Below are 56,964 nucleotides of genomic sequence, written 5' to 3'. Positions count from 1 at the left end.
GCCGGTCGCGCGGGTGGACCGCCCCCGGGAGCAGGGGCCGTGGGTCGAGCTGGCCTGCCGCGACGGCGTCGCCTCCCCCGCCGCGTCCCCGCCCGGCCGGTGGCGCGGCGGCGAAATGCCGCACCCCCTCGCCGCCGGGCAGACCCTGGAGGTCCCGGTCGAGCTCGACGGGCTCGACGAGTCGGGCGGCCCCGTCGACCCGTTCCCGAGCGGCGTGTCCGACTACCGGCTGCGGGTCGAGCTGGAGGTCGACGGGGTGCCGCGGACCTACGACCTGCGCGACGGGGACCGGGATTTCCGGTGCTGCGGGCGCATCACCTACATGGGCTACCAGGCCGCCCGGTACGAGTGGACCCTCTCCCCCGCCCGCGCGCTGCGGTACTGCGCCGAGCTGCGGTACACCGGCGAGCCGCCGCCGCGCACGTGCACGCCCCGCGCGCCGGCCTGACCGGGGTCGACGCGGGACGGGTGCCCGCCCGACCCTGCGAGGCACACGCCGACCCCGCGAGGCACACGGCGGCCGGGCAAGGCGCACGCCGACCGCGCGAGGCATGCGCCGACCGCGCGGGCACCCGCCGACCGGGCGGGACACGCGGCGGCCTGGCTCCGGGCGGGGTCCCTATGATCCGGTGATGGCGCTGCTGCACCGGGCGGAGATCCGCCCCACGAAGCTCGAACTGTTGTCGGCCTGGCTGCCCCGTCGTCCGTGGTTCCTGGGAGACGCCGCCGCCGGCGTCGAGCGCGTCGCGGCGTACCGCTTCGACGACCCCGCCGGGGAGGTGGGGATCGAGACGCTGCTGGTGCGGGCCGGCAACGGGCCGGTGCACCAGGTGCCGCTGACCTACCGGGGCGCGCCGCTGGGCGGGGCCGACGCGTGGCTCGTCGGCACCTGCGAGCACTCGGTGCTGGGGCCACGCTGGGTGTACGACGCCTGCGGCGACCCCGTCTACGCGGCGGCCCTGGCCGGGGCGATCCTCGCCGGCACCGGCCAGTCGCAGGAGTACTTCGAGGTGGACGGTCGGCGCGAGGAGCGGGCGCCGAGCATGGGGATCGCGGTCGACGGGGCGGGCCTGGCCGGTGCTCCGGGGATCGACGCGGTCGACCAGGTCGACGACGGGGATCCGAGCCGGATCCTCGCCGGCTCCGTGGAGCTGGCCATCCTGCGGCGGGTCGGCGACGATCCCGACCTGCCCGGCGCCCGGCTGACGGGCACGTGGGAGGGGCAGCCGGCCCCGCTGCCGCTGGCGTACGCGTCGCCACGCTGACGCTGACGCTGACGCTGACGCTGACTCCGACCCGCCCGCCGCGCCGACGCCGGCTCGGACAGCAGGCGGCGACCGGCCCGGACAACGGGCGGCGACCGGCCCGGACAACGGGCGGCGACCGGCCCGGACGACATGCCGCAACCAGCCCGCACGGCAGGCGGGGCCACCGTCACCGGGCGGCGACGGTGGCCCCGGCACCGGGGCGGGTCAGGCCCTGCGGGCGGGCGGTCGGCTCCCGCGACCGGCGTCGACGGCCACCTGGTCGAGGGCGGGCGCGCCATCGACGGCGTCGGCGGCCACGGCGGCCGACCTGGCCGGGTCGGGCAGGTCGAGGCTGGTGCGCAGGGTGACCGGCCGGAGCAGGAGGGCCGCGACGACGCCGACGACCGCGATGGCCGCGGAGATCAGGAAGATGTGCCCGGTGGCGTCGCCGTACGCGGCCCGGACGATCTCGCGCACGGGCGCGGGCAGGACGTCGAGGTTGAGGCTGCCGCCGCCGGAGCTGCCGGAGACGGGGATGCCTGCGGCGGCGAGGTCGTGGGTGATCCGGTCGCTGACCCGGCGGGCGAGGACCGCGCCGAGCACGGAGACCCCGATGGTGCCGCCGAGAGAACGGAAGAACGCGACGGTGGAGCTGGCCGCGCCGATGTCGCGCAGCGACACGGTGTTCTGGACCGCGAGCACGAGGTTCTGCATGGTCATGCCGACGCCGGTGCCGACGACGAACATGGCCACGCCGACCAGGACGAGCGATGTCTCGTGGTCGATGGTGCCGAGCAGGGCGAACCCGGCGACGAGGAGGATCGCGCCGACGACGATGTAGGGCTTGATCCGCCCGGTCCTGGTGATCATCCGGCCGGCGATGATCGACGAGCCGAGGACGCCGGCCATCATCGGGATGGTGAGCAGGCCGGCCTCGGTGGGGCTGTAGCCGCGCCCGATCTGGAAGTACTGGCCGAGGAAGACGGCGCCGCCGAACATGGCCATGCCGACGGCGAGGCTGCCGAGGATGGCCAGGGCGGTGGTGCGCTCGCGGACGATGCCGAGCGGGACGACCGGCTCGGCGGCCCGGGACTCGACCCAGGTGGCCAGGGCCAGCAGGAGCACCGCGCCGCCGACCATCGCGGCGGTCTGCCAGGACAGCCAGGCGAACGAGTCGTCGACGAACGAGATCCAGATCAGCAGCACGCTGACGCCGGCGGCGATCAGGGCCGCGCCCAGATAGTCGATCTTGACGTTGTCGCGGCGGACGGTGGGCAGGCGCAGGGTGAGCTGGAGCAGGACGAGCGCGACCAGGGCGACGGGCACCCCGACGAAGAAGCACCAACGCCAGCCCAGCCAGGACGTGTCGACGATGAGGCCGCCGAGCAGGGGGCCGCCGACCGTCGCGACGGCCATGACGCCGCCGAGGTAGCCGTTGTAGCGGCCGCGCTCGCGCGGCGGGATCATCGCCGCGATGGCGACCTGGACGAGGGCCTGGAGGCCGCCGACGCCGATGCCCTGGAACGCGCGGGCGGCGATGAGCTGACCGGCGGTCTGGGAGAAGCCGGCGACCACGGAGCCGGCGAGGAAGACGACGATGGCGACCTGCACCAGCGTCTTCTTGTTGAACAGGTCCGCCAGCTTGCCCCAGATCGGGGTGGTGGCCGTCGCGGTGAGCAGGGTGGCGGTGACCACCCAGGTGTACTGGGTCTGCGAGCCGTCCAGCGCCCCGATGATCTTCGGCAGCGCCGTCGACACGACGGTGCTGCTGAGCATGGCGACGAAGAGCACCAGCAGCAGGCCGCTGAGCGCTTCGAGGGTCTGCCGATGGGTCATCGGCGCGGCTTCGGCCGTCGTGGTGGGTGCGCTCATCGCGCGGCCTCCAGGTTGTCGTTGTCTGCGGGGGCGGACCCGAGGTCGGCCTCGCCGCCGGGGGCGGACCCGAGGTTGGTTTCGCCGCCGGGGGCGGACGCGGGGTCGACTCTGCCGCCGAGGGCGGACCCGAGGTCGCGGGTGAACCGGCCCAGCGCCGAGCACAGTGCCGCCACCTCGTCGGGGGTCCAGTCGGCGAGCGCCCGGTCGAGCAGTTCGCCGTACCAGCCGTAGGCGTCCGCGAGGGCCGCCCGGCCGGCGGGGGTGACGGCCAGGCAGCTGGCCCGCCGGTCGGTGGGATCGGCCCGCCGCTCGACCAGGCCGTGCGCGACGAGCGAGGCGACGGCGCGGCTGACGGTGGACGGGTCGAGCCCGGTGTGTTCGGCCAGCTCCCGGGCGTGGGCCCCGGCGGCGAGCTGCTCGATCTGGGTAAGCATGCCGACCAGCCCGAGCGGCACGGACGGCCGGTCGTCGGCGCGCCGTTGCTTGATCAGCCGCACGCTCTTGAGCAGGTCGTACAGCCGCGCGCCCAGCTCCCGGGTGGTCTCCACGCCGCCCTCCCCACAGTGATGGTTGCTGCAAGCAACTATCCTCCGAACGTGCCCACTGGGCAAGTTTGCGCGTTGAGAAGTAGATCACCGGCCACGTATCGTGACGCCCATGGACCAGGTCACCGGGCTGCGCGAGCGCAAGAAGGCGGCCACCCGCCTCGCCCTGCACGAGGCCGCCCTGCGCCTCGCCGCCACCCAGGGGCCCGACCGGGTGACCGTCGAGGCGATCGCCGACGCCGCCAACGTCTCCCGCCGCACCTTCTCCAACTACTTCTCCAGCAAGGAGGAGGCGTTCTTCCACGGCGACACCGTGCGGCTGCGCCGGATGCGGGAGCTGATCCGCGACCAGGCGCCCGGCGAGCGGCCGTGGACGGTGCTGAGCCGGGCGGCCGAGCGCCTCACCGCCGAGGTGTACGGCGACCCCGACCCGGCCTGGCTGGCGCACCGCCGGCAGCTGCGGGCGCACCCGAGCCTGCTCGCCCACCACCTGGCGGCGTACACGACGGTCGAGCGGGAGGTGGCCGCGGAACTGGCGTCCCGGCTCACCGGCCCGCACGCCGCGCTGCGGTCCCGGGTCCTGGCCGCGAGCTTCCTCGCGGCGCTGCGGGTAGCCATCCAGCACTGGATCGACCACCCGGACGGCCCGCTGCTCGACACGATCCGCACCGCGCTCGCCGAGGCGGACCCCGCCGGCCCGCCGGCCCACCGCGACTGACGGCGACCCCACCGGCCCGCGGCCCGCCGGGCCGGACGACCGCCTTGAGCATCCGGGCACGGGCGTGAGATTCTTGTGCGTCGATGACCAGCCGCGCGCGGGGCTGACCGTCGTCCAATGGGCAACCGGTGGCCGGCGCGGCCTCCCGGGGGACGGCGACATCTGCGACCAACGCCAGATCAGTCCGTCCAGAGCCGCCCGCCGACCCGGCGGCGCTCTGCCCGTGGTCAAGAAGGAACAGCATGAACAACCCGAGCACGTACGGGTATCCACGCCACACCCCGCCGCCGCGCCGGCCCGGCCGACGCCGGTGGACGGCCCTCGCGGCGAGCGCGCTGCTCGCCACCGGGGCCCTCGCCGCGATCACTCCCCCGGCCGTCGGCGCGGCCGCCGACCCGGTCGTCGTCACCGTCAACGCCAAGGCGGGGCTGGCCGGCGTGCCGAACACCGCGCTGGGCGTCAACCAGGCGATCTGGGACTCGAACCTGGGCACGAACGAGACGTCGGACCTGCTGCGCGCGGCCGGCGTCCAGATGCTGCGCTACCCGGGCGGCTCGTACGCCGACATCTACCACTGGAAGGACCACACCGCGCCCGGCGGGTACGTGGCCCCGAACACCGACTTCGACACCTTCATGGCCGGGGCGAGGCGGGTCGGCGCCCAGCCGATGATCATCGCGAACTACGGCACCGGCACCCCCGCCGAGGCCGCCGACTGGGTGCGCTACGCCAACGTCACCAAGAAGTACGGCGCGAAGTACTGGACGATCGGCAACGAGAACTACGGCAACGGCCTCTACGGCTCGGCCTGGGAGGCCGACGACCACCCGGACAAGAGCGCGACCTACTACGCGAACCTGGTCGTCGACTACGCCGAGGCGATGAAGGACGTCGACCCGACCATCAAGGTCGGCGCGGTGCTGACCATGCCGGGCAACTGGCCCGACGGGATCACCGCCGGCAGCGACCCCGGCCCGTGGAACCAGGCGGTGCTGTCGATCGCCGGGCCGAAGGTCGACTTCGTGGACGTGCACTGGTACCCGGGCGGCAGCGCCGCCGAGTCCCTGCAGCGCACCGCCCACATCGACGAGGCGGCCCACCTGCTGCGCCAGCAGATCGCCCGGTACGCGGGGCCGAACGCCGCCCGCATCGGCATCAGCTTCACCGAGCTGAACGTCGACACCGGCCGCAACACCCAGCCCGGCGCGCTGTTCCTCGCCGACGCGTACAGCGACCTGCTGGAGAACGGGGTGTTCACCGTCCAGTGGTGGAACGTGCACAACGGCATCGACAAGGTGTCGCAGGTGGCCGGCCACACCGACTACGGCGACTTCGGGCTGCTCTCCAGCGGCACCTGCACCTCCGACGGCACCGTGTGCGAGCCGCCGCTGAACACGCCGTTCGCCCCGTACCACGGGCTGTCCATGATGAACCTGCTCGCCGGGGCCGGCGGCCAGTTCGTCCGGGCCGGCACCGACGAGGCGCTGGTCACCGCGCACGCCGTGCGCCGGCCCAACGGTGACCTCGCGGTCATGCTGGTCAACAAGGACCCGGACAACGCCCGCCCGGTCACCATCGACTACGCCGGGTTCGCCCCGTCCGCCGCCGCGCCGACCGTGCACACCCTCACCAACGGCGCGACCGCCATCGCCACCAGCCAGTCCGGCAGCGCGACCAGCCGCACCCTGCCGCCGTACTCGCTGACCACGCTGGTGCTGCGCCCGGACGCGGTGGTCACCGGGGCGCCGGGCGCACCCGCGCAGCCCACCGTCGCCGACGTCACCGACCGGGGCGCGACGGTCTCCTGGCCCGCGCTGCCCCCGGCGGCCGGCGGTCCCCTCAAGTACGAGGTGTACCGGCAGAACGGCACGGTCAGCGAGCAGCTCGGCGAGACCACCGCCACCTCGCTCGCGGTCGGCAACCTCGTGCCGGGCACCCGGTACACCCTCAACGTGCTGGCCCGCGACGGCGCGGGCCGGCTCTCCTGGTCGTCGCCGCCGGTGACCTTCACCACCGCCGGCCCGGCGGAGAGCACGTGCGGCGTGCGCCTGCGCGACACCACCAACTGGGGCAACGGATACGTCGGCAGCCTCGACATCGTCAACAACGGCGCGAACCTGATCGACGGCTGGACGCTCACGTTCACCTGGCCGACCACCTGGCAGCGGGTGGACAGCGGCTGGAGCGCCAACTGGGCGCAGAGCGGCCGGACCGTGACGGTCACCAACACCGCCGACAACTCGAAGATCGCCGGCGGCGGGGGCAGCACGAGCGCCGGCTTCGTGGGCGCGTACAGCGGCCCGAACGTCTGGCCCACCGCGTTCGTCCTCAACGGCACCCCGTGCGCCGTGCTGTGACGCGCCCGCCGACCCGCCACGCCGGGGTCGGCTGACCGGCCGTCGCCGCCGGCGGGAGCCCTCGGGCCCCGCCGGCGGCACCCGGGCCGGACGCGACGGGCCGCCCGCCGGCATGATCGAGGTCATCCGGCAGGGGCCTGAAACGGGGCGGTAATCGGGCAGAGCGGTCGATAGCCTGGGTCGGTGCCTCCGCGGATCCCCCATCCCGAGCCCGGTGTCCCCGACACGTCGGGGCCGCTGCGCTACATCTGGTGGCTGATCCGCTGCCAGCCGTGGCGGGTGCTGCGCGGCAGCGTGTTCGGCACGGCGTGGATGGTCGGGCTGTCGGTCCGCCCCTACCTGGTCGCCCGCGCCATCGACGACGGCCTGCGCGAGGGCGACGGGCGGGCGCTGCTGTGGTGGGTCGCCGCGATCGTGGCGGCCGGGTTCGCGCTGGCGTGGCTGGGCATCATGCGGCACCGCACGATGACGTTCATCCGGGAGGACGCCAGCGCCCGCTCCGCCGAGGTGCTGCTGCGGGCGCTCTCCCGCATCGGCGCGGTGCTCCCCCGCCGGCTGGCCGCGGGCGACGTCGCCACCGTCGGCGGGTACGACATCGTGCGCACCTCGCACGTGCTGACGCTCAGCGGCCCCGGGGTGGGCGCCGTCATCGCGTACGGGGTCGTCGCCGTGCTGCTCTGGTCGGTGGACCCGCCGCTCGCCGCGCTGGTGCTGCTGGGCGTGCCGGCGATCGCGGTGTCCGTCGGGCCGCTGCTGCGCCGCCTCGAACGCGCGGAGTCGGCCTACCGGCAGCAGCAGGGCGAGCTGACCACGCGGGCCGACGACATCGTCGCCGGCCTGCGGGTGCTCGCCGGGGTCGGCGGCCGCCACCTGTTCGCCCGCCGGTACGCGGCCCGCTCCCGGGCCCTGCGGGGCGAGGGCTACCGGGTGGGCGCGGTGGCCAGCTGGATCGACGCGCTGACGCTCACCATGCCGGGGCTCTTCCTGGCGGCCGTGGTCTGGCTCGCCGCGCGGACGGCGGCGAACGGCGACATCACCATCGGGCAGCTCGTCGCCGTCTACGGCTACACGGCCGTCCTCGTCGTGCCGGTCTGGTTCCTGCTGGAGGGCGGCTACATGCTCATCCAGGGGCGCGTCGCGGCCCGCCGCATCGTCGGCCTGCTGCGGCTGACCCCCGATCCGGCGGGCGGGCCGGTGACCGCGACCGCGCCGCGGCAGCCGGCCGAGCTGCGCGACCCGGCCACCGGGCTGGTGGTGCCGCCGGGCCGGCTGGTGGGCGTCGCCGCCGACGACCCGGCCGAGGCCGTCGCCCTGGCCGACCGGCTCGGCCGGTACGTCGCCAGCGACGTGACCTGGGGCGACGTGCCGCTGGCCGGGGTCGACCTCGACGACGTGCGCGCCCGGATCCTGGTCGCCGACCACGACAGCCACCTCTTCGCGGGCACCCTGCGGGAGCTCCTGCGCGGCCGGGCGGCGGGCGGCCACGCGCGCCCCGCCACGGCCGGCGACAACGCGGCCGGCACCGGACCTGCCCGCGCCGAGGCAGCCGGCGACGACGCCGACGTCTGGGCCGCGCTGCACGCCGCGTCGGCGCAGGACGTGGCCGACGCGCTGCCCGACGGCCTCGACACCCCGATCGGGGCCCGGGCCCGGACGCTCTCCGGCGGCCAGCGGCAGCGGGTGCGCCTCGCCCGGGCCCTGCTGGCCGAGCCGGAGGTGCTGATCCTCGTCGACCCGACGTCCGCCGTGGACGCCCACACCGAGGCGCGCATCGCGCAGCGCCTGCGCGATGCGCGGGCCGGGCGCACCACGATCGTGCTGGCCACGTCGCCGCTGCTGCTCGGGCACGCCGACACGGTCGCGCACCTGAGCGCCGGCCGGGTCGTCGCCGCCGGCACCCACGCCGACCTGCTCGCCCGCGACCCGGGCTACCGCGCGCTGGTCGCCCGCACCGAGGGCACCGCCGACGGCGAGCACGGCGAGTCCGCCGAGGGCCGGACGGCCGAGGGCACAGCGGTCGAGGGCACAGCCGTCGGGGGCCGGGCCGCCGGCGACGAGACCGTCGACGCCGGGCGGGCGCGGCGGTGACGAAGCTTCCGGTGGCGGGCCGGGCCGCCGTACGCACGGCCGCCCTCGACCTGATCGCGCGGGACCGCCGGGCCGTGGCCGTCGTGCTGGCGCTGCACGTCGCCGCGACGGTCGCCGGGCTCGGCGCGCCGTGGCTGCTCGGCCGGATCGTCGACGAGGTCTCCGCCGGGGCGGGCGTCGCCGCCGTGGACCGGCTGGCGGTGGCCATCGCCGCCTGCGTGCTGGCCCAGGGGCTGCTCTCCCGCTACGCGCAGTACGCCGGGCACCGGTTCGGCGAGCGGGCCGTCGCCCGGCTGCGCGAGGAGTTCGTCACCCGGATGCTCGCCCTGCCCGTGTCCGTGGTCGAGCGCGCCGGCACCGGTGACCTGGCCACCCGCAGTTCGGTCGACGTGACGACGGTCGGCACCACCGTGCGCGAGGTCGTGCCGACGGTCGTCATCGCCGGGACGCACCTGCTGCTGCTCTTCGCGGCGGTGTTCCTGCTGGATCCACTGCTCGGGCTCGTCGCGCTGGCCGGGCTGCCGTCCATCTGGGTGGTGACCCGCTGGTACCTGCGCCGGGCCGGGCCCGCCTACCTCGCCGAGGGGGCGGCGACGGCCGAGCTGACCGAGGCGCTGACCACCACGGCGGAGGGCGCGCGCACGATCGAGGCGCTGCGGCTGGGCGCCGATCGCGTCGCGTACGGCACCGGGCGGGTCGCCGGTGTGTGGGCGGCGCGGCGGGCCACGCTCGCGCTGCGGTCGGTGTTCTTCCCCGGGGTGGAGGGCAGCTACGCGCTGCCGATCGCCGCCGTCCTCTGTGTCGGCGGGGTCTTCCTGTCGCGCGGCATGGTCAGCCTCGGCGAGGTGGTCGCCGCGGCGCTCTACCTCCAGCAGGCGATCGACCCGCTGGACCGGCTGTTGCAGTGGGTCGAGCAGGCGCAGCGCGGCATCGCCTCGCTCGCCCGGGTCCTCGGGGTGGGGCTGGTGCCGCCGGAGCCGCGCGGGCGGGCCGACGCGCCGCACGGGCGGCGGCTGGTGGTGCGGGGCGCGCGGTTCTCGTACGCCGAGGGTCACGAGGTGCTGCACGGCATCGACCTGGCGGTCGAGCCGGGGGAACGCCTCGCCGTCGTCGGCCCCTCGGGTGCGGGGAAGTCCACCCTGGCCCGGCTGCTCGCCGGGATCGACGCCCCGCAGGAGGGGGTGGTGAGCCTCGGCGGCGTCGCGGTCACCGATCTCGACCCGGCCGAGCGGCGTCGCCGGATCGCGCTCGTCACGCAGGAGCACCACGTCTTCATCGGCTCGCTGCGCGACAACCTCGCGTTCGCCGCGCCGGACGCCACCGACGAACGCATGCTCGCGGCCCTGGACACGGTCGGCGCGGACTGGCACGCCGACCTGCCCGACGGCCTCGACACGCAGCTCGGCGACGGCGCCCGGGGCCTCGGCGCGGCGGAGGCCCAGCAGTTGGCGCTGGCCCGGCTGGTGCTGGCCGACCCGGACACGCTGATCCTCGACGAGGCGACCGCGGCACTGGACCCGACGACCGCCCGGCGCACCGAACGGGCGCTCGCGGCGGTGCTCGCCGGGCGGACCGTCATCGCCATCGCGCACCGGCTCAACACCGCGCACGACGCCGACCGGGTGGCGGTGCTGGAGGACGGGCGGATCACCGAGATCGGCGGCCACGACGAGCTGGTCGCCGCCGACGGCGTGTACGCCTCCCTGTGGCGCTCCTGGCACGGCTCGTGACGGCTGGTCGCCGGCACGCCTCGGGAAAGCCCGACGGTCTGCGCGCCGGGTGAAACCTGAGGGCGGCGCGGGGCGTCACACCCGCGCAGGGCGTCGTCCGGGAGCACCGTCCGGGGCACCCGACGGTCCCGCCGGGGCGGGTATCGTCCAGCAACCATCGTCCACGAAGGAGCCCATGTGCATCTGACTCATCCAGCGAGAACGCTGAGCCGCCTGCTGGTGTTCGTCGTGGGGGCCACCGCGCTGGTCGCGGCGCCGGCCTCGGCGGCCCCGGCGCAGAACTGGGGCCGGCCGCAGCTCCCGCCGGCCTCCGGCTGGACCCCGGTCCCCGGCGACTCCGGGGCGAAGTCGGGGCCCGCCGCCACCGTCTACGGCGGCGACCTGCACCTGTTCACCCGGGGGGCGGGCGACGCCGTCCGGGTCGACCGCTACAACCTCACCACCGACACCTGGTCGGGTTGGGCGACGGTGCCCGGCACCGCCGGGGCCAGGTCCGCGCCCGCCGCCACCATCTACGGCGGCGACCTGCACCTGTTCGCCCAAGGCGCGGGCGGCACCGTGCGCACCAACCGCTACAACACCTCCACCGACACCTGGGCCGGCTGGACCACCGTCCCCGGCACCGCCGGAGCGAAATCCGCACCCGCCACCACCATCTACGGCGGCAGCCTGCACCTGTTCACCCAAGGCGCAGGCAACACCATCCGCACCAACCGCTACAACACCTCCACCGACACCTGGGCCGGCTGGACCACCGTCCCCGGCACCGCCGGAGCGAAATCCGCACCCGCCACCACCATCTACGGCGGCGACCTGCACCTGTTCACCCAAGGCGCAGGCAACACCATCCGCACCAACCGCTACAACCCCACCACCAACGACTGGACCGGCTGGACCACCATCCCCGGCACCGCCGGAGCCAAGTCCGCACCCGCCACCACCATCTACGGCGGCGACCTGCACCTGTTCACCCAGGGCGCAGGCAACACCGTGCGGACCAACCGCTACAACCTCACCACGGGCGACTGGACCGGCTGGACCACGGTGCCCGGCCCCGCCGGGGCGCGGTCGGTGCCGGCGGCGGTCGTCTACGGCGGCGAGCTGCGGCTCTTCGTCCGCGGTGTGCAGCACCAGATCCACCAGGCGCGGTTCGGGCTGTAGCCCGTCCGGCGCGTTCACCGGTCCGGGGAGGACTGATCGTTCCTCCCCGGCCCGCTGCGCGTCTCGGCGGCACCCGTTCGGTGGCCGGCTGCGGTGCAATCCGGTGCGCTCAGGTGCAGGACAGCGCCGGCCCGCTGCCGGTGCAGGCCCCACACGTGCAACGCGCTGAGGTGGCTGAGCGCGGCCCGCCCGCCGGCCCAGGCGCAGACCGCCCGCTGGCCGAGGGCGGGGTGCAGGCGACCGAGGGCGGGCAGGGTACCCCGATCCGCCTCCTCGCTCAGCAGGCGGGCTTCGGCGAACACCTCGGGCAGCACCCGCAGCACGCGTGCTGAAGGGTCCACGGGGGCACCACCTGTGTCGCCATCGCCCTGGTGACCAGCCCGCCGCCGCGCCGCGCCAGGTCCCGCAGCACCTCGTCCATGCCGGTGACCGTGCCGACCGGCGCGGCACGGCGCAACCGGCCACCGGCCGGTCCTGTGGACGACCGCCGGGCTGTGGACGGCGCCCATCGCGGTGGAGCGTCTGCCATGGAGCCGGGCCGGCCCGGGTTGTGGAGTCATCGGTGTTTGCCTATGGTGCTCGGTAACCGGTTTCAGAAACCGGTTACCGAGGACGCACGACGGAGCGAGGGAGTCCATGGGCAGCGATCGGCTGACGGTCCGGGAGATCGCCCGGCTGGCCGGGGTGTCGGTCGCCACCGTCTCCCGGGTGTCCAACGGGGTCGGTCAGGTGTCCGAGGAGACCCGGCGGCGGGTGCAGCGGGCCATCGAGGAGCACGGCTACCGCCCCGACCACCTCGGCCGGGCCCTCGCCGCCGGCCGGCACGGCGCGGTCGGCCTGGTGTTCCCCGGGCTGTCCGGCCCGTACTTCTCGGAGCTCATCCAGGGCTTCGAGGCCGAGGCGGTGCACACCCGCACCAGCGTCCACATCCTCTGCACCCACCTGCGGGACGACTCCGACGCCCAGGTCGTGGAGATGGCCCGCCGGGTCGACGGGCTCGCCGTCTTCGGCGGCACCGTCTCCCCCGACACGCTGCGGGAGCTGGCGGCACTCGTGCCCGTCGTGGTGCTCGCCGGCGAGGGGCCGCCCGGCGTGCCGTCCGTACGCGCGGAGAACGTCGCGGCGGCGACGGCGCTGACGCGGCACCTGCTGGCCGACCACGGGCTGCGCGGGCTGGTCTTCGTGGGCGACCCGCGCAACTCGCCGGACGTGACCGGCCGCTGGGAGGGTTTCCGCGCCGCGCACCGGCAGCTCGGCCTGCCGCTGCCCCGCGCGCCGCTGCGGGTCGGCCTCGAACAGCACGACGGGGTGTTCGCCGCCGACCAGCTGCTCAGCCGGGCGGCCCCGCCGCGGGGCGTGGTCTGCGCCAACGACGAGACCGCGCTCGGCATGCTCGTCGGCGCGGCGGCCCGGGGCGTGCGGGTGCCCGCCGACCTGGTCGTCACCGGCTTCGACGACATCCCGATGGCCGCGCTCGTCAACCCGGCCCTGACGACCGTCCGGCAGCCGGTGCGCGAGCTGGCCGGGCGGACCGCGCGGCTGCTGCTGCGGGCCGCGGCGGGCGAGGCCGGGGGATCCGACGCCGCCCTGGTGCTCCCGACCGATCTCGTCGTCCGGCGCAGCTGCGGCTGCCCCGCGACCACCGGGGCCGGCCCCGCCACCGCGCACGGGCCCACCGACAGGCACACCACCACCGAGCACGACCCCACGGCTGCCGGGCACCGTCCGGCGACGGGTGCCCGCACCGCGCGGTAACCCCGGCCGTGGCGACCCATCCCCCTCAGGAGGCGCAATGAGGCACTGGAGACACGCGACGGCGGTCGTGGCCGCGCTCGCGCTGGGCGTGACCGGCTGCGGCCGGGACGACGGCGGGCCGGGCGCCGGCGGGCCCTCGGCCGGCGGGGCGGTCGCGGAGGGCAAGGCCACCGGCGAGATCACGGTCTGGGCGATGGGTGCCGAGGGGGAGAAGCTGAAGGCCCTGGCCGACGACTTCACCCGCGAGAACCCGGCGGCCAAGGTCACCGTCACCGCGTTCCCGTTCGACGCCGCCCACGACAAGCTCGCCACCGCGATCGCGGGCCGGCAGACGCCGGACGTGAGCATGATGGGCTCCACCTGGATGGGCGAGTTCGCCAAGACCGGGGCCTTGGACCCGACGCCCGCCGGGCTGTTCGACCAGGCCGCGTTCTTTCCGGGCGCGTGGGACACGACGGTGGTCGACGGCACCGCCTACGGCGTCCCCTGGTACGTCGAGACGCGGCTCATCTACCACCGCACCGACCTCGCGGCGAAGGCCGGGGTCGGCAAGCCGGCCAACTGGCAGGAGCTGACCGCGTTCGCCAAGGGGCTCAAGGAGTCCGGCGGGGCGAAGTGGGGCATCTCGCTGCAACCGGGCGGCACCGGCGCGTGGCAGTCGTTCCTGCCGTTCGCCTGGCAGGCGGGGGCGGACGTGCTGGCCGACGGGAAGTTCACCCTGGACACCCCGCAGATGCGGACGGCGCTGGAATACTACGCGTCGTTCTTCCGGCAGGGGCTCGCCCCGAGCCAGGTCGCGCCGGGCGCGCAGGAGAGCGGCTTCGTCTCCGGAGACATCGGGGCGTTCGTCTCCGGCCCCTGGCACATGAGCATCCTGCGCGAGCAGGGCGGCGCGGCGCTGGAGGGCAAGTGGGACGTCGCGCCGATGCCCCGCGAGAAGGCGGGCACCTCGTTCATCGGCGGCGCTGACCTGGTGGTCTACCGGGACACCGACAACCGCGACACGGCCTGGAAGTTCGTCCGGTACCTCACCTCGCCGGCCGCCCAGCAGAAGCTCTACGACCTGGTGGGCAGCCTCCCGGCGGTGACGGCGACCTGGCAGTCGGGCAAGCTCGCCGACGACCCGCTGCTCAAGGCGTTCGGCGCGCAGCTCGCCGACGCCAAGTCGCCGCCGGCGATGGCCACCTGGGAGCAGGTCGCCGACGTCATCGACGACGGCATCGAGCGGGTGGTGCGGGGCGTGACCGACCCGGCCACCGCCACCCGGGAGATGCAGGCCAAGGCGTCGGCCATCGGCACCGGGAGCTGAGGTGGCGTCCGCCCCCGCGCGGCGGGCCGCCCCCACCGGCGGCGCGCCGCCCGAGCGGCCCGCCCCCGGGCGGCCGGGCCCGCGCGGCAGCACCGGCAGGCGCCCCGGCCGGCGCGGCGTCACCCGCCGCCAGCGGGTCGCGGGGTGGGGCCTGGCGCTGCCGTTCCTGCTGATCTTCGCCGTGTTCATGGCGGGCCCCGTGCTGGCCTCGGCCGCCATGAGCTTCACCGACCTGCGCAGCGCCGACCTGCGGGACCCGCTCGCGGTCGACCCGGTGGGCGTGGACAACTACGTGCGGCTGCTCGGCGACGAGACGCTGCGGCGGGCCGCCGCCAACACCGCGTGGTTCGTGCTGCTCGGCGTGCCGCTGACGATGGTGCTGGGGCTGGCCGCGGCCGTCGCCCTCGACGCGGGGATCAGCCGGTTCCGCACGTTCTTCCGGGTCGGCTACTACCTGCCGGTGGTCACCAGCATCGTCGCCGTGGCCGTGGTCTGGCGGTTCCTGCTCGAACCGGACAGCGGGCTCGTCAACACGCTGCTCGCCCGCCTCGGCGTCGACGGTCCGGCGTGGCTGTCCGACACCCGCACGGCGCTGCCGTCGCTGGTGGTGATGGCGGCCTGGCGGAACATGGGCTTCCTGATGGTGGTCTTCCTCGCCGGCCTCCAGGCGATCCCCGGCGAGCTGCACGAGGCGGCGGCCATCGACGGCTGCGGGGCCTGGGCGCGGTTCCGGCACGTCACCCTGCCCCTGCTGCGCCCCACGCTGCTCTTCGGCGGGGTGGTGACCGGCATCGGCTACCTGCAGTTCTTCGAGGAGCCGTTCGTGATGACGGGCGGCGGGCCGCTGGACAGCACCCTGTCGGTGGCCTTCTACATCTACCAGCAGTTCGGCTTCGGCAACTACAGCTACGCGGCGGCGATCGCGTACGTGCTGTTCGTCGCCGTCGTCGGGCTCACCGCCGCGCAGTTCCGGCTGATGCGGTCGAAGACGTGAGGAGGGTGCCGTGACGACGACCGCGAAGAAACGGGAGCGGGGCCAACCCTGGGTGTACGTGGTGCTGGCCGGCGGCCTCGTGGTCCTGGTGGGCCCGTTCGTGTGGATGCTGCTCGGCTCGGTCAAGCCGGACGCGGAGATCCGCCGGGTGCCGCCGACCTGGCTGCCGGAGGCGCCCACGCTCGACAACTACCGCCACCTGTTCACCGAGCTGGACTTCCCGGCGTTCTTCCTCAACAGCGTGCTGGTGGCCGGTGCCGTCACCGTGGGCAACCTCGTGTTCTGCTCGATGCTCGGCTACGCCCTGGCGAAGCTGGAGTTCCCCGGCCGGCGCGTGGTGTTCGCGCTGGTGCTCGGGATGCTGATGGTGCCGGGCATGGTCACCTTCGTGCCGCTGTTCATGCTCGTGAGCCGGCTCGGGCTGGTGGACAGCTACGCCGGGCTGATCCTGCCGTGGCTGGCCAGCCCGTTCGGGGTGTTCCTGATGCGCCAGTTCATGACCGGGCTGCCCGACGACCTGATCCAGGCCGCCCGGGTCGACGGCGCGGGTGAGCTGCGGATCTTCGCCCGGGTCGTGCTGCCGCTGTGCGGGCCGGCCCTGGCCACCCTCGGCATCCTGACGTTCCTGTCGTCGTGGAACAACTTCCTCTGGCCGCTGGTCGTCGCGCAGTCGGAGGACCGGTACACCCTGCCGGTGGCGCTGGCCCTGTACGCGATCGGCGAGAACAACACCCGCTACGGCCTGCTGATGGCGGGTTCGGTGGCCGTCATCGTGCCGGTCCTGCTGGTGTTCGTCGCGCTGCAGCGGCACTTCGTCCAGGGCATCGCCACGACCGGCCTGAAGTGACCTCAGGCCACCTCGACTGACCTGACCGGCCCCAAGTGAGGAGTGTCCTCGTGCGATCCAGGTCCCATCCGTTCCGCACCGCGGCGGTGCTGCTGGCCCTCGGGCTGACCGCCACCGTCGCCCCGCCGGCCGCGGCCGCGCCGCCGACAGCCGCGCCCGCCGGGTCACCGGCCGCCGCGCTGCGGCAGTACGCCGCCGACACCTGGCGGTCGATGGCCGCCATGGTCGACCCGGGCACCGGGCTGGCGGCCGACAACGTCGGCGGCGACCTCGACCCGGCCGACCGCGCCGGCTACACGTCGCCGACCAACGTCGGCGCGTACCTGTGGAGCACCGTGGCGGCCCGGGAGACCGGCCTCGTCAGCGCCGGCCAGGCCCGCGACCGCATCGCCCGCACCCTCGCCACGCTGAGCCGGCTGGAGGTCCACGAGCCGTCCGGCATGTACTACAACTGGTACGACCCGGCGACCGGCGCGAAGCTGACCACCTGGCCCGTCGACGGCAGCGCCGTGCACCCGTTCCTGTCCAGCGTGGACAACGGCTGGCTCGCCATGGCGCTGACGGTGGTGCGGCAGGCGGTGCCGGAGCTGGCGGGCCGCGCCGACGCGCTGCTGCGCCGGATGGACTTCGGCTACTACTACGACCCGGCGCAGCGGCAGATCCGCGGCGGCTTCTGGGTCGAGCCGCCGCCGGGCTGCTCGCTGGCCGGCAACTACCGCACCGGGCCGGACGTGTTCTACACCTGCCACCACTACGGCGCGTTCAACACCGAGCCGCGCATCGCCAGCTACCTCGGCATCGCCGCCGGGCAGATCCCGCCGGAGCACTACTTCGGCACCTACCGCACGTTCGACCCGGAGGGCTGCGACTGGGCGTGGACGGAGCAGCGGGCCGTCGGTCAGTGGCGCACGTACCTGGGCGTGCGGGTGTTCGAGGGCGCCTACCGCTACCGGGGGTTGCAGCTCGTGCCGAGCTGGGGCGGGTCGATGTTCGAGGCGCTGATGGTGCCGCTGTTCGTGCCCGAGGACCGGTGGGGCCCACGCAGCTGGGCGGTCAACCACCCGACGTACGTGCGGGCGCAGATCGAGCACGGGCTGCGGGAGGCCGGCTACGGCTACTGGGGCTTCTCCCCCGCCAACGACCCCGACGGCGGCTACCGGGAGTACGGCGTGGACCAGCTCGGCATGGACGGGCCGGGCTACACCTCCGACCAGGAGCGCACCTCGGTCGACCCCGGTTACGGCGAGTGCCGCCCCGCCCAGCCGCCGCCGTCGGGCTACGGCCGGGGCGTGGTCACCCCGCACGCGTCCTTCCTGGCGCTGCGCTACGCGCCCGACGACGCCCTGCGCAACCTGGCGAACCTGCGACGGGACTTCGACGCGTACGGGCCGGGCGGGTTCTACGACTCCGTCGACGTGACCACCGGCCGGGTGTCGAAGCGCTACCTCGCGCTGGACCAGGGCATGGCGATGGCGGCGCTGGGCAACGCCCTGGCCCACGACGTGCTGCGCCGGCCGTTCGAGCAGGGGCCGATGCAGCAGCGGGTCGCACCGCTGATGCGGATGGAGGAGTTCTCCCTCCCGCACGGCGGGGGGCAGCGATGACGGGCCGCCACGAGGCCGCGGGCCACCTCGCCGGGGGCCTCGAGGCGGGCGGCGGGGGCCACGACGCGGGCACGGGCTCGGCCGCCCGCACCGACGCCCGGGGCGACTGGACGCGGCGCATCGCGCTGCGCAGCGACGAGCGCGGGGCGGCGGGCGGCACCCCGGACCTGCCGCCGCCGGCCGGGCTGGCGGCGGTCGCCGGGGTGGGCCACGTGCGGCTGTCCTGGTCGCCGGTGCCCGACGCCGTCGGCTACCTGGTGCACCGGGCCCCGCTGCGCGACGGGCGGCCCGCCGGCCCGTTCGCCCCGGTCGACCACCAGGGCGGCGACGTGCTCGCCGTGCCCGACACCTGGTACGTCGACACCACCGGCGAGCCCGGCCGGTCCTACGCGTACGCCGTGGCCGCCGTGCCCGAGGTGACCGTCACCGGTGAGCTGGGCGACCCGGTCGTCGCCGCCGCGTTGCCGGCCGCCGACGGCCCGCCGCCGACGGTGGACGTGCGCGTCGACGCCGCCGCGCCGGGCACGCCGCTGCACCGACCCTGGCAGCCGATGATCGGCAGCGAGCGGCTGTCGCAGCTGCTCTGCGCCGACACCAGCGGCGGCCGGGAGATCGGGGCGGAACTGCTGGCGGCCCTGCGCCGCGTCCGCGCGGAGGTGGGCGTCGAGGCCGTGCGGGCGCACGCGATCCTGCACGACGACCTGGGCGTCTACCGGGAGGTCGACGGCCGGCCGGTGCACGACTTCACCCGCGTGGACCGCGTCTACGACCTGCTGTGCTCGGCCGGGCTGCGGCCGGTCGTGGAGATCGGCTTCATGCCCCGCGACCTGGCCCGCGACCCGGAGCGGACGGTGTTCGCCTACCGGGGGGTCATCTCGCCGCCGAAGGACTGGGACCGCTGGGCGGAGCTGGTCCGCGCGCTCGTCGCGCACCTGCTCGACCGGTACGGCGAGGCGGTCCTCGGCTGGGACTTCGAGGTGTGGAACGAGGCCAACCTGGAGGTGTTCTGGGCCGGCACCCGCGAGGAGTGGATGCGGCTGTACGAGGTCACCGCCCGCGCGGTCAAGGACGTCGACCCCCGCATCGCCGTGGGCGGGCCGTCGTCGGCCGCCGCCGGCTGGGTCGACGCCCTGCTGGAACACGCCGCGCGTACGGGCACACCGGTCGACTTCGTCTCCACCCACACGTACGGCAGCCCGCCGCTGGACCTGCGGCCCACCCTGCGCCGGCTCGGTTTCCCGCACGCCCGGCTGTTGTGGACGGAGTGGGGCGTCACGCCCACCCACTTCCACCCGGTCAACGACGGCGCGTCGGCGGCGACGTTCCTGCTCGGCGGCATGCGGTCGGCCGCCGGGCGGGTCGACGCCCTGTCCTACTGGGTGGCCAGCGACCACTTCGAGGAGCTGGGCCGGCCGCCCCGGCTGCTGCACGGCGGGTTCGGCCTGATCACCGTCGGCGGCATCGCCAAGCCCCGCTACCACGCCCTGCGGATGCTCGCCCGCCTCGGCGACACGGAGCTGCCGGTGCGGGCGTCCGGCGACGGCGCGGACGGCCTGGTGCAGGCGTGGGCGAGCCGGCACGCCGACGGCGGTCTCGCCGTGCTGGTCTGGGTGTCGACGCTCGACCAGTCGAAGCGCGACGGCGATCCGGCGCTGGCCCGCCGGGTCCGGTTGGGCGTGGCCGGCGGGCCCGGCGGCGGCGTGACGGTGACCCGGCTCGACCGCGAGCACGGCGACGTCACCACCCTCGCGGGCCGGCTCGGCGTCGGGGACTGGCCGACCGGCGGGCAGTGGGACGCGCTGCGGGCCGCCGACGCGCTGCCGGCGGAGCCCGTCGAGCCGGACGTGGCCGGCGGGGTGGCGACGGTGGAGCTGCTGGTGCCCCAGCCGGGCGCCGTGCTCGTCGAGTTCGCGCCGCCGGAGCCGGCGGGTCGAGCCACCGGGCCGGCGACGGCGGGCTGAGGCTGGCCGAGCCGGCGGCTCGGGGCGGGGCGGGGTCACACGGCGAGCGCGGCCCGGACGGCGTGCTCGGCGGTGGCCCCGCCGTCGCCGGTCGAGGTGACCCGGCCCGACTCCAGCACGTAGTAGCGCTGGGCGACCCGCAGGGCGAAGCCGAGGTGCTGCTCCACGAGGAGCACCTGGATGCCGGCGCGGGCGGTCAGCTCGACGACGCGGTCCTGGATCTCGGCGACCACCGAGGGCTGGATGCCCTCGGTGGGCTCGTCGAGCAGCAGCAGCTTCGGCCGGGTGACCAGCGCCCGGGCGATGGCGAGCTGCTGGCGCTGGCCGCCGGAGAGCAGCCCGGCCCGGCGGCGCAGCAGCGGGCGCAGCGCCGGGAACAGGTCGAGCGCCTCGGCGGTGGCCGCCGCGCCGTCGCGCCGGCCGTCGGCGACCAGCCGCAGGTTCTCCCCCGCCGTCAGGTGCGGGAAGCACTGCTGGCCCTGCGGCACGTACGCCATGCCCCGGGCGACCCGCTGGTGCGGGGCGAGCCGGGTGACGTCCTCCCCGGCCAGCTCGACGGTGCCGGCGCGGGGCCGCAGCAGGCCCACCGCGACCCGCAGCAGGGTGCTCTTGCCGGCCCCGTTGTGGCCCAGCACGGCGGCGACGCCGTCGGCGGGGACGGCGAGGTCCACGCCGTGCAGCACCTCGCTGCGTCCGTACCCGGCGTGCACGCCGCGCAGTGTCAACATCACGCCTCCGTGGGAGCGTCGACGGGGTGGCCGAGGTAGACCTCCTGCACCCGGGGGTCGGCCTGGACCTGGGCGACGGTGCCCTCGCTGAGCACGCGCCCGGCGTGCAGCACGGTCACGGTGCGGGCGAAGCGGCGCAGGAAGTCCATGTCGTGTTCGATGACGACGACGGTGCGGTCCCGGCTGACGGTCTCCAGCAGGGCGCCGGTGGCGTCGCGCTCGTCGTGGCTCATCCCGGCGACCGGCTCGTCGAGCAGCAGCAGCCGGGCGTCGGAGACGAGCAGCATGCCGATCTCCAGCCACTGTTTCTGCCCGTGGGCGAGGGTGCCGGCGAGGTGGTCGGCCCGGTCGGCGAGGCCGATGGTGTCCAGGGCGGCGACGACCTCGTCGGGCAGCCGCCGCCGGCGGCGGGCCAGCGTCCACCAGCTCCGCCCGGCGCCGGCGGCGATGTCGAGGTTCTGCGCGACGGTCAGCTCCTCGAACACGGCGGCGGTCTGGAAGGTGCGGCCGACACCGAGGCGGGCGATGCGGTGCACGTCCCGGCCGAGCAGTTCCCGGTCGCCGAAGTGGACCGAGCCGGTGGCCCGGACCAGCCCGGTGACGGCGTCGACGAGGGTGGTCTTGCCCGCGCCGTTGGGCCCGATGAGGAAGCGCAGGTCACCGGCGGGCACGTCCAGGTCGACGCCGTCGACGGCGGTGAAGCCGTCGAAGCTGACCCGCAGGCCCCGCACGCGCAGGCCGCCGCTCTGTGCGTCGGTCATGCCGCCGGCACCTCCGTCCGGGTCCGGCCGCTGCGGGCGGGCGGGATGCGCCGCCACCACGGCGGCCGGTCGGGCGTCGCGCGCCGGGTGCGCCGCAGCGCCCACAGCGACGCCAGGCCGCCGGGGAGGAACGCGACCACCAGCACGAACAGCAACCCCTGCAGGTACGTCCAGGTGCCCGGGAACCGCTCGGACAAGGCGGTACGCGCCCAGGCCACCGCGACCGCGCCGAGCACCGGGCCGAGCAGGGTGGCCCGCCCGCCGACGGCGACGCCGATGACGAACTCGATGGACGGCACGATGCCGATCAGGGCGGGCGAGATGATGCCGACGGCGGGGACGAACAGCGCCCCGGCGAGGCCGGCCATGCCGGCGGCGACCACGTACGCGACGACCTTGACGGTGGCCGGGTCGTAGCCGAGGAACCGGACCCGCTCCTCGCCGTCGCGCACGGCCACCAGCAGCTCGCCGTAGCGGCTGTGGATGAGCTGGCGGGCCAGGGCGAGCAGCCCCAGCAGGGCGGCGGCGATCAGGAAGTAGACGGTGCGCTGGTTGACCGGGTCGTCGAGGTCGTAGCCGAAGAAGCCCTGGATGTCGGTCAGGCCGTTGGTGCCGCCGGTGGTGCCCTGCTGGCCCACCAGCAGGATCACCATGGCGGCGGCGAGGGCCTGGCTGAGGATGGCGAAGTAGGCGCCCCGCACGCGGCGGCGGAAGACCAGCGAGCCGAGCCCGAAGGCGACGGCCATGGGCAGCAGCACGGTGGCGGGCAGGGCGAACCAGGGGCTGGCGAACGGCCGCCACCACCACGGCAGCTCGTCGAGCTGCCCGTACAGCTGCATGAAGTCGGGCAGCGCGCCGGGGCCCGCGTCGGCGAGCTTGAGGTGCATGGCCATCGCGTAGCCGCCGAGGCCGAAGAAGACGCCCTGGCCGAGGGTGAGCATGCCGCCGCGCCCCCAGGCGATGCCGATGCCGACGGCGACCATGGCGACGCACAGGTACTTGGCCAGCAGAGCCAGCCGGAAGTCCGACAGCACCAGGGGGGCCGCGCCGAACAGCAGCGCCGCGCCGGCGGCGAAGCCGAGCGCCGCGCGGGCCCGGCCGCCGGTGCGGCGCGCGGGCGGCGGCGGTGGCGGCGCGGCGGGCTCGTCGGCGGCGGTGGCCGGGCCGGTGACGGTGGTCATGCGAGGCTCCTGGTACGCAGGGTGAACAGGCCCTGTGGCCGCCACTGGAGGAACGCGACGATCGCCACGAAGACGATCACCTTGGCGACGCTGAGGGTGGTGAGGTATTCACCGGTGGCCTGGAGCACGCCGAGGGCGAAGGCGACGATCACGCTGCCCTTGAGCTGGCCGATGCCGCCGACCACGACCACCAGGAAGGCGTCGATGATGAGGTTGGTGCCCATCGTCGGGCCGATCGGCCCGAGCAGGGTCAGCGCGACCCCGGCGACGCCGGCCAGGCCGGAGCCGACGAAGAAGGTGGTGCGGTCGACCCGGGCGGTGGCGATGCCGGAGACGGCGGCGAGGTCGCGGTTCTGCACCACGGCGCGGATGCGGCGGCCCAGCGGGGTGAGCCGCAGCGCGAGGGTCAGCGCCACCACGGCCGCCACGGCGAGGCCGAGGATGAACAGCCGGTTGTTGGCGACGGTGACGCCGCCGGGCAGCGCCACGTTGCCGGTGAGCAGCGCGGGCGCGCGGGTCTGCACGTTGGGGCTGCCGAAGATGTCCCGGGCCGCCTGCTGGAGCATCAGCGACACGCCCCAGGTGACGAGCAGGGTGTCCAGGGGCCGGGCGTAGAGGCGGCGGATGAGCAGCACCTCCAGCAGCACCCCGAGCGCGCCGGCCACCGCGAAGGCGACGGGCAGGGCGACCAGCAGCGACCAGCCGGCCGAGGTGATCGTCTGCTGGAGCACGTAGGTGGTGTAGGCGCCGGCCATGATGAACTCGCCGTGGGCCATGTTGATGACGTTCATCTGGCCGAAGGTGAGCGCGAGCCCGAGCGCGACGAGCAGCAGGACCGCGCCGATGCTGACGCCGGTGAAGAGCTGTCCGAACAGGACTGTCACGGTTGCTCCGAGGAGGGGTGGGGCCCGGGCGGCGCGGGGCCGCCCGGGCCGGGTGGTCAGCTCAGGCCGGTCGCCCAGGGGTAGCTCTTGAGGTACGGGTCGGGCTTGATCGGCTGGCCGGAGTTCCACACCTCGGTGATCAGCCCGTCCGCGCCGACCTTGCCGATCCGGGCGGTCTTGGCGATGTGCTGGGTCGGGCCGTCCACGGTGACCAGGCCCTCGGGTGCCTCGTAGGTGATGCCGTCGGCGGCGGCGCGGACCTTCTCCACGTCGAAGGAGCCGGCCTTGGTGACCATCTCCTTCCACAGGTACACGGCGACGTACGCGGCCTCCATCGGGTCGCTGGTCGGCTTGTCCGCGCCGTACTTCGCCTTGTACGCGGCGACGAACTTCGCGTTCGCCCCGCCCGGGGTGGTCTGGTAGTAGTTCCAGGCGGTCAACTGGTCCTTGAGGTACTGGGTGCCGATGCCCTTGACCTCCTCCTCGGCGATCGACACGGACACCACGGGCATGCTGGTCGCGTTGAGCCCGGCGGACGTGTATTCCTTGAAGAACGCCACGTTGCTGTCGCCGTTGAGGGTGTTGAACACGGCGTCGGCCTTGGCCGACTTCACCTTGTTGACGATGGTGCCGAACTCGGTGGAGCCGAGCGGGGCGTAGTCCTCGCCGAGGACGGTCATCCCGTTGGCCTTCGCGTACGCCTTGATGATCTTGTTGGCCGTACGGGGGAAGACGTAGTCGCTGCCCACGAGGTAGACCGACTTCTTGCCCTGCGCCTTGAGGTAGTCCAGGCCGGGGACGATCTGCTGGTTGGTCGTCGCGCCGGTGTAGAAGATGTAGGGCGACTGTTCCAGGCCCTCGTACTGCACCGGGTAGAACAGCAGCGCCTTGTTCTTCTCGAACACCGGCTTGACGGCCTTGCGGCTGGCCGAGGTCCAGCAGCCGAAGACGGCGGCGACGCGGTCCTCGGAGATGAGCTTCTCGGCCTTCTCGGCGAAGGTCGGCCAGTCCGAGGCGCCGTCCTCGCCGACCGGCACGATCTTCTTGCCGAGGACGCCGCCGGCCGCGTTGATCTCCTCCACGGCGAGCATGATCGAGTCGCGGACGGTGACCTCGCTGATGGCCATGGTGCCGGAGAGCGAGTTGAGCAGGCCCACCTTGACGGTGTCGCCCGAGACGTCGGCGCTGACGCCCGTTCCCGACGTGCTGTCGGAGGTCTTGCTGCCGCACGCGGCCAGCGCGGACGCGACGACGAAGGCCATGGTGCCGGCCAGGATGCGGCGGCCCCGGAACAGTGACATGCAATCTCCCCTGCGGTGAGCGTGGAGCGACGACCACCGGCCCTGCCGGGCCGGGCTGCATTGCCATTGGTGATTGGTGAAGCGGTGCGGTCACAGGTGTTGCGTCGGGCGGAAAGGCCGGCCGGCGGGTGGGACGCCGGCCGATCATCCGCAGTGGACGTCGGGCTGGGCAAAGCCTCGGCTCGATTCATTGCGGCCACGTTTCCCGGCCCTTAATTGCCTGTTTCCCGAACGGCCGGTAAGGCCAGCTCAGGGGCCGGAAAGCAGCAAAGGCCGCCACCATCTCCGGGGAACTCACGGAGAATGGTGACGGCCCACATCAGACAATCGGAAGAACGGTCGCCCGCGCGCCGGAATCGCATTTCGACGGAACGGGGGGCGGGCCAGTTACTTCCTGCGTGAAGGATTTTAGCGGGGTCCCCCGGCCGGCTGTCAAGCGCCCCTACAGCTCCGCCAGCACCGCGAAGTCGAGCCCGTCGGCCTCGGCCAGGTAGATCCGCTGGCGCACGTGCCGCCCCCGCAGCCGCAGCTCCCCCCGCGGCCCCTGGTAGGACACCGCGTCGGCGGCGGCCCCGATCGCCCGCACGTCCAGCGTGCGGGCCCGGGCGATCAGCGCCGCCAGCAGCATCACGCCCTCGTAGCAGGACTCCCCCAGGCTGCCCAGCGGCGGCGCCTCCACCCCGAACCGGCGGGCGAACGCCCCGTGGAAGTCGAGGTTCTCCCGGGTGACCAGGCCGGCGAAGAACCCGGCCGTGCTGTACAACCGGCGGGTCGCGCCCGCCCCGCTGGCCAGCAGCATGTTCTCGTCCATCAGCGTGCTCAGCCGCAGGCAGCGCTGGTCCAGCCCGCCGCGGGCGAACGCCCGGTTGAACCGCACCGCGTCCGCGCCGACCAGCAGCATCAGCACCCCGTCCGCCTCGGACTGCTCGACGGCGCGCAGGACGGGGCCGAAGTCGTGGGTGCCCAGCGGCAGGAACCGCTGCCCGCACACCCGCGCCCCGCTGCGCAGCGCGTACCGCTGGGCGGCGCGGGCCGTGCGGCGCGGCCACACGTAGTCGTTGCCCACCACGTACCACCGGCGCACGCCCTGCTCACGGGCCAGCAGCCGCATCGCCGGCCAGAGCTGCGCGTCGGGCGTCTCGCTGGTCAGGAAGACCCCCTCGGTGCGCTCGCCGCCCTCGTAGAGCGCCGTGTAGACGTACGGCACCCGGTGCGCGACGCGCGGGGCCACCGCCTGCCGCACCGACGAGATGTGCCAGCCGGTCACCCCCTGCACCGCGCCGGTCGACACCAGCGCCTCCACCTCGGCGGCCACCTCGGCCGGCGGGGCGCCGCCGTCGACGGGCACCAGCCGCAGCTCGCGGCCGAGCACCCCGCCGGCGCGGTTGATCTCCTCCACCGCGAGCTGGGCGCAGAGCTCGCAGGTCGGGCCGAACATTCCGGCGGGCCCCCGCATCGGGTAGACCAGCGCGACGCTGACCACCGACCGGTCCACGGTGAGCCAGGGCGCGGGAAGGTGGAGCGTCTGCCCCGGCTGGGGATGCGGCGCACCAGCCGGACGCCCTGCCGGCACGGACATGACGCCATGATTGCCGCCGGCCGGTGCCCACACCAGACCCGGTCAGGATGCGGGACCTTTTCGGTACGATGACAGCCCCACCGAACGGGGGAGAGTCATGCCCGAGGTGCCCGCGACGCCCGTCGACCTGCTGCGTGCGCTGACCCGTGCCGAGCGGCTGCTCGCCCGGCGGGTCGGCGGTGTCCTGGCCGCCGAGGGCCTCACCGTGGAGGCCTGGCGGGTGCTGTGCCTGCTCGCCGACGGGCAGGGGCACCCGATGAGCGAGGTCGCCGCCGAGGAGTCCCTGCCGCCGGGGACGCTGACCAAGCTGGTCGACCAGCTCGTCGACCAGAACCTGGTCTACCGGCGGATCGACCCGCAGGACCGGCGGCGCATCCGCGCGTACCTGACCGCCCGGGGCCGCCGCGAGCAGGAACGCGTCGATGCCCTGGTCCGGGCGGACCTGGCCGACCTGACCACCGACGACCTCGCGCTGGCCGGGGCGCTGGCCGCGCTGGTCGACCGGCTGGGCGCCGGCCGCCCGGTCGGCGCGGCGGTCGGGGCCCGCGCCCGCTGACCCCCGCCGCTGACGCCCGGAGCCGCCGCCCCGGGCCGGCCACATCCCGCGCCGGTCCGCTCAGGCCGGGGTGAGCCGCTCGCGCAGGGTGTGCGCGTCGGCGGCGGTGGCGGTGAGCAGCGCCGCCGGGCCGCCGGCCAGCGCCAGCCAGGCCACCGCGCCGCCGTCGCCGGTCACCGGCCGCGCCCGGGGGACGGGCAGCCCGCCCGGCTCGCCCCTGGGGCGGGGCGGCCCGGGCGGGACGTCCGGCCCCACCACCAGCAGCGAGCCGGTCGCCGGGGCCCCGCCGAGCACGGCCGGGCCCGCCCAGCCGGGCGCGGACGGGCCGACCGCCGTCGACTGACGCAGCAGCGGCCGGCCGCCGTGGTCGACCGACGTGCGGACGACGGCGTCGCCCGGTGACTCGCCGTACCGGCCGCAGATCAGCTCGTCGCGCCAGGTCAGCCGGGCCCCGGCGGCCAGCTCGACCCGCGACTCGGCGACGTGGTCGCAGCCGGCCGCCGCGACGAGCTGCTCCGGCACCCAGTGCAGGGTGCCCCCGTCGTGCACCACCGCGTGCACCCGCATCCGGGACGCCGCCGCCCCGGGCCGGCCGGGCAGGGCCACCGAGGCGGCCACGCTGCCGACGCGCAGCGCCGCCCCGGGGCCCACCTCCACCTCCAGCAGCAGGTCGTCGCCGCCGAGCGGGCCCGCCGCGCCGCCCACCACGTACACCGTGGCGACCCCACCCTCGGCGGCGGTGGACCGCAGCAGCAGCGGCGACTCGCCGCGCAGCTCCGTGAGGCGGGTCCCGCCGCGACCGTCGGCCCGCGCCACCACCCGGGCCCGCGCGCGCATCAGGCGACGGCCACGGCGGCCCGGTGGTGGGCCAGCTCGTGCCGGATCCACCCGGCCACCCGGGTCGCCTCCGGGTCGCCGACGATGGACAGGAAGACCGTCGGCAGGTCGCCGCGCCGGGCCCGCGCGTCGCGGTCCATCACGTCGAGGTCCGCGCCGACCATCGGCGCGAGGTCCGTCTTGTTGATCACCAGGAGGTCGGCGGCGGTGACGCCGGGCCCGCCCTTGCGCGGCACCTTGTCGCCGCCGGCCACGTCGACCACGAAGATCTGCCGGTCGATCAGGCCCCGGCTGAACGTGGCGGTCAGGTTGTCCCCGCCGCTCTCCACGAGCACCAGGTCCAGCGGGCCGACCGCCTCGCACAGCTCGTCGATCGCGTCGAGGTTCGCGCCGATGTCGTCGCGGATCGCCGTGTGCGGGCAGCAGCCCGTCTCCACCGCCCGGATCCGGGCCGGGTCGAGCACCCCGGCCCGGCGCAGGAAGTCCGCGTCCTCGGTGGTGTAGATGTCGTTGGTGACCACGCCGAGACGCAGCTCGGTGGCGAACGCCCGGCACAGCGCGGCCACCAGGGCGGTCTTGCCCGAGCCGACCGGCCCGCCGATGCCGATGCGCAGCGGCCGGGCCGCCGGCGGCAGCGGGGCGTGCGGGTCGACCCCGGGCTCGGGGTGGGTGTGGGGGACGTCCTCGTCGTGCGACGAGGTCAGGGCAACGGATTCAGGACGCAAAGAGACGCACCTCCCAGGTGGTGTGGACTTCGGCGTGGATGTCGGTGAGGGGGGCCGAGCCGGCCGGCAGCCACTCCGGCGGCCCGTCGGCGGCGGCCACCGCCCGCGCCGCCGTGGCGTCGACGTCGGCCGTCAGGGCGGCGAGCAGCCCGTGCACGCGGTACGGGTCGAGGCCGAGCAGCCGCACCGCCGCGCTCGCCGGGCCGGTCACCGACCCGTACGCGGCGGCGGTGGCCAGCTCGGCCGGGTCGAGGCCGGCGGCCGACCCGACCAGCCCGAGCACCAGCGGCTGGTGCGGCCCGGTCGGGTCGGCGGGCAGGGCGGCGAACGGCCCACCCGGCCACAGCGCCCGCCCGGCGCGCAGCAGGGCCCGGCCCTGCCGGCGGGAGACCGCGCGCAGCGCCGGGGCGGCCGTGCGGGCGTCCAGCTCGGCGTCGAGCCGGGCCAGCGCGGGGCCGGGGTCACCGGCCGCCGCCGCCCGGTGCGCCGCCACCGCGAACGCGGCGGCGACCAGCCCGCCGGTGGCCAGCCGGCCGACCAGGAAGCCGCGCAGCGACGCCAGGTCGGTGACCAGGCCGGCGGCGACGGCGGCCTCCAGCCCGGCGGAGTGGGCGTGCGCGCCGGCCGGGAACCGCCCGTCGGCGAGCAGGAGCAGCATGCTCGTCATCGTCGTCAGAACAGGTGGTAGAGCTGGGCCATCGGCAGCTCCGGCACCGGGTCCGGCTCGACCACCTCGCCGTCGATGCGGACGGTGAAGGTGTCCGGGTCGACCTCGATGCGCGGCATGGCCCCGTTCTCGGGCAGGTCGACCTTGCCCCGCGACCGCACGTCGGCGACGGGGACCAGCGGCCGGCGCACGTCGAGGCGGAGGCCGGCCTCCAGCGCCGCCGGGGCCACGAACGCGACGCTGGTCGCCGCCGGCACCACGCCGTGCGCGCCGAACATCGGCCGGGGCAGCACCGGCTGCGGCGTCGGAATCGACGCGTTCGCGTCGCCCATCTGCGCGTACGCGATCATGCCGCCCTTGAGCACCAGGTGCGGGCGTACGCCGAAGAACGCCGGGTCCCACAGCACCAGGTCGGCGAGCTTGCCCGGCTCCACCGAGCCGACCTCGCGTTCCAGGCCGTTGGCCATCGCCGCGCAGATGGTGTACTTCGCGACGTAGCGGCGGGCCCGGCGGTTGTCGGCGCGCCCGTCGCCGGGCAGCGCGCCCACCCGCCGCTTCATCACGTGGGCGCTCTGCCAGGTGCGGGTGATCACCTCGCCGATGCGCCCCATCGCCTGCGAATCGGAGCCGATGATGGAGATCGCGCCGAGGTCGTGCAGCAGGTCCTCGGCGGCCATCGTCGACGGGCGGATCCGGCTCTCCGCGAACGCCAGGTCCTCCGGCACCGCCGGGTTGAGGTGGTGGCAGACCATCAGCATGTCGAGGTGCTCGGCGAGGGTGTTGCGGGTGTACGGGCGGGTCGGGTTCGTCGACGACGGCAGCACGTTCGGCTCGCTGGCGACGGTGATGATGTCCGGCGCGTGCCCGCCGCCCGCCCCCTCCGTGTGGTACGAGTGGATGGCCCGGCCGGCGATCGCGCGCAGCGTGTCGGCGACGAACCCGGCCTCGTTGAGGGTGTCGGTGTGGATGGAGACCTGCACGCCGGAGGCGTCGGCCACCCGCAGGCAGGCGTCGATGGCCGCCGGGGTGGTCCCCCAGTCCTCGTGCAGCTTGAACCCGCCCGCGCCGGCCCGCAGCTGCTCCCACAGCGCCTCCTCGGAGACGGTGTTGCCCTTGCCGAGCAGCAGCACGTTCACCGGGAACGCGTCCAACGCCTCGTGCATCCGGGCCAGGTGCCAGGCGTTCGGGGTGACCGTGGTGGCGCGGGTGCCCTCGGCCGGGCCGGTGCCCCCGCCCACGAGCGTGGTGATGCCGCTGGTCAGCGCCTCGTGCACGAGCTGCGGGCAGATGAAGTGCACGTGGGTGTCGACCGCCCCGGCGGTGAGGATGCGCCCGTTGCCGGCGATCACCTCGGTCGCCGGGCCGATCACCAGGTCCGGGTGGACGCCCGGCATCGTGTCGGGGTTGCCGGCCCGGCCGAGCGCGACGATCCGGCCGTCGCGCAGCCCGACGTCGGCCTTGACCACGCCCCAGTGGTCGAGCACCACCGCGCCGGTGATCACCGTGTCGAGGGCGCCCTCGGCGCGGGTGGCCCGGGACTGGCCCATCGACTCCCGGATCACCTTGCCGCCGCCGAAGACCATCTCGTCGCCGCCGACGCAGTGGTCGACCTCCACCTCGATGAGCAGGTCGGTGTCGGCGAGCCGGATCCGGTCGCCCGTGGTGGGCCCGTACAGGTCGAGGTAGCGCCGCCGGTCGAGTTCGCTCACCGGTCCGACCCCCCGTCCGGCCGGTCGACGACGGCCGGGCCCGCGTCCAGCGGGCCGGCGACCTCGCCGCGCAGGCCGGCGACGATGCGGGCCCCGCCCAGCGGCACCAGCTCCACCTGGCGGCTGACCCCCGGCTCGAAGCGCACGGACGTGCCGGCGGGCACGGCGAGCCGTTGGCCGTAGGCGGCGGCGCGGTCGAAGCGCAGGCCGGGGTTGGCCTCGGCGAAGTGGTAGTGCGAGCCGACCTGGACCGGCCGGTCGGCGGTGTTGACCACCAGCAGGGTGGTCACCGGCAGGCCGGCGTTGATCTCGACCGGGCCGTCGCCGGGCAGCACCTCCCCGGGGATCACGGGATCGGGTGGTGCACCGTCACCAACTTGGTGCCGTCCGGGAACGTCGCCTCCACCTGCACCTCCTTCAGCAGCTCGGGGACACCGTCGAGCACGTCGTCGCGGCCGAGCACGCCGCGACCGGCCGACATCAGGTCCACGACCGACCGCCCGTCGCGCGCGCCCTCCAGCAGGAACGCGGTGATGATGGCGACGGCTTCGGGATAGTTGAGGCGCAGGCCGCGCTCGCGGCGGCGACGGGCGACGTCCGCCGCGACGTGCACGAGCAGGCGATCCTGCTCGTGGGGGCTGAGGAACACGGAAACCTCCGGGCGGTCCGGCGTGCACGCTCCCGCAGTCGCGGCGCGCATCGACGGGCGCCGGACGAGAGGGGGTCACACGTGACCGCCGCCGGCCGTCGGCGGTTCGCCCCGGGACCCCACCGGCCCCGGCCCGATCCTACGGCCGCGCAGCGGTGTGGGGGCTGGGAACGGACCGCACCGCCAACCGCTGACCAGACCGTAGAGGATCGCCGGGCACGGTCGCAACGGCCGGGGCGACGACATGGCGCGGCTCACCGCCCCACCCCACCCCACCCGCCCGCGCCGGTGATCAAGAGGTTTGCGTCATCGTGGAGATCGACTCTGACGTTTTCCTCTTGATCACCGGCGCGAGGCGGAGCCACCGGGCGTCAGCGGCGCAGGCGGATCGTGTAGGTGCGCGACTGCGAGCCGTCCTCGCTGGTCACCGACACGGTCGCCGTGCGGCTGCCGGCCTTCGGCTGGCGCACGACGACGGTGGCGTACGGGTCGGCGGCCACGGCGGTGACGCACGGCAGTTCGCCCCGGCGGGCCACGGTGTAGGACAGCTTCTCCGGATCGAAGCCGGCCAGCGGCACCCCGTCGAGGGCGATGCGGGCGGCGGACGCGTCCGACGACGTCCCGGGCGCGGCGGCGAAGACCTCGATCTCGCTGGCCGTGATGTGCCGGTCCGGGTGGGCCGTGAGCACGATCCGCACCGCGTCCGTGGTGGCGGTCACCGGCACGTCGACGGCGGGGGCGCTCGCCGTGCCCGTCGGGACGTCCACCGACGCGCCGGCGTCGACCCAGCCGCCCTGCGGGTCGCGGACCTGCGCCCGCAGGCTCTGCGGATAGCTGTCGAAGCCGTCGCGGTAGAAGTGGACGACGACCCGGGTGAGGGCCCGGCGCTCCGGCAGGGTGACCGTGAGCGTGTCGGAGGCGTTCTTCGCCCCCGACCGCCAGTTCGACCACGCCTTGTCCGTCAGCACGCCGTTGGCCAGGCCGTCCGGCGAGTAGCCGGGCTCGGTGAAGGTGGCGGCGACGCCGGCCGGGGTGGCCCGCTCCTGCACCGGCGGGGTCACCTGCACCCGCACGCTCGCCGCGAGGGTGCGCCCGTCGCCCGCGTCGGCCTGCCCGGTGAGGGTGACGACGCCGGGGGCCTCGAACGCGCCGGCCGGCGGCGGCTGCCAGCGCACCGGGCGCTGCACCGTCGCACCCCGCCGGGCCACCGCGGTGACCGTGGCCGGCAGCGTCGGTTCGCCGCCGACGGCGGCCTTCGCCCGGGTGGGCCGCGTCGCCACGAGGGTGTCGACCACGACCGTCGCCCGGGCGACGTGGGCGCGCCCGATGGCGTCGGTGGCGCGGCCGGTGATCCGCACGGTGCCGGGCCGCTTCCACTTCGACGCGGCGGGCAGCCGCCAGGTGACCGGCAGCGCCCCCCGGGCGCCGTCGCGGCGGACCGGGACGACGGTGTCCGGCAGCGCCGGGGCGACCCCGGGGACCGTGAACGCGTCGGTGGGCGCGATCCGCAGGACCGTCTCGTCGGTCACCCGCCAGCGCTGGTTGGCCCCCGAGTTGGCCAGCCAGGAGGTGACCGCCGCGCCGTCGCCGGTGGCCTGGCCGCCGACCTCCAGCAGGCGGCGGGAGCCGACGTTGACGAGGGTGTACGTGCCGTCGCCGGTGGTGGACAGGATCCACTGCGCCTGCGGGCCGGGTGCGGCGACGGCGGGGACGAGGGTGACGGCCTGGTCGACGACGGCGACCTGGCGGGTGCCGTCGGCGGTGGCGACGGCGTACCGGGCCCGGTTGCCCGTGCCCCCGGCGAGCCGGGTCAGCCGCCACAGCTGGTCCGCGCTCGCCGGGTCGGTGGTGCGGATGACCGCGCCGGAGCCGGTGCCGCCGGCCGGGGCGAGGGAGCGGCCGCTCTGCACGCCGGTGAGGCGGTAGACGTGGCCGTCGCGCACCAGCGCCGCGCCGGGGGCGACCCCGGAGACGCCGGTGACCAGGAACGTCGTCACCGACTGGGCGGGCACGTCCACCCGGGCGGCGCGGTCGCGCACGGCGACGGGGGCGCCGCGCCGCAGCGCCCCGTCCGCGCTGGTGACGACGGGGGTCACCGTCGCGTTCGCGGCGACGGCGCCGAACGCCGACAGGTCGAGCGCGACGGTACGGGCGGCGGTGCCGTCGTTGACGTGCACGACGGTGGCCCGCCCGCCGGTGGCCACGGCGGCGACGCTGGAGGTGTCGTTCACGGCGACGAGCCGGTCGCCGGGGCGGATGTGGTGGGTGAAGTTGCGGACGGTGTCGAACTTGGTGTTCGTGTATATCGGGCAGGTCCGCAGGGTGTCGGCGGCGGTGCAGTCGAACGGGAGCTGGATGCTGCCCCAGTTGGAGCCCTGCGGGAACTCGCCGCCGGGTTTCATGTTGTCGTAGTCCTCGACCGGCTGCCAGAACACCCACGCCGACGGTTCCAGCTCGCGCAGGTCGTCGACCATGTGCCGGGCCATCCCGAGGCCGGGGGCCATGCTGGTGAGGCTGTGCCCGTCACCCCAGGAGCCCTCGACCTCGCTCATCCACAGCGGCTTGTCCTCGCCCTTGGCGATGTCGCGGGCGGTGGTGCGCTGGCCCGTGCCGTAGGTGTGCACGTTGAGCTGGTCGACCAGGCCGCGTACGTCGTCGGGGTAGGCGTTCCAGTTCGTGGCGAACGTGCCGGGGTTGGTCTCGTCCATGGCGGACACGCGGGTCCCGCTGCCGGCGGCGCGCAGCTCGGCGGCGACCGCCCGGACGACCTGCTGCTGCAGGGCGGGGCCGGCGTGGGCGCCCTCCTGCCGGCCGCCGACCGGGTTGCCGTCGGCGCCCAGCCGGGTGCTCCAGTAGGTGGTGTTCGGCTCGTTGAGCGGGTCGATCGTGTCGACGGTGATGCCGTGCGCGGCCTCCAGGCGCTGGGTGACCCGCACGAGATAGGTCGCGAAGTCGTCGACCCGGTCGGCGCGGATCTGGTCGGCGGCGGGGTCGAAGCCGCCGGAGACGTACCCGCTGACAGTCTGGAACCACGGCGGCGAGTTGCTGAAGGTCTCCCACCGGGTGACGTCGTTCTTGATCCGGTCGACCCACCAGCGCTGCGCGCGGTCGGCGTCCGGGTTCCAGTGCTGCGGGTTCTCCGGGTCCCACCAGTCGGTGTCGGCCCGGGTGGTGCCGTCGGGGGCCCGCCACCAGCCGGGAACCGCGCCGCCGGGGCGCAGGTAGTCGGGGACGTCGGGGGCGTTGCCGCCGCCGATGTTGTAGCGGGCGATGTTGAGGTTGAGGCCCTGCTCGCCGAAGACGAGGTCGGCCAGGCGCTGCCGGATCTCCTCGGGGTAGCCGCCGGTGGCGTTGGCGAACCAGACGAGGCTGGTGCCCCATCCCTGGAACTCCTGCCCCTGGTAGGACGGGTCGGGGCGGACGGTGACCACCGGTGGCGCGGCCCCGGCGGCCGGCGCGGGGGCGGACGCGTTCGCGGTGCGGCCGGGGGATCCGGCCCCCGGCGCGGCGGAGGCGGGACCGGCGCCGGGCGCGACGGCGACGCCGAGGGTGACGACGGCCGCCGTGATCGCGGCGGCCGGCCCCCGGCGGGACGGGTTTCTGCTCATGTGGACGGTCTCCTCCGACGGGTGGTGGTGAGCCGGTGGATCGCGCCGCGTTCCTGCGGCGGGCGCGCTACCTCGATGTTTACGCAAACATCGAGTGTTGCGATGCTCCCAGTCGACCGGTGACCCGTCAAGCACGGCCGGCATACTGGGCTGCGCCGCGTGAGCACCGCGGCGGAGGTGGCGCGAGGCGCCGGCCGCAGGCGGGGCGAGAGGAGCGAGGCGGGATGAGTCGGTCCGGGCCCGACGGGGCGACCCAGGAGCCCGCCGCCGCGGGCCGCCCCCGCGCCGGCCGGCGGCGGGGCGTCTCGATGGCCGACGTGGCGCGGCTGGCCGGCGTCTCCGCGCAGACCGTCTCCCGCGTCTCCACCGGTCACCCCGGCGTCGTCGACAGCACGCGCGAGCAGGTCCTCGCCGCCATGCGGCAGCTCGGCTACCGCCCCAACAGCGCCGCCCGCGCGCTCAAGTACGGCGAGTTCCGCACCATCGGCGTCATCCTGTTCACCCTGTCCAGCACGGGCAACAGCCGCACCCTGGAGGCGATCGCCACCCACGCCGCCGACGCCGGCTACGTGATCACCCTCATCCCCGTCGGGGCACCCACCCAGGACCGCCTGCTCGGGGCCTTCACCCGGCTCGGCGAACTCGCCGTCGACGCGGTCATCGTCATCATGGAGGTGCACCTGCTGGACGCGGCGACCGTCGCCGTCCCACCCGGCGTGCACGTCGTCGTGGTCGACTCCGACGCCGGCGACCGCTACCGCGTCGTCGACACCGACCAGGCCGACGGGGCCCGCCAGGCCGTGCACCACCTGCTCGACCTCGGGCACCGCACGGTGTGGCACGTCGCGGGGCCCCGGGAGTCGTTCGCCGCGCAGCGGCGCGCGCTGGCCTGGCGTACGACGCTGCAGGAGCACGGCCGCCCGACGCCTCAGGTGCACCGCGGCGACTGGTCGGCGGAGTCCGGCTACCGCGCCGGCCTCGACCTGGCCGGCGACCCCGACTGCACGGCGGTCTTCGTCGCCAACGACCAGATGGCCCTCGGGGTGCTGCGCGCGCTGCACGACCGGGGCCGGTCGGTGCCCCGCGACGTCAGCGTCGTGGGCTTCGACGACATCGCCGACGCGGGAGCGTTCATCCCACCCCTGACCACCGTCCACCAGGACTTCGCGGAGGTCGGCCGCCGCTGCGTCGAGGCGGTGCTGCGCCAGGTCCGCACCGGCGTGCCGGAGACCGGCACGACCCTGGTCTCCACCCGCCTCGTGGTACGCGACAGCACCGCGCCCCCGCCGGGCGACTGAGGACGGCGGGCGGCCCGGCGGGGCTGCTCAGCCGTCCTCAGCGGTCGCCGGCGAACCCCCGCAGCTTGTCCGGGTTCACCACGATGAGCACCCGCTCGATCCCCCGGTCCGAGCAGTCCAGGGCGACGAGGGACTGCGGGCTGCCGTCGGCGTTCGTCACCAGCAGCGCCCCGCCGCCGTTGACCTCGACGAACCGGAACCCCGCCGTGTGCCAGTACTTGCGCAGGACGTTGTCCAGGAACGTCGTCACCCGCTCGACGCCGGCCAGCTCCCGGCGTGCGGCGTTGACCCGGCCGCCGCCGTCGGACCACGCCCGGACGTCCTCGGCCAGCAGCCGCTCCAGGGCGGCCACGTCGCCCTCCCGGGCCGCGCCGAGGAACGCCTCGACCAGCTCGCGCCGCCGCGCCGCCGACACGGGCGACGAGCGCTGCGACGCCAGGTGCCGGCGCGCCCTGCTGACCAACTGCCGGGCGTTGACCTCGGAGGTGTCGAGCACCTCGCCGACCTGCTGGTGGGAGTAGTCGAACGCCTCGCGCAGCACGTACGCGGCCCGCTCGGTCGGCGTGAGCCGCTCCAGCAGCAGCAGGACCGCCAGGTCCAGCGCCTCGGCCCGCTCGGCGCCCAGCGCCGGATCCGCGCTGGTGTCCACCGGCTCGGGCAGCCACGGGCCCACGTACCGCTCGCGGACGGCGCGCGCCGACGTGGCCGCGTTGATGGCCAGCCGGGTCGTCGTCGTGGTGAGGAACGCCGCCGGGTTGCGCACCGCCCCGCGTTCGGCCGACTGCCAGCGCAACCACGCGTCCTGCACCACGTCCTCGGCCTCGGCGACGCTGCCCAGCATCCGGTAGGCGATGCCGAACAGGCGCGGGCGCACCGCCACGAACTCGGCCAGCCCGTCCCCGGCCCCCGCCCCGGAGGGGGCGGCCGTCGCCGCGCCGCGCGCATCGTCGACCGTCACGAGGCCAATCTAGCCGCCTGCGACGCGCGCCAGTCCCCGAGGGACACCGCACCCGTCCTGGCGTCCCCGAGCGGCACCAGCGAGCGCTCCGCCAGCGCCGCGCCGAAGTACGTCGCACCCGGATCGGTCACCACCTCGCGGTCCTCGCCGCTCGCGGCGAGGACCGAACGGCCCAGCTCGTCGAGGCGGAACCGTTCGGGGCCGGCGACCTCCACGACGCCGTTCACCGGCGCGCCGAGGGTCACCTCCAGGAGGGTCGCGACCACGTCGTCGGCGGCCAGGGGCTGGATGGACACCGGCGCGAGGCGCACGACGTCGCCGTCTCCACCGGCGTCGACGATGGCGCGGACGAACTCGAAGAACTGCGTCGCGCGCAGAATCGAGTACGGGAGGCCGGAGGCGACGATCAGTTCCTCCTGGGCGACCTTCGCCCGCATGTAGCCGCTGTCGGGGATCCGGTCGACGCCGACGATGGACAGCGCCACGTGGTGCCGCACGCCGGCCCCGGCCTCGGCGGCGAGGAGGTTGCCGGTCGAGGTCCGGAAGAACTCCAGCACGGGCCCGTCCTCGAACGAGGGCGAGTTCGACACGTCGACCACGACGTCCGCGCCGTCGAGCGCCGCGGCCAGCCCCTCTCCGGTCAGGGTGTTCACCCCCGTCCCCGGGGACGCGGCGACGGCCTCGTGGCCCCGCCGGTCGAGCGCGGCCACGAGCCGGGAGCCGATGAGCCCGGTACCGCCGACGACGACGATCTTCATGATCGGTCACTTCCCTTCGCGTACGCGGCGCGGCGCGCCGCCCTGTCCCCCGTACGACCGGACAGGTCCCCGAACCGTGACACCCGCCCCGGGCCGCCGGGGCGCGTGACCGGCCGGCGGCGGTGCGTGACGGGTTGCTACGGTGTGCGGGACGGTCACCGGTGTGTCCCCTGGGGAGGGTCGGCATGTGGGCGGACGAGGCCGCGCTGGACGCGGCGACCCGCCGGCTCGACGAGTGGGAGTCGTCGATCGCCGACCGGGCCGCCCGCGCGCGGGCGCTGTCGGCGCGGGCGCGGGCCCTGACCGGAACCGCCCGCAGCCCCGACCGCGCGGTCGAGGTCACCGTCGACGCCACGGGCCTGCTGGTCGACCTGCGGCTCGACGAGCAGACCCGGCAGCACCCCGCGGCACACACCGCCCGGCAGATCGTCGCCACCACCCGGGCCGCGCACGCCGACCTGCTGCGGCAGCTCACCGAGGCGACCACGCAGACCCTCGGCGACGACGACCCCGCCGGGCGGGCGATCATCGACGGCCACCGGCGGCGGCTCGACCCCGGCCAGGGCCCGCCCGATGGCCGCCGGTGACGGCATCCGGGTCGACCCCGGCGACCTGACCACCCACGCCGCCCACCTGGAACGCTGCGCCGACAGCCTCGACACCGCCCGGCAGGCCGGCCAGCACGTCCGGTTGGGCACCGACGCGTACGGCCAGCTGTGCGCGATCATGCCGGTGCTGCTCGACGGCCTCCAGCAGACCCTGGTCGGCGGCGTCGACGCCGCAGCCCGGTCGGTGCGCGACACCGCCAATCGGGTGCGCTCCGGCGCCGAGGGCTACCGGGCCGCCGACGCCCGGGCCGAGCAACGGCTCCAGCGCGTACGCGACGCGCGGTGACCGGCAACCCGCTCGTCGCCGCCCCGGCGGGCGACGCGCCCAGCGCGTGGGCCGGCATCTGGATCTGCGAGGACATCGAGCTCATCGCGCAGGGCGTCCGCGACGGCAGCTGGATCGACGGCAGCCTCGGCGTGGTCAGCGCCGGCCTCGACGCCCTCGCCTTCGTCTCCGACCCGGTCGGCGCCCTGCTGCAGTACGGCATCGCCTGGCTCATCGAGCACGTCAAGCCGCTCAGCGAGGCGCTGGACTGGCTCGCCGGCGACCCGGCGCAGATCACCGCGCACGCCCAGACCTGGCGCAACGTCGCCGCGTCGCTGCGCGACGACGCCGCCGAACTGGCCCACGCCGCACGCACCGAGGTCGCCGGCTGGGGCGGCGACGCCGGCCCCGCCTACCGCGCCTGGGCCGCCGGGCAACACCAGGCGATCGGCGGCCTCGCCCAGGCCGCCGACACCCTGGCCGCCATCACCGAAGGCGCGGCCGGCCTCGTCGCCGCCGTCCGGCTCCTGGTCCGCGACGCCATCGCCACCTGCGTCTCCCGCCTCATCGTGTACGCGGGAGAACTCGTCGCCACCGCCGGCCTCGCCACGCCCGTGGTCGTGGAGCAGGTCACCACCACGGTGGCGTCGTGGGCGGCGCGGATCGCACGGCTGCTACGCGGGCTGCTGGCCAGCCTGCGGCGGCTGATGCCGCAGATCCGCCGCCTCGGCGAGCTGATCGAGAAGCTGAAGCAGGCACTGGGGCGGCTGAGGCAAGTCGCCCCTGATCCTGATGAGCTCAGTAGGGTTCGAGGCAAGGGCAGCGGCCCCCGAATGCCCATGAAAACGGAGTCGGTACAGGACATCGCCGCCAAGTACGGCATCGATGTATCCGGCATCCAGTTCAACATCAATAACCGGATCTCAGGCGTGTGCGGGATGACCAAGCCCGATCAATCAGTCACGCTCTGTCGTGAGGCGTTCCGAAGCGAGGAAGACCTGGCACGCACTCTCGAACACGAAAGGTTCCACGTGTCGGAGCTCCGGGAGGGGCGCCCCTACCCCATCACGCGCAGTGAGGCCGACGCCTTCGAGGATCGAGCCTATGCACATGAGGAACAGTGGTGGGAGAGCCACCCGGTCAGGCCAGAAGGAGCACGCTGATGGCAACCTTCGATGAATGGCTGGACGCGTACGACATTGTCTACCGCACCCTGCCAGCAACATCGCACCTGCAATGCCCGAACTGCGGCCACCGGACGCTGCGCCTCGTCTTCACCGGGCCACCCGGAGCTGGATACGGTTACGCCTCGTTCTGGTGCGACACGTGCCTGGAGGGCATCCACCTTTCCAGGGTGCCCATCCCGGAGGGAATCACCGCGCGCCCCCTCGACGCATCGGCCGAAGAACGCGGACGCGCCCTTCCCGACTATCGGTTGATCACGTAGTCCCGTTGGCAGGCAGGTCACTGATCTGACCGCTCCAGGTGCCGCCTCCCCACCGGCACCGCCTGGCGGGGTGACTCCTCCCGGCAAGTAGGAAGCTGAGTCGAATACGACATCAGCATGCCCGCCGCGCTCCCGTCGGGGACGGCCGAGCCAGCCCCCGAGCCGAACCAGCCGGCGACTCGGCCCGGCGATCAAGAGAAAAGCGTCAAAGTTGATCTCGACGATGACGCAAACCTCTTGATCGCTGGGCCACACCAGCCGTACCGCATCGAGCCGGGGTGATGTGGGACGGGCGTGGGGCGGCAGGGGCGGCGGTTGATGACGTAGATGACTCAGCTCCGTAGGGTGCCACTGCACCGCATCAACCCTCACGGCTTACAGGTTGCCCAGGCCGAGGGCCCCACCGGGCAGCACGCCCACAGAGGTCGCGCGGCAGTTCCAACCTGGTCCGCAGCCGGGGCGGGCGGGCAGGCGCGGGTGGCCGCCAGCGAACCACGTGGAGTGGAGCCTCACCGCTCCCAGTCTGCGCGATCCGCGGCTGCCCCTTCGGTGCCACGGCCGAGCCCTCCGGCGAATGACGTCTCCGGCCCCTCCGGCTGGCCGCGCGACAGGCGTCACGGCTGCGCTAGCCCTGGGCGAGGACGACGTGTCGGAACCCCTCGCGAGGAACCGGTCGGGCCAGGGCGTGTTCGACCGCCGGCACACCCGCCGCTCGTCGGCGTCCCCGATCGATGCCGCGACCCGGCCAGCAAGCGTGCGCTGCGGCCGGCAGAGGCGCTGACCGGGTCAGCTCGACCCACGGCCACTGTTCCTCGTGCCACCCCGGCACCCACGGCGTCATCGGCCGCGAGCCGGCATTCATCCGATCGGGCGGCGTGACGGGCACGATCGACCGCGCCCGATGACCGAAAGTGCACAGCCGGAAAGGAACACCGCCGGGCGTTCCGACACATCCCGCAGATTGCATTCAATTAGCTCGAATGAATTAGGTATCCGACCATTGCCACAACTACCGCGACTCCACGAGCCGCAGGCATCCATTCACGACATGTCGCAGCATTCACGACGCCGCACGTCTCAACACCAGAACGATTCCGGGGCGAGCATGGCGACGAATGCATTTGACCTCGTATTCATAGATCCAGATCATGCCGCCTGAATGCCCCTGGAGGAACGATGTCCACTGAAGCCGACGCGGCGCATTCAGCGCCCGCCCGACCCGCCGGCCCGGAACGGCCGGCGTCACCACCGCCCGCCGGCGAGCCGGGCCACGCCGGCCCGCCCGACCGGCCGCGTACCAGATTCCGTGGCGACATCGAGGGAATCCGGGCCGTCGCCGTGGTGACGGTGATGCTGTTCCACGCCGGCGTGCCGGCGCTCTCCGGGGGCTTCGTCGGCGTCGACGTCTTCTTCGTCATCTCGGGCTATCTCATCACCACCCAACTGCTGTCCGAACACAACCGGACCGGCGGGGTCGCGCTGATGGACTTCTACGCTCGCCGGGCCAGGAGACTGCTGCCGGCGGCCAACGTGGTGCTGCTGGCGGCAGCGGTGTTCGTGTTCCTGATGGTGCCCCGTGGCAGGTGGGGTCAGATCGGCGGCGACCTCGTCGCCGGGGCGTCCTACCTGCTGAACTGGCGGCTCGCCGAACGATTCGCGAACCCCGACCCGACGATGCCACCGTCCCCCGTACAGCATTTCTGGTCGCTTGCCGTCGAAGAGCAGTACTACCTGATCTGGCCGTTGCTGATCATGCTGGCGGTGGCGTTGGCCAAGGTGTCCGGCGCCCGGGTGAAGCCGGTGCTGGCGACGGCGCTGGTCCTGCTGGCCGCCGGCTCGCTGGCCTGGTCGGTGACCACCACCGTCGGCGCGCAGTCCCCGGCGTTCTTCCAGACCACCACCCGGATCTGGGAGCTGGCCGTCGGCGCGGGCGTCGCCATGTCGGTCGGGGCCCTGGCCCGGCTGCCCAGGCCGGTCGCCGTCGTGCTGGGCTGGGCCGGGCTGGCAGCGGTGCTGGTGGCCTGCCTGTCCTTCACCCCGATGATGGACTTCCCCGGCTACACGGCCGCCCTGCCGGTGCTGGGCACCGCGGCGGTCATCGCGGCCGGCTGCGCCGCTCCGGCCCGGGGCGGGGTGGGGTCCGTGCTCGGGATCGCGCCACTGCGCTGGATCGGCGCGCTGTCGTACGCGCTGTATCTGTGGCACTGGCCGATGCTCGCGATAGCGGCCACCTACTGGGGGCCGCTGTCGACGTCCACCGGGCTGCTGGTGATCGCGCTGTCGACCGTCCCGGCCTGGTTGACCTTCCACTTCGTCGAGAACCGCATCAGATACTCCCGGCGGGTCGCGCAGTCGCCACGGCTCGCCCTGGGCATCGGGGCCGGCTTCTCCGCGCTGGGCACGCTGGCCGGCGTCGCGCTGCTGCTGGCGAGCTGACCGGGTCCGGCGCCGACCGCCCACGCGGTCGGCGCCGGGCCGACGGCCGCGACGTCAGACCGACGGAAAATGGTACGGCTCAGAATGTCTGATCCCTGCCCGGTCGCTCGTCGGTAGGACGAATGCCGCTCGGCGGCCTGTCGAGCGGCTCCGGCCAGGGAGGTTCTCATGACATACGCCTTTGACGCGGAGCTGGCACCGTGGGTCCCGACGCTGCCCGTCCTCGACCTGCGCGACCCGGCCGCCGCGCGCGAGGTCGGACGGGCCATCGCGGCCCAGCTCCCCCCGCCCGACCTGACCGGCCTCACCGTGCTGGACCGGACGGTGCCCGGCCCGGCCGGCGCTCCCGCCGTCCCGGTGCGGATCTACACCCCGCAGCCGGCGGCGGCACCGGCACCGGCCGTCCTGCACCTGCACGGCGGCGGCTTCGTGCTCGGCGACCTGGCGCTCGAACACGCCGACGCCGCCGCGTTCGCCACCGGCATCGGGGCCGTGGTGATCGCCGTCGACTACCGCCTCGCGCCCGAGGCGCCCTTCCCGGCGGCGCTGGAGGACTGCTACGCGGTGCTGTGCTGGCTGGCCGGCAACTGCGACGAACTCGGCGTGGACTCCACCCGCCTGGCCCTCTACGGCCGCAGCGCCGGTGGCGGGCTCGCCGCCGGCCTCACCCTGCTGGCCCGCGACCGTGGCGGCCCGCGGCTGGCCATGCAGTATCTCGACGTCCCGGTGCTCGACGACCGGCTCGACAGCGTGTCCATGCTCGCCTACGTCGACACCCCGATCTGGAATCGCCCCAGCGCCGAGCTGGGCTGGGCCCACTACCTCGGGGACGGCGTCAAGCCCGGCGAGCCGGGCGTGTCGCCGTACGCCGCCCCGGCCCGCGCGGAGGATCTCGCCGGGCTGCCACCGGCGTTCGTCTCAAGCTGCCAGTTCGATCCGGTACGCGACGAGGGGATGCACTATGCGCAGCGGCTGGCCCAGGCCGGCGTGCCGACCGAGGCGCACCTCTACCCGGCCACGTTCCACGGTTCGGCGCTGGTGACCGAGGCGGCGGTGTCCCGGCGGATGCGGCAGGACGCGGTGGCCGCCTTCCGCCGACTGCTCTGACCGCCGCCGGGATGCGGCGGACTCCAGGCCGCCAGGTCGAACCATTCGGGTACGGGATCAGGGCACGTCAGCGGAAGCAGGCTCACGGGCGCCCGCCAACAGAACGGGGAGGGACGATGCCGCGTCCCTCCCCGTTTCGCCCGGACCGCCTCAGGACAGGAACTTGTCCAGGGCCGCCTCGATGGTGCCGCTGTCCGGCGAGGCGTACGACTTCATGGTGATCTTGTTGTACGAGATGAAGCTCGGGCACCGGTTGGCCGGGGCGTTCACGGTGCCGCCGTCGCCGATCTTCTCCGCGGTCTTCGCCGCGTAGAAGGTCATCGTGTAGCGCGACGAGATGTAGGAGATCGTGACCTGCTTGCCGGAGTTGTCCTTGTAGTCGCACTTCTTGGGCGTGCCCTCGCTGCCCTCGTCGACCTTCAGGCAGGCGACCACCGACACCGACGTGAAGTCGGCCGACTTCGCGTAGTACGGCTTCGCCGAACTGACCGACTTTGTCGACCAGAACGTGGGCCGCTCGATGGAGTTCGCGAAGGTGTACGCCTTCGCGCCGGACGGGCCGCTGTAGGTCGCCGCGTTCAGGATCGGGCTGCCGTCGCAGACCCCGGACAGGTCGCTGGAGTAGCGCGCCGTCAGCGCGTTGTTGTTGTTCGGCTGTTCCTGGGACTCGGCCGGCTCGGGGGTGGCCGAAGTCTCCGTGCCGGGCTGGGGGTTGCCGTTGCTCGGGGCCGCCGTCGCGGGGCCGGACGCGATCGGGGTGGGGTCTTCGTCGTCGCCGACGAGGGCGAGCCCGATGCCGGCGCCGCAGATCGCGAGGACGACGACCACGGCACCGGCGGCCAGGCCGATGATCAGGCCCCGGTTCGACTTCTGCGGCGGGGGCATGGGGGCACCGAACTGCGGGGGCCCCGGCTGGCCGTAGGCGGGCTGGCCGTAGCCCGGCTGGCCGTACGCGGGATACCCGGCGGGCTGGGCAGGGGCGGGCGGCCCGCTCCACGGGGTGACGTTCGGATCCGGCTGCCCTCCGTACGGAGGGTGATTGCTGCTCATCTGAAGCCCTTATCGCTATCGGCGGGTGCCACGGCACGGGATCATGGAACAGGGTAGTGAGCGGCGCAAATTGTCGCCCCGCCGATCGGGGCGGGTGACCGACGTCGATCACGCCACGTCAGGAGTCATGACTTTCCGTGTGGGATGGGCTGCGCTGGCGATTCTCCCCCGACGGGGGAATGGACCCTTTGGCGGCCGGTTGCGGTTTTCGGGAAAGAGGTCCCGCTGCAGGTGGACGACAGGAGTGGTCCCGCCGACCGAACGGTTCAATGTGTGACGCAGATTACTCAATCCGGTGTCAGGGCGGGCCTGCGGTGACCCACCGGGACAGCCGTCGGCAGGGGGCGGACACGGGGCCGGGCACCGCCGGCGGGTCGGTGCCCTTCGACGGTGCCCGGCTGGGCCAGCCCTGGTGCGGGCTTACTGGAGGTGGACGTGGGCGCGGGTCAGGACACCGGCTCCCGGACGTCCATGCGTTCCACCAGGCCGTCCCGGATGGTGTAGAGGTGGTGCACCACCTGGTCGGCCAGCACCTCCCCGTCGAGGGTCCTGACGACCTGGTGGACCTCGACGCAGATCCGTCCGTCGGGTTCCGGGGTGATGGCGCGCGGTTCGACCCGGGGGTCGATCGAGTCGAACTGACGCCGCCAGTACTCGCTCACCGCCACCGGCCCGGTGGCGCGGACACCGTCGATCATGTTGGGCCAGTCGACCGCCGGGCTGAGAACGGTGACGATGTCGTCGATGTCGCGGGCGTTGAACGAGGCGTAGAGGCGGCGGAGCAGTTCCGTCACCTCCGGTTCCAGATTGGTCGTCATGCCCCGAGTGTGGGCAGCCATGTCGGGCAGATCAGGTGAATCACATTATTCGGTGATTTCACATCTTCGGCGCTGCCTTCGGGGTCGGGGAGCGGGGTTCACCCGATACTTCGGCCGGTGCCGGGCCGGCACGCTCAGTAGGTCCCCGCGACCACGGCGGGCGAACGCCGTCGAAGGAGTGGATGTGTCGAGTCCGACCGCCGGCACGGCCGGCATCCCCACGGTGCCGGGAAAGCTGCCGGGCATCGGTCACGTGCCCCGGCTGCTCAGGAACCCCCTCGCTTTCATGCGTTCGCTGCGCGACACCGGCGACCTCGCCTGGGTGCACCTCGGGCCGCAACGGGTCCTGTCGGTGAACTCCCCGGAGCTGGTGCACCGGATGCTGGTGACCGACGGCCGCAAGTACGACCAGGGCAAGTACTTCGACAAGATCCGCCAAGAGTTCGGCAACGGTCTTCCGGTGTCCAACGGGGCCTTCCACACCCGGCAGCGCCGGCTCATCCAGCCCGCCTTCCACCGCGAGCGCATCGAGGGCTACTTCCGCGTGATGGCCGACTCCGCCGCCGCCCTGACGTCGCGCTGGCAGCCGGGCGAGGTCGTGCCGCTGAAGGCCCAGGCCCTCCAGCTCATGCTGGGGATGGTGGCGAAGACGCTCTTCTCGGCGGACGTCAGCGGCCGGGTCAACGACGAGGTGCAGCGGTCGTGGACGACCATCGTCAAGGGAGTGGCCTGGCGGACCATGTCACCGGTGGAGTTCCTGGAGAAGGTGCCCACGCCGGGCAACCGGCGCTACGTCCAGGCCAGCCGCCGCATGCGCGCCGCGGTCCGGGAGGCGGTCGTCGAGCAACGCAGGACCGGCGCCGACGACGCCAGCCTGCTCACCATGCTCCTGGCCGCGCGGGACGCCGAGACCGGCGAGAGGATGAGCGACGAGCAGATCATCGCGGAGATCTTCCTGATCCTGTTCGCCGGCACCGAGACGGCGGCCTTCATGACGGTCTGGCTCTTCCACGAGCTGGCCCGCGAGCCTGCGGTGGCCAAGCAGTTGTACGAGGAGGTCGACTCGGTGCTGGGCGACGGGCCGCCGACGTTCGAGGCCATCGGCAGGCTGACCTACACCCGCCGGGTGCTGACCGAGTGCCTGCGGCTCTACCACCCGGGCTGGATGTTCATGCGCCGGACCAACACCACGGTCGAGCTCGGCGGCCGGGAGCTGCCGCCGGGCACGGAGACCCTCTTCAGCATCTACGCCCAGCACCGCGACCCGCGGTCCTTCCCCGAGCCGCTGCGCTTCGACCCGGACCGCTGGCTGCCCGGGGCGCCGCAGCCGCCCGACGACGCGTACATCCCGTTCCTGGCCGGCAAGCGGCAGTGCATCGGCGACGGTTACGCGTGGGCGCAGATGGTGACGACGATCGCCACCATCGTGTCCCGCTGGCGCCTCGAACCGGTGCCCGGGCATCCGGTGAAGGAGCTGCCCCAGGCGCTGATGGCGCCGAGCGAGCTGCCGGTGGTGGTCAGGCCGCGGCCCTGACCTGGTCGGGGACGGCCCGCCGGACCCGGCGCTGGGCCAGCAGGATGAGCACGAAGGCGGCGAGGTAGAGGGCGCTCTCCCAGCCGAACACCACCCGGTAGCCGTGCATCGTGGCCGCCGCCCCCTCGCTCGGCCTGGTCAGCAGGTAACCCGCAACGGATCCCGCGAACAGGGTGTTCAGCAGGGCCGTCACCATCGAGGCGCCCATCTGCTGGGTGGTGCTCACGACCGCGCTGGCCACCCCCGCGTCCTTCGGGTCGATGCCCAGCAGGACGACGTTGTTCAGTGGGAACAGCGACATGGCCACGCCCACCCCGATCAGCACCAGGGGGATCAGCACGGCCGTCGGGTAGGGCGAGTCCACGCCGAGTCGGGTGAGGGTGAACAGCCCGGCCGCGCCGGTCAGGGCGCCGACGGACATCACCGGCAGGGGCCCGAACCGCACCACGGCGGGCGCGCTGAACTGGGCGGTGGTGATGATGGCGAGGGCGAACGGCAGGAAGGCCAGGCCGGTCTGGACGGCCCCGTAGCCCCTGGTGTTCTGGAAGTAGAAGGTGAGGAAGAGGAACATCGACAGCTGCGCCCCGTTGGCCAGCACCGCCGCGAGGTAGAGCAGGGCACGGTGCGGCTCGCTGACGATGCGCAGGGGCAGCAGGGGCTGCCTGCTGCGCGCCTCCACGAGGACGAAGACCCCGAGCAGGAGGACGCCGGCGGCCAGCGAGCCAAGGGTGACCACCGAGATCCACCCGTTGGCCTCGGCGAGGGTGAGGCCGTTGGCCAGGCACACCAGTCCGAGGGTGGCGGTCAGCGCCCCGGCGAGGTCGTAGCGACGTCCCTTGACCGCCGGCGGGTCCGGCCGCAGCGTGGCGACGGCCAGCACGACGGTGACGAGCACGATGGGGACGTTGACGAGCAGGCACCAGCGCCAGGAGGCGTACTGGGTGAGGACGCCGCCGAGCAGGAGCCCGACCGCGGCGCCGCTGCCGGAGACCATGCCGTAGACGGCGAAGGCGCGGGCGCGGTCGGCCTGCTCGGTGAAGGTGACCGAGATGAGCGAGAGCACCGCGGGCGCCACGACGGCAGCGAAGGCGCCCTGCAGGGCCCGGGCCGCGAACAGCTGGACGCCGTTGTCGGCCAGACCGCCGAGCGCGGAGGCGACGGCGAAGCCGACGAGCGCGGCCAGGAACATCCGCTTCTGCCCGAGATAGTCGACCAGTCGGCCGCCGAGGAGCAGCAGCCCGCCGAAGGCGATGGCGTAGCCGGAGACGACCCACTGCCGGTCGGCCAGAGAGATCGACAGGTCGGTCTGCATCTGCGGCAGCGCGACGAACACGACCGCGAGGTCGAGCACGATCATGAGTTGCGCGGTGGCGACGACCCCGAGGGCCAGCCAGCGGCGCGAATCGGCTGGAGAAAGATCCTTCGAAGACATGGCAACCTCTCACGCCGCGCGATTGGGAGGGCAGGATGTCCGTCAATTCGCTATCGCGCCGCAACGGTGAACCAGACAAGCATCCAAAGTGGATCGGTGTCAAGATAGAGAATTCGTTATGCCGTCGGCAGAATGACATCTCACGGGGTTTCGACCAATGGAGATCACAGTAGAATGGCTTCGGTATCGTCGTAGCTTCGACCGGAGGTAGCCAGATGACCCGCTCGCCCGAGCGCCTGGGAGCGATGTCACCAGACGCACCACTCGGAATCATCGCTCGCGCCGGCGAGAGCAACCTCAGCTTCGACGGCAACCTCTTCAACCGGCTGCTCGAGGAGCGCATTATCTTCCTCGGCTCGGAAGTGAACGCGGAGGTGGCGAATCGCGTCTGCGGGCAGCTCCTGCTGCTGGCCGCCGCAGATCCGGTCCGCGACGTCCACCTCTACATCAACTCCCCCGGCGGTTCGGTGGACGCCGGATTGGCGATCTGCGACACGATGGACTTCATCGAGAACGACGTGTCGACGCTGGTCGTCGGGCTCGCCGCGTCGATGGGTCAGGTTCTCTCGTCGGCGGGCACCAAGGGCAAGCGGTTCGCCCTGCCCCACTCGCGGATCATGATGCACCAGCCCCTCGGTGGCATCCAGGGCGTCGCGTCCGACGTGGCCATCCAGGCCGAGCAGATGCTCTACGTCAAGCGGGTGCTGCGCGAGGAGACGGCTCGCCACACGGGCAAGTCGGTGGACGAGATCGAGGCCGACGCCGACCGCGACCGGTGGTTCACCGCCGACGAGGCGGTCAACTACGGGCTGATCGACCGGGTCGTGTCCCGCGCGACGCACGTTCCGGACGGGGCCGGCACGCGGGGCTGAGCGATCCCGGGGTTGAGCATCCCCGGCAGTCAGCGAATGGCCGCCGCCGGTCGTCCGACCGGCGGCGGCCATTCCTCTGCGGAGCGAGGTGGCTCCCCTGCGGGGACTCTCCCCCACCCCTCGTGCAGGCACCCGGCCGGCGCCGGCGCCTCAGGGCCCGTCGGCCAGTCAGGATCCGTCGGCCAGGGCCTCCAGCGCGGCGTCGCAGCAGGCGACGTCCTGCTCACCGGCTCCGCCGGTGACCCCCAGTGCGCCCACCACCACTCCCTCCCGCAGGACGGGCACTCCCCCGGGCAGGAACGTCAGGCCCGGCTCGGCCGCCAGCAGGGCCGTCCTGACCGGCTCGGGGAACGCCTCGACGGCGACGTGGGTCGGCACGCGGAAGTTCAGCGCCCCGTACGCCTTCTTGCGCGCCAGCACCCCCGCGCTCGGGAAGCAACCGTCCATCCGCTGGGCGGCCACGGTGGTGCCGGAGGCGTCGACGACCTCGGCCGCGACGACCGCGCCGACCTTCCCGGCGTGGTCGACCACCGCCCTGAGCAGGGTGAGGGCCTGGTCGAGGGAGATGTCTGGCATGGTGGACTCCTTGTCCGTCGGGGGCCCGGCGGGCCCATGGCTGATCGGCGCGGGTCGGTGCCGGGAGAGCTGGCGGAGCCGGGGGACCACCCGCCGGGCGAAGATCGTCATGCTCCGCCGGAGGAGCGGCGTCGGCATCGCGTCCAGGATGCCCCCGCCGCCGACGTGGACGGCCGCGCCCGTGTCCCGGAGGTGTTCGTAGAGCCGGTCGCGGACGGTGCCGGGCGAGCCGACGAGGACGTGGCCCTGCGCGACGAGGTCGTCGTAGGACGGCGGCGGGAAACCCGGCGGGTCTCCCGCCCACGGCGTGCCGTCGGGCCCGGGGCCGCCCGGCACTGGCGGCGGGACGGGCGGCGGGACGGGCGGCGGTGACGCGGTCGCGCGAAGGAGGCGTTCGTACTGCTCCCGTGCCTGCTCGTGGGCGGTCCCGTCGTGCTCGGCGAGGTGGACCGGCACGCAGGTCACGACGCCCCCGGGGGCGCGTCCGGCCGCCGCTGCCGCCTGCCGGTACCGCCGGCAGACGTCGATGACCCAGGACCGGGGGCCGGTGGGCACCACGAGCGAGTGCCCCCGTCGGCCGGTCTCGACGACGGTCGGCCGACCGGCCTCGGTCAGCAGCCAGACCGGTGGGCTCGGCGACTGCCGGGGCCGCACCGGGGCGTCGACCCGGGGTCGGTAGTGGTGCCGGCCGTCCCAGCGGAAGGGCCGGTCCTCCGCCCACGACCGCACGATCAGGTCGAGCCCCTCCCAGAACCGCTCCTCCGCGGTGGTCGGGTCCAGCCGCGACGAGTGGAGATCGGCCCAGGTGCCCCGCACGAAACCGGCGTCGAGGCGTCCCGCCGACACGAGGTCGAGCGTCGCCAGTGTCCGCGCCAACAGCAACGGGTCGTCGTGCAGCGGCAGCGCGTTGCCGACGACGGCGATCCTGATCCGCGTGGTCCGCGCGGCGACGACGGCGGCCAGGACGTTCGGGTCGCCGACCCGGGCGTGCGACGCGAGGTGGTGGGCGCCCAGGCAGACGCCGTCGAACCCGAGCGCCTCGGCCGCGACGGCCTCGTCGACGTACGCGGGGAGCAGGTCGCGGCCCGCGCCGAGGTCCGTGCGCCCGGGTGGCGGACCGGCCGACCCCGTGACGAGGTGGTAGAAGCGCATCACCGGCTGCCGATCCCGTCGAGGAAGCCGCCGACCAGGTCGGCGACGGCGTCGGGCCGCTCGACCACGAGCGCGTGGCCCGCCGCCTCGACCACGGCCAGTCGCGAGTCGGGCAGCAGCCGGTGGTAGCGGCGCGGCACCTCGACCGGCACGTACCGGTCGGCGCCGCCCACCACGACGAGAGCCGGCGCGGTCACCCGCCGCAGCAGGCGGGGCAACCGCCGGCTGTACGGCCGGCGCCAGGACAGCCGCGCGTAGGCAGCCTGGTCGGCGTGCAGGCCACGCCGCCGGGCGGCGTGGGGCAGCGCGCCCACGGCGGGCAGATCGTTCATGGTCAGCTCGATCAGTTCCCGGTCCGTGGCGGCGAAGGGGTCGACGGCGACGGGCGGCCCGTCGGGCGGGGCCAGGCCGACCGGCGCGATCAGCACGAGCGCGCGCACCAGGTGCGGGTACGTCACCGCGAACTCCGCCGCCACCCAGCCGCCGAAGGAGTATCCGACGAGGTCGAACGGCCGGTGGAGGCCGAGCGTGCGGCGCAGGTCGTCGTAGTGCGTGACCAGGTCGTCGAAGCCGTGCAGCCAGTCCGGCATGGGCGTGTCCCCGCAGCCGAGCTGGTCGGGCGCGACGACGTCGGCGCGTCGCGCCAGCAGCTCGTGGAACCGCAGCCAACGACCGGCGAGGCCCGCCCCGTGCAGGAACAGCAGCGCGGGCCCGGCGCCGCGGCGGCGGACCGCCACCGGTGTGCCGTGCACGTCGATGAGGTCGGGCCGCACCGGCGGGGGCAGGCGCAGCCGCCGGTGCGTGGGGACGACCATCCCGTTCAGCTCCCGGCCCGCCGCCGCAGCACCCGCATCCGCAGTCCCGGCCGGGGCCGCACGATGATCCGCGCCTGGGGCTGTACCCGCTGTCCGCCCAGCGGTGCGAAGTGCCAGCTCTGGCAGATCGTGGCCAGGGCGATGACCGCCTCCATCTGCGCGAAGACGTTGCCGATGCACTGCCGGGGGCCACCACCGAACGGGAAGTACGCGAACTTGGGACGGTCCTGGCCGAGGGCGGTCCCGGTGAGCTGGTCGTCCTCGCCGGTGGGTTCCAGCCAGCGCTGCGGGGCGAACCGCTCGGGGTCGGCCCAGAGCCCGGGGTCGCGGTGCACGACCCAGGGGCTCATCATGACCATCGCATCCGGGGGCAGGCGGTAGCCGCTGAGGACGCGCTCCTGCAAGGGGCGACGCCCCACGGTCCACACCGGCGGGAAGATCCGCAACGCCTCCTGGAACACGGCCGTGGTCCACTTCAGCCGGGGCAGGTCCTCCAGGGTGGCCCGGCGGCCGTCGAGCACCTCGTCGACCTCCCGGTGCAGCCGGGCCAGCGCGGCGGGTTCCCCGACGAGCAGGTGCAGCGCCCACGCCAGGGCGTTGGCGGTGGTGTCGTGCCCGGCCATCAGCAGCGTCAGCGCCTCGTCGCGGACCTGACGGTCGTCCATCGGCTCGCCGGTGTCGGCGTCGCGCGCCTGCAGCAGCAGCGACAGCAGGTCCGCGCCGTCCGCGCCCTCGTCCCGGCGGCGGGCGATCAGCTCGAACACCACCGAGTCGAGCGCGGCGCGGCCCCGCCAGAACCGGATGTTCGACGGCGAGGGCAGCCGGGCCAGCAGGCCGCCCATCGGCATCAGGGCGTACCGCAGGGGCCCGTCGTTGCGCGGCATCGCGGTGCGGATGGTCTCCGCCTCCCGGCTGCCGAGGGCGACGTCGAAGACCGTGCGGGCCACGATGGACAGGGTCAGGGTGACCATCTCCCGCAGCATGTCCACCTCGCCCCCGTCCGGCCAGTCCCGCACGTGGCGCTCCGACAGCGCCGCGAAGTCCTCCGCGTACCCGGCGATGCGCTGCCGGTGGAACAGGGGCTGGATCAGCCGTCGCTGCCTGCGGTGCAGGTCACCGTCGCTGGTCAGCAGGCCCTGGCCGAGCAGCATCGTCAGGGGCGTCTCCCGGCGGCCGGTGGCGGCGCTGCGCAGGATGTCGTTGCCGTAGAAGCGGTTCGCCGTGACGAGCACCTCCTGGATGGCGTGCGGGTCGCTGACCAGGTAGATGGGTCGCTGCGGCAGGGGCAGGCGGACGAACGGCCCGTGCCGGTCGCGCATCTCGGCGAAGAACAGCGGCGGCTGGTTGGCCAGGGTGCGCAGCGCGCTCAGCGGAATCCGCTTCGGGCCCGGCATCGGCTGGGCCGCGTCGACGCGCGGTGAGGTGGTTCCGGTCATGGTCGCCTCTTCCGATCGCTGTTTGACAGGCGTGGTCAGTCGACGGGGCGACGGACCGGTGCGGTGCGCGACTCGTACACCCCGCGGTAGCCGAGGGCGCGGCCGAGCGGGGCGAGGGTCCGGAACACCAGGTCCTGCAGCCACAGCGGCGGCCCGGCGAGGTAGAGCTCCCCCCGGAAGTGCGCGCCGCTGACCGCCGCCTGGAGGATGCCGGGGATGCCGCGTCGGTTGGTGCGGCCGTCGGAGGCGAGCGCCCACATCGTCTGCAGGAGTTCGTCGGAGAGCATCGCCGGCCGCAGGGTGCTGTAGAGATGCGCCGAGGCCGAGGTGTGGTTGACGATCCGGTGGGCGACCCCCGGGGGCACGACGTACGTCCGGCCGGGCTCGGCGAGGATCTCCCGGCCCCCGATGCGGATCCGGACCTTGCCCTCCAGGACCTCGAAGGTCTCCTCCTGGCGGGGGTGGACGTGCGCCGCCGCCACGTACCCGCCGGCGGTGAGGTGGTAGTCCGCCTCCAGCAGCTTGCCGTCAGTCTCGTGACGGGTCGAGCGGAACACCGCCCGCTCCCCGGTCATCGTGTTCTCGATCATGTCGCCGGCCCGGGGCATCGGGCACCTCCTCGATGGTGTCGACGTACCTGGTGATGGCAGCGGTCCGGTCGGCGGGGCAGAGCAGGGCGACGTAGCGGTCCGGGCGGACCACGACCGCCGTCGGCCGCCGCACCCGCAGCGCCTGCGCCACCTCAGGCTGCGGCAGCCGCAGCACCGGCAACGCGGCCGGAAGCCCGTGCAGGGCTGGCCCGGCCGGGCCGACGAGGAGCACGCAGAAGCCGTCGGGGAGCAGGTCCCACAGCCGGGCGTCGCCGACCGTCACGTTCGGCAGGCGCCCGCCGGGGCCGGGCGCGAAGGGCAGGAGGGGGCGGCGTCCCGGGCTGACCGCCGATCTCCGGTAGCGCTGCGTCAACCCGGCCATCGCCGGCGCCGCGTACCGGTCGACCACGCCCAGCCGCATCGCCGCCCGCCACAGCCCGTCGCGGGCCCCGACGGCCACCGGGGACCGCAGGGTCCCGGCCCGGGTCGCCCGGTCGGTCGCCGCGACGACGGCCGCCGCGGCGGGCCTGCGCTCCACGTCGTAGCTGTTCAGCAGCTCGGCGGAGCTGCTGCCCCGGCACACCCTGGCGAGCTTCCAGCCGAGGTTGGCGGCGTCCTGCAGCCCCGAGTTGATGCCCTGCGCCCCGGCGGGGCTGTGCACGTGGGCGGCGTCGCCGGCGACCAGGACCCGGCCCAGCCGGAACCGGGTGGCGAGTCCCTGGCGCACGCGGAAGCCGGTCACCCACTCCGTCTCGTGCACCCGGACGGGGACCGCGGCGCGGCGCGCGGCCTCCGCCGCGAGGCGCTCCAGCGGCCAGTCGGCGGGGTCGGGCCGGGTCTTCCCGACGTTCATCGTGATGCGCCACGTCGGGGTGCCGCCGCCCGCGCGCAGCGGCACGACGTGCAGCACCTCCCCGGCGGAGAGGAAGTAGTTGACCCGCGTCGGTTCGAGTGCGGTGCTCAGCCGCACGTCCGCGCCGATCCACCCCTCCGGCTCCAGCCGCTGGCGCATGGCGATGCCGGCGGCGGCCCGGACGACGCTGTCGGAGCCGTCGCAGCCGACGACCCAGCCGAACCGGCGTTCCTCGGTGCCGCCGGGATGCCGCAGGACGACGGTGACGCCGAGCGGGTCGGCGCGCACCGCCACGCAGGCGACGCCGCGTTCGACCTCGCCGCCGAGCGCGGCGAGCCGGCGCTCCAGGATCTCCTCGGTCTCGTACTGCGGCAGCACCAGGCCGAACGGGAAGCGGCTGGGCAGGTCGTGGAGGCCGAAGGAGAGCGTCGGGCGGCCGTGCGACCAGGCCGTGGCGCCGGCGAGCCGGATGCCCCGGTCGACCGCCTCGTCGGCGGCGCCGAGGTCGGCCAGGATCTCCAGGACGCGGGGCCAGATCGCGATCGCCTTGCTCCGGTCGCCCCGCCGGACGCGGGCCTCCACCACCGCGCAGGGCACGCCGCGTCGGCGCAGCTCGCAGGCGAGCGCGAGGCCGGTGGGCCCGGCGCCGACCACGAGCACGGAGTCGTCGCCGGCCATCAGACGATCCGGTAGATCTCGTACTCGAGGCCGAGTCCGGGCAGGAACCGGCCCTGGCCGACGAAGAGGGCCTGGTTGACCCACTCGTATCCCTCGCCGCCCGTCTCCAGGCGGGGGGTGATGCGGAAGTAGTGGTCGGTGAACTCGGTGGGGGTGCCCTCCGCGAGCGCCCGGACGGTGGCGTCGTTCATCTCGATCAGGCCGTGGTACTGCGCGTAGAGGACGGCCCCGTCCTCCGTCTCGAACTGGGCGCGGACGTCCATCCGGGCCCAGTTGTCCGAGCCGACCAAGACCCAGTCGGCCCCCGCGCCGACCACCCTGGCCTTGATCCGGGGCCCGCTGAGCTCGCCCTCGACCACCTGGAAGACCATCCTGATCCCCATCGGGCCGGCGCCCACCATGAGGGGCGACTTGAGCTGGGCGGTGCAGCGTGCTTCGAATTCGAGATCCATGCTCACTCCTCGGGTTGGTGGCGGCGGAACACGAGCGAGGCGTTGTGGCCACCGAAGGCGAACGAGTTCGACAGGGCGGCGCGGACCTGCCGGGAGCGGCCGACGTTGGGCACGTAGTCCAGGTCGCACTCGGGGTCGGGGACCTGGTGGTTGACCGTGGGCGGGATCCACTGGTGCCGCAGGGCCAGCGCGCAGATCGCGGCCTCCAGGGCCCCGGCGGCACCGAGCAGGTGGCCTGTCATCGACTTGGTCGAGCTGACCGGCAGCGCTGCGGCGTGTGCGCCGAACGCCCGCCGGATGGCCACGGTCTCGGCGATGTCGGCCATCTTCGTCGACGTCGCGTGGGCGTTGACGTAGTCGACGTGGTCGGCGGGGAGGCCGGCGTCGGCCAGCGCCGCGGTCATGGCGGCCGCGGCGCCCCGGCCGGTGGGATCGGGGGCCGTCATGTGGTGC

General features: G+C 74.3%; 51 protein-coding genes (2 of these 51 only partly in view). 23 read left to right on the top strand and 28 right to left on the bottom strand.

From position 1 onward, the window contains the following. Together TK50_RS14610 and TK50_RS14605 are read left to right on the top strand one after the other, a co-directional pair. Positions 1-448, top strand: partial view of a hypothetical protein gene (locus tag TK50_RS14610; RefSeq protein ID WP_043963249.1) — the 3' portion only. 440 nt of this gene lie to the left of the window's left edge; only the last 448 of its 888 coding nucleotides appear in the window; its start codon lies off the left edge, out of view; it ends in the stop codon at positions 446-448. A gap of 184 nt (positions 449-632) precedes the next feature. Then, positions 633-1,265 carry a CG0192-related protein gene (locus TK50_RS14605; RefSeq protein ID WP_043963248.1) on the top strand — a complete coding sequence of 211 codons (633 nt, stop codon included), beginning with the start codon at positions 633-635 and terminating at the stop codon, positions 1,263-1,265. 207 nt (positions 1,266-1,472) lie between these two features. On the opposite strand, the gene TK50_RS14600 is transcribed toward TK50_RS14605, so the two are convergent. Further along, positions 1,473-3,119 carry an MDR family MFS transporter gene (locus TK50_RS14600; protein WP_043963247.1) on the bottom strand — a complete coding sequence of 549 codons (1,647 nt, stop codon included), beginning with the start codon at positions 3,117-3,119 and terminating at the stop codon, positions 1,473-1,475. Further along, entirely contained in the window at positions 3,116-3,670 is a 555-nt protein-coding gene (locus tag TK50_RS32245) for a MarR family winged helix-turn-helix transcriptional regulator (protein WP_063838574.1), read from the bottom strand. Before TK50_RS32245 ends, TK50_RS14600 begins: the two co-directional genes overlap by 4 nt. A 109-nt stretch (positions 3,671-3,779) precedes the next feature. On the opposite strand from TK50_RS32245, the gene TK50_RS14590 reads away from it, so the two are divergent. The 5 genes from TK50_RS14590 to TK50_RS35430 all read left to right on the top strand — a co-directional run bounded on the left by TK50_RS14590 (position 3,780) and on the right by TK50_RS35430 (position 11,721). After that, positions 3,780-4,385: a TetR/AcrR family transcriptional regulator gene (locus TK50_RS14590; RefSeq protein ID WP_043963246.1), complete on the top strand. Its 606-nt coding sequence runs from the start codon at positions 3,780-3,782 to the stop codon at positions 4,383-4,385. Between the two features lie 242 nt (positions 4,386-4,627). Next, positions 4,628-6,742 carry a cellulose binding domain-containing protein gene (locus tag TK50_RS14585; RefSeq protein WP_082106322.1) on the top strand — a complete coding sequence of 705 codons (2,115 nt, stop codon included), beginning with the start codon at positions 4,628-4,630 and terminating at the stop codon, positions 6,740-6,742. 183 nt (positions 6,743-6,925) lie between these two features. Continuing rightward, entirely contained in the window at positions 6,926-8,830 is a 1,905-nt protein-coding gene (locus tag TK50_RS14580; protein WP_082106321.1) for an ABC transporter ATP-binding protein, read from the top strand. Next, positions 8,827-10,560 carry an ABC transporter ATP-binding protein gene (locus tag TK50_RS14575; protein ID WP_043963245.1) on the top strand — a complete coding sequence of 578 codons (1,734 nt, stop codon included), beginning with the start codon at positions 8,827-8,829 and terminating at the stop codon, positions 10,558-10,560. The genes TK50_RS14580 and TK50_RS14575 overlap by 4 nt, the downstream gene beginning before the upstream one ends. A gap of 177 nt (positions 10,561-10,737) precedes the next feature. After that, positions 10,738-11,721 carry a DUF8189 domain-containing protein gene (locus TK50_RS35430; RefSeq protein ID WP_144420242.1) on the top strand — a complete coding sequence of 328 codons (984 nt, stop codon included), beginning with the start codon at positions 10,738-10,740 and terminating at the stop codon, positions 11,719-11,721. 14 nt (positions 11,722-11,735) lie between these two features. Here the strand turns inward: TK50_RS35430 and TK50_RS14565 are convergent, their stop codons facing one another. Continuing rightward, a complete protein-coding gene (locus tag TK50_RS14565; protein WP_144420241.1) occupies positions 11,736-12,062 on the bottom strand; it encodes a hypothetical protein in 327 nt (108 codons plus the stop codon). Between the two features lie 295 nt (positions 12,063-12,357). Here TK50_RS14565 and TK50_RS14560 point away from each other — a divergent pair, with 295 nt between their 5' ends. Genes TK50_RS14560 through TK50_RS14535 form a run of 6 tightly spaced genes read left to right on the top strand, consistent with a single transcriptional unit; the run spans position 12,358 to position 20,191 of the window. Further along, on the top strand, positions 12,358-13,476 hold the full coding sequence (locus TK50_RS14560) for a LacI family DNA-binding transcriptional regulator (protein ID WP_063838573.1): 1,119 nt from the start codon (positions 12,358-12,360) through the stop codon (positions 13,474-13,476). Between the two features lie 37 nt (positions 13,477-13,513). Next, a complete protein-coding gene (locus TK50_RS14555) occupies positions 13,514-14,785 on the top strand; it encodes a sugar ABC transporter substrate-binding protein (RefSeq protein ID WP_043963242.1) in 1,272 nt (423 codons plus the stop codon). A gap of 1 nt (position 14,786) precedes the next feature. Further along, positions 14,787-15,779 (top strand): carbohydrate ABC transporter permease, encoded by a 993-nt coding sequence (locus tag TK50_RS14550; protein WP_082106320.1) that lies wholly within the window; start codon positions 14,787-14,789, stop codon positions 15,777-15,779. Positions 15,780-15,789: 10 nt separating this feature from the next. Next, the gene (locus tag TK50_RS14545) at positions 15,790-16,626 is read left to right on the top strand and encodes a carbohydrate ABC transporter permease (protein ID WP_043963241.1); all 837 of its coding nucleotides are present in this window, start codon (positions 15,790-15,792) and stop codon (positions 16,624-16,626) included. A 50-nt stretch (positions 16,627-16,676) separates the two neighbouring features. Next, on the top strand, positions 16,677-18,230 hold the full coding sequence (locus TK50_RS14540) for a glucoamylase family protein (RefSeq protein WP_043963240.1): 1,554 nt from the start codon (positions 16,677-16,679) through the stop codon (positions 18,228-18,230). Further along, entirely contained in the window at positions 18,227-20,191 is a 1,965-nt protein-coding gene (locus TK50_RS14535; protein WP_082106318.1) for a GH39 family glycosyl hydrolase, read from the top strand. The genes TK50_RS14540 and TK50_RS14535 overlap by 4 nt, the downstream gene beginning before the upstream one ends. Positions 20,192-20,226: 35 nt before the next feature. Here the strand turns inward: TK50_RS14535 and urtE are convergent, their stop codons facing one another. The 6 genes from urtE to TK50_RS14505 all read right to left on the bottom strand — a co-directional run bounded on the left by urtE (position 20,227) and on the right by TK50_RS14505 (position 26,625). Beyond that, positions 20,227-20,919: an urea ABC transporter ATP-binding subunit UrtE gene (urtE, locus tag TK50_RS14530; protein ID WP_043963239.1), complete on the bottom strand. Its 693-nt coding sequence runs from the start codon at positions 20,917-20,919 to the stop codon at positions 20,227-20,229. Next, positions 20,919-21,680: an urea ABC transporter ATP-binding protein UrtD gene (urtD, locus tag TK50_RS14525; protein WP_043964559.1), complete on the bottom strand. Its 762-nt coding sequence runs from the start codon at positions 21,678-21,680 to the stop codon at positions 20,919-20,921. Before urtD ends, urtE begins: the two co-directional genes overlap by 1 nt. Beyond that, positions 21,677-22,861 (bottom strand): urea ABC transporter permease subunit UrtC, encoded by a 1,185-nt coding sequence (urtC, locus tag TK50_RS14520; protein WP_043963238.1) that lies wholly within the window; start codon positions 22,859-22,861, stop codon positions 21,677-21,679. The genes urtD and urtC overlap by 4 nt, the downstream gene beginning before the upstream one ends. Further along, positions 22,858-23,745, bottom strand: coding sequence for an urea ABC transporter permease subunit UrtB (urtB, locus tag TK50_RS14515; RefSeq protein WP_043963236.1), 888 nt, complete (start codon positions 23,743-23,745; stop codon positions 22,858-22,860). The genes urtC and urtB overlap by 4 nt, the downstream gene beginning before the upstream one ends. Before the next feature lie 56 nt (positions 23,746-23,801). Beyond that, positions 23,802-25,046: an urea ABC transporter substrate-binding protein gene (gene urtA, locus TK50_RS14510; RefSeq protein ID WP_199486028.1), complete on the bottom strand. Its 1,245-nt coding sequence runs from the start codon at positions 25,044-25,046 to the stop codon at positions 23,802-23,804. 442 nt (positions 25,047-25,488) lie between these two features. Beyond that, positions 25,489-26,625, bottom strand: coding sequence for a substrate-binding domain-containing protein (locus TK50_RS14505; RefSeq protein WP_043963235.1), 1,137 nt, complete (start codon positions 26,623-26,625; stop codon positions 25,489-25,491). A gap of 97 nt (positions 26,626-26,722) precedes the next feature. On the opposite strand from TK50_RS14505, the gene TK50_RS14500 reads away from it, so the two are divergent. Beyond that, positions 26,723-27,181: a MarR family winged helix-turn-helix transcriptional regulator gene (locus tag TK50_RS14500; protein WP_043963234.1), complete on the top strand. Its 459-nt coding sequence runs from the start codon at positions 26,723-26,725 to the stop codon at positions 27,179-27,181. A gap of 60 nt (positions 27,182-27,241) precedes the next feature. On the opposite strand, the gene TK50_RS14495 is transcribed toward TK50_RS14500, so the two are convergent. The 7 genes from TK50_RS14495 to TK50_RS14465 form a co-directional block, all read right to left on the bottom strand. After that, entirely contained in the window at positions 27,242-28,018 is a 777-nt protein-coding gene (locus TK50_RS14495) for an urease accessory protein UreD (RefSeq protein ID WP_043963233.1), read from the bottom strand. After that, positions 28,018-28,743: an urease accessory protein UreG gene (ureG, locus tag TK50_RS14490; RefSeq protein WP_043963232.1), complete on the bottom strand. Its 726-nt coding sequence runs from the start codon at positions 28,741-28,743 to the stop codon at positions 28,018-28,020. Before ureG ends, TK50_RS14495 begins: the two co-directional genes overlap by 1 nt. Further along, positions 28,733-29,410, bottom strand: a complete 678-nt coding sequence (locus tag TK50_RS14485; RefSeq protein ID WP_043963231.1) for an urease accessory protein UreF — start codon at positions 29,408-29,410, stop codon at positions 28,733-28,735. The genes ureG and TK50_RS14485 overlap by 11 nt, the downstream gene beginning before the upstream one ends. 5 nt (positions 29,411-29,415) lie before the next feature. Further along, positions 29,416-31,119, bottom strand: a complete 1,704-nt coding sequence (locus TK50_RS14480) for an urease subunit alpha (protein ID WP_043963230.1) — start codon at positions 31,117-31,119, stop codon at positions 29,416-29,418. Then, a complete protein-coding gene (locus tag TK50_RS14475) occupies positions 31,116-31,469 on the bottom strand; it encodes an urease subunit beta (protein WP_043963229.1) in 354 nt (117 codons plus the stop codon). Before TK50_RS14475 ends, TK50_RS14480 begins: the two co-directional genes overlap by 4 nt. Beyond that, a complete protein-coding gene (locus TK50_RS14470) occupies positions 31,466-31,768 on the bottom strand; it encodes an urease subunit gamma (protein WP_043963228.1) in 303 nt (100 codons plus the stop codon). The genes TK50_RS14475 and TK50_RS14470 overlap by 4 nt, the downstream gene beginning before the upstream one ends. Positions 31,769-32,139: 371 nt before the next feature. Further along, complete coding sequence (locus TK50_RS14465; protein ID WP_043963227.1) at positions 32,140-35,376, bottom strand: Ig-like domain-containing protein; 3,237 nt, start codon at positions 35,374-35,376, stop codon at positions 32,140-32,142. A 224-nt stretch (positions 35,377-35,600) separates the two neighbouring features. On the opposite strand from TK50_RS14465, the gene TK50_RS14460 reads away from it, so the two are divergent. After that, positions 35,601-36,674, top strand: a complete 1,074-nt coding sequence (locus tag TK50_RS14460) for a LacI family DNA-binding transcriptional regulator (RefSeq protein ID WP_082106316.1) — start codon at positions 35,601-35,603, stop codon at positions 36,672-36,674. A gap of 37 nt (positions 36,675-36,711) precedes the next feature. Here TK50_RS14460 and TK50_RS14455 read toward each other — a convergent pair whose 3' ends face one another. Both TK50_RS14455 and TK50_RS14450 read right to left on the bottom strand, forming a co-directional pair. Next, positions 36,712-37,632: an RNA polymerase sigma-70 factor gene (locus tag TK50_RS14455; RefSeq protein ID WP_082106315.1), complete on the bottom strand. Its 921-nt coding sequence runs from the start codon at positions 37,630-37,632 to the stop codon at positions 36,712-36,714. Continuing rightward, complete coding sequence (locus TK50_RS14450; protein ID WP_043963226.1) at positions 37,629-38,390, bottom strand: SDR family oxidoreductase; 762 nt, start codon at positions 38,388-38,390, stop codon at positions 37,629-37,631. The genes TK50_RS14455 and TK50_RS14450 overlap by 4 nt, the downstream gene beginning before the upstream one ends. 185 nt (positions 38,391-38,575) lie before the next feature. Here TK50_RS14450 and TK50_RS14445 point away from each other — a divergent pair, with 185 nt between their 5' ends. The 6 genes from TK50_RS14445 (at position 38,576) to TK50_RS14420 (ending at position 44,253) form a co-directional block, all read left to right on the top strand. Beyond that, positions 38,576-38,977, top strand: coding sequence for a YbaB/EbfC family nucleoid-associated protein (locus TK50_RS14445; protein WP_043963225.1), 402 nt, complete (start codon positions 38,576-38,578; stop codon positions 38,975-38,977). Further along, the gene (locus TK50_RS14440) at positions 38,964-39,284 is read left to right on the top strand and encodes a type VII secretion target (protein ID WP_043963224.1); all 321 of its coding nucleotides are present in this window, start codon (positions 38,964-38,966) and stop codon (positions 39,282-39,284) included. Before TK50_RS14445 ends, TK50_RS14440 begins: the two co-directional genes overlap by 14 nt. After that, positions 39,281-40,426, top strand: coding sequence for a WXG100 family type VII secretion target (locus tag TK50_RS14435; RefSeq protein ID WP_241773991.1), 1,146 nt, complete (start codon positions 39,281-39,283; stop codon positions 40,424-40,426). The genes TK50_RS14440 and TK50_RS14435 overlap by 4 nt, the downstream gene beginning before the upstream one ends. After that, positions 40,426-40,710, top strand: coding sequence for a hypothetical protein (locus TK50_RS14430; RefSeq protein ID WP_043963223.1), 285 nt, complete (start codon positions 40,426-40,428; stop codon positions 40,708-40,710). The genes TK50_RS14435 and TK50_RS14430 overlap by 1 nt, the downstream gene beginning before the upstream one ends. A gap of 1,176 nt (positions 40,711-41,886) precedes the next feature. Next, on the top strand, positions 41,887-43,146 hold the full coding sequence (locus TK50_RS14425) for an acyltransferase family protein (protein WP_082106314.1): 1,260 nt from the start codon (positions 41,887-41,889) through the stop codon (positions 43,144-43,146). Positions 43,147-43,314: 168 nt separating this feature from the next. Further along, positions 43,315-44,253: an alpha/beta hydrolase gene (locus TK50_RS14420; RefSeq protein ID WP_043963222.1), complete on the top strand. Its 939-nt coding sequence runs from the start codon at positions 43,315-43,317 to the stop codon at positions 44,251-44,253. Between the two features lie 150 nt (positions 44,254-44,403). On the opposite strand, the gene TK50_RS14415 is transcribed toward TK50_RS14420, so the two are convergent. Together TK50_RS14415 and TK50_RS14410 are read right to left on the bottom strand one after the other, a co-directional pair. Next, positions 44,404-45,303 carry a hypothetical protein gene (locus tag TK50_RS14415; protein ID WP_043963221.1) on the bottom strand — a complete coding sequence of 300 codons (900 nt, stop codon included), beginning with the start codon at positions 45,301-45,303 and terminating at the stop codon, positions 44,404-44,406. A 446-nt stretch (positions 45,304-45,749) separates the two neighbouring features. Beyond that, positions 45,750-46,121: a nuclear transport factor 2 family protein gene (locus TK50_RS14410; RefSeq protein ID WP_043963220.1), complete on the bottom strand. Its 372-nt coding sequence runs from the start codon at positions 46,119-46,121 to the stop codon at positions 45,750-45,752. A gap of 184 nt (positions 46,122-46,305) precedes the next feature. On the opposite strand from TK50_RS14410, the gene TK50_RS14405 reads away from it, so the two are divergent. Beyond that, positions 46,306-47,655, top strand: coding sequence for a cytochrome P450 (locus TK50_RS14405; protein WP_052503768.1), 1,350 nt, complete (start codon positions 46,306-46,308; stop codon positions 47,653-47,655). Here the strand turns inward: TK50_RS14405 and TK50_RS14400 are convergent. Next, positions 47,639-49,087, bottom strand: a complete 1,449-nt coding sequence (locus TK50_RS14400; protein ID WP_043963219.1) for an MFS transporter — start codon at positions 49,085-49,087, stop codon at positions 47,639-47,641. The genes TK50_RS14405 and TK50_RS14400 overlap by 17 nt on opposite strands. Positions 49,088-49,332: 245 nt before the next feature. Between TK50_RS14400 and TK50_RS14395 the strand changes: the two genes are divergently transcribed. Beyond that, complete coding sequence (locus tag TK50_RS14395) at positions 49,333-49,959, top strand: ATP-dependent Clp protease proteolytic subunit (protein ID WP_043963218.1); 627 nt, start codon at positions 49,333-49,335, stop codon at positions 49,957-49,959. A 168-nt stretch (positions 49,960-50,127) separates the two neighbouring features. Here the strand turns inward: TK50_RS14395 and TK50_RS32240 are convergent, their stop codons facing one another. The 7 genes in view from TK50_RS32240 to fabF are tightly spaced (at most 35 nt apart) and all read right to left on the bottom strand, a layout consistent with a single transcriptional unit that may run on beyond the window. Continuing rightward, positions 50,128-51,687, bottom strand: coding sequence for an LLM class flavin-dependent oxidoreductase (locus TK50_RS32240; protein WP_052503767.1), 1,560 nt, complete (start codon positions 51,685-51,687; stop codon positions 50,128-50,130). Then, positions 51,687-52,502, bottom strand: coding sequence for an alpha/beta fold hydrolase (locus tag TK50_RS14385; protein WP_043963217.1), 816 nt, complete (start codon positions 52,500-52,502; stop codon positions 51,687-51,689). The genes TK50_RS32240 and TK50_RS14385 overlap by 1 nt, the downstream gene beginning before the upstream one ends. Positions 52,503-52,507: 5 nt before the next feature. Next, positions 52,508-53,938, bottom strand: a complete 1,431-nt coding sequence (locus TK50_RS14380) for a cytochrome P450 (RefSeq protein WP_043963215.1) — start codon at positions 53,936-53,938, stop codon at positions 52,508-52,510. Between the two features lie 35 nt (positions 53,939-53,973). Next, positions 53,974-54,546, bottom strand: coding sequence for a cupin domain-containing protein (locus TK50_RS32235; RefSeq protein ID WP_052503766.1), 573 nt, complete (start codon positions 54,544-54,546; stop codon positions 53,974-53,976). Continuing rightward, the gene (locus TK50_RS14370) at positions 54,467-56,059 is read right to left on the bottom strand and encodes an FAD-dependent monooxygenase (protein ID WP_052503765.1); all 1,593 of its coding nucleotides are present in this window, start codon (positions 56,057-56,059) and stop codon (positions 54,467-54,469) included. The genes TK50_RS32235 and TK50_RS14370 overlap by 80 nt, the downstream gene beginning before the upstream one ends. Further along, positions 56,059-56,511, bottom strand: coding sequence for a DUF3237 domain-containing protein (locus TK50_RS14365; RefSeq protein ID WP_043963214.1), 453 nt, complete (start codon positions 56,509-56,511; stop codon positions 56,059-56,061). Before TK50_RS14365 ends, TK50_RS14370 begins: the two co-directional genes overlap by 1 nt. A 2-nt stretch (positions 56,512-56,513) precedes the next feature. Then, positions 56,514-56,964: the 3' portion of a beta-ketoacyl-ACP synthase II gene (gene fabF / locus TK50_RS14360; protein ID WP_043963213.1), read on the bottom strand. 794 nt of this gene lie beyond the right edge of the window; only the last 451 of its 1,245 coding nucleotides appear in the window; its start codon lies beyond the right edge, outside the window — the gene reads right to left on this strand; its stop codon occupies positions 56,514-56,516.

Origin of the sequence: Micromonospora haikouensis, assembly GCF_000876225.1 — a bacterium.
Classification (GTDB): domain Bacteria; phylum Actinomycetota; class Actinomycetes; order Mycobacteriales; family Micromonosporaceae; genus Micromonospora; species Micromonospora haikouensis.
The sequence above is the reverse complement of the archived record's forward strand: the minus strand, read 5'-3'. Positions and strand labels throughout refer to the sequence as shown.

Excerpts from the sequence above, each read along its gene's own strand:
- TK50_RS14605 (WP_043963248.1), top strand. The coding sequence starts at position 633 with ATGGCGCTGCTGCACCGGGCGGAGATCCGCCCCACGAAGCTCGAACTG.
- TK50_RS14600 (WP_043963247.1), bottom strand. The coding sequence starts at position 3,119 with ATGAGCGCACCCACCACGACGGCCGAAGCCGCGCCGATGACCCATCGG.
- TK50_RS14590 (WP_043963246.1), top strand. The coding sequence starts at position 3,780 with ATGGACCAGGTCACCGGGCTGCGCGAGCGCAAGAAGGCGGCCACCCGC.
- TK50_RS14585 (WP_082106322.1), top strand. The coding sequence starts at position 4,628 with ATGAACAACCCGAGCACGTACGGGTATCCACGCCACACCCCGCCGCCG.
- TK50_RS14560 (WP_063838573.1), top strand. The coding sequence starts at position 12,358 with ATGGGCAGCGATCGGCTGACGGTCCGGGAGATCGCCCGGCTGGCCGGG.
- TK50_RS14555 (WP_043963242.1), top strand. The coding sequence starts at position 13,514 with ATGAGGCACTGGAGACACGCGACGGCGGTCGTGGCCGCGCTCGCGCTG.
- TK50_RS14535 (WP_082106318.1), top strand. The coding sequence starts at position 18,227 with ATGACGGGCCGCCACGAGGCCGCGGGCCACCTCGCCGGGGGCCTCGAG.
- urtE (WP_043963239.1), bottom strand. The coding sequence starts at position 20,919 with ATGTTGACACTGCGCGGCGTGCACGCCGGGTACGGACGCAGCGAGGTG.
- urtD (WP_043964559.1), bottom strand. The coding sequence starts at position 21,680 with ATGACCGACGCACAGAGCGGCGGCCTGCGCGTGCGGGGCCTGCGGGTC.
- urtC (WP_043963238.1), bottom strand. The coding sequence starts at position 22,861 with ATGACCACCGTCACCGGCCCGGCCACCGCCGCCGACGAGCCCGCCGCG.
- urtA (WP_199486028.1), bottom strand. The coding sequence starts at position 25,046 with ATGTCACTGTTCCGGGGCCGCCGCATCCTGGCCGGCACCATGGCCTTC.
- TK50_RS14505 (WP_043963235.1), bottom strand. The coding sequence starts at position 26,625 with ATGTCCGTGCCGGCAGGGCGTCCGGCTGGTGCGCCGCATCCCCAGCCG.
- TK50_RS14500 (WP_043963234.1), top strand. The coding sequence starts at position 26,723 with ATGCCCGAGGTGCCCGCGACGCCCGTCGACCTGCTGCGTGCGCTGACC.
- TK50_RS14495 (WP_043963233.1), bottom strand. The coding sequence starts at position 28,018 with ATGCGCGCGCGGGCCCGGGTGGTGGCGCGGGCCGACGGTCGCGGCGGG.
- TK50_RS14485 (WP_043963231.1), bottom strand. The coding sequence starts at position 29,410 with ATGACGAGCATGCTGCTCCTGCTCGCCGACGGGCGGTTCCCGGCCGGC.
- TK50_RS14465 (WP_043963227.1), bottom strand. The coding sequence starts at position 35,376 with ATGAGCAGAAACCCGTCCCGCCGGGGGCCGGCCGCCGCGATCACGGCG.
- TK50_RS14460 (WP_082106316.1), top strand. The coding sequence starts at position 35,601 with ATGAGTCGGTCCGGGCCCGACGGGGCGACCCAGGAGCCCGCCGCCGCG.
- TK50_RS14450 (WP_043963226.1), bottom strand. The coding sequence starts at position 38,390 with ATGAAGATCGTCGTCGTCGGCGGTACCGGGCTCATCGGCTCCCGGCTC.
- TK50_RS14445 (WP_043963225.1), top strand. The coding sequence starts at position 38,576 with ATGTGGGCGGACGAGGCCGCGCTGGACGCGGCGACCCGCCGGCTCGAC.
- TK50_RS14440 (WP_043963224.1), top strand. The coding sequence starts at position 38,964 with ATGGCCGCCGGTGACGGCATCCGGGTCGACCCCGGCGACCTGACCACC.
- TK50_RS14430 (WP_043963223.1), top strand. The coding sequence starts at position 40,426 with ATGGCAACCTTCGATGAATGGCTGGACGCGTACGACATTGTCTACCGC.
- TK50_RS14425 (WP_082106314.1), top strand. The coding sequence starts at position 41,887 with ATGTCCACTGAAGCCGACGCGGCGCATTCAGCGCCCGCCCGACCCGCC.
- TK50_RS14420 (WP_043963222.1), top strand. The coding sequence starts at position 43,315 with ATGACATACGCCTTTGACGCGGAGCTGGCACCGTGGGTCCCGACGCTG.
- TK50_RS14415 (WP_043963221.1), bottom strand. The coding sequence starts at position 45,303 with ATGAGCAGCAATCACCCTCCGTACGGAGGGCAGCCGGATCCGAACGTC.
- TK50_RS14410 (WP_043963220.1), bottom strand. The coding sequence starts at position 46,121 with ATGACGACCAATCTGGAACCGGAGGTGACGGAACTGCTCCGCCGCCTC.
- TK50_RS14400 (WP_043963219.1), bottom strand. The coding sequence starts at position 49,087 with ATGTCTTCGAAGGATCTTTCTCCAGCCGATTCGCGCCGCTGGCTGGCC.
- TK50_RS14395 (WP_043963218.1), top strand. The coding sequence starts at position 49,333 with ATGTCACCAGACGCACCACTCGGAATCATCGCTCGCGCCGGCGAGAGC.
- TK50_RS32240 (WP_052503767.1), bottom strand. The coding sequence starts at position 51,687 with ATGCGCTTCTACCACCTCGTCACGGGGTCGGCCGGTCCGCCACCCGGG.
- TK50_RS14385 (WP_043963217.1), bottom strand. The coding sequence starts at position 52,502 with ATGGTCGTCCCCACGCACCGGCGGCTGCGCCTGCCCCCGCCGGTGCGG.
- TK50_RS14380 (WP_043963215.1), bottom strand. The coding sequence starts at position 53,938 with ATGACCGGAACCACCTCACCGCGCGTCGACGCGGCCCAGCCGATGCCG.
- TK50_RS32235 (WP_052503766.1), bottom strand. The coding sequence starts at position 54,546 with ATGCCCCGGGCCGGCGACATGATCGAGAACACGATGACCGGGGAGCGG.
- TK50_RS14370 (WP_052503765.1), bottom strand. The coding sequence starts at position 56,059 with ATGGCCGGCGACGACTCCGTGCTCGTGGTCGGCGCCGGGCCCACCGGC.
- TK50_RS14365 (WP_043963214.1), bottom strand. The coding sequence starts at position 56,511 with ATGGATCTCGAATTCGAAGCACGCTGCACCGCCCAGCTCAAGTCGCCC.